This window comes from Diaminobutyricimonas sp. LJ205, from assembly GCF_009755725.1.
GTDB lineage: Bacteria > Actinomycetota > Actinomycetes > Actinomycetales > Microbacteriaceae > Ruicaihuangia.
Genome location: NZ_CP046619.1, coordinates 1370943 through 1428613 on the forward strand (window position 1 = coordinate 1370943; position 57671 = coordinate 1428613).

General features: G+C 67.8%; 56 protein-coding genes and 1 tRNA gene (2 of these 57 cut by a window edge). 51 read left to right on the forward strand and 6 right to left on the reverse strand.

The genetic code is table 11. The features are described from left to right. The 42 genes from alaS to pyk form a co-directional block, all read left to right on the forward strand. Window positions 1-1492: the 3' portion of an alanine--tRNA ligase gene (gene alaS, locus GO591_RS06520; protein ID WP_157156076.1), read on the forward strand. 1166 nt of this gene lie to the left of the window's left edge; 1492 of the gene's 2658 nt are visible here — the last part of the coding sequence; its start codon lies beyond the left edge, outside the window; the stop codon is at window positions 1490-1492. Window position 1493: 1 nt separating this feature from the next. Beyond that, the gene (gene ruvX, locus GO591_RS06525; protein WP_232466300.1) at window positions 1494-1946 is read left to right on the forward strand and encodes a Holliday junction resolvase RuvX; all 453 of its coding nucleotides are present in this window, start codon (window positions 1494-1496) and stop codon (window positions 1944-1946) included. An 8-nt stretch (window positions 1947-1954) separates the two neighbouring features. Then, the gene (mltG, locus tag GO591_RS06530; protein ID WP_232466301.1) at window positions 1955-3220 is read left to right on the forward strand and encodes an endolytic transglycosylase MltG; all 1266 of its coding nucleotides are present in this window, start codon (window positions 1955-1957) and stop codon (window positions 3218-3220) included. A gap of 4 nt (window positions 3221-3224) precedes the next feature. After that, window positions 3225-4085, forward strand: coding sequence for a shikimate dehydrogenase (locus tag GO591_RS06535; protein WP_157156077.1), 861 nt, complete (start codon window positions 3225-3227; stop codon window positions 4083-4085). A gap of 3 nt (window positions 4086-4088) precedes the next feature. Then, window positions 4089-5291, forward strand: a complete 1203-nt coding sequence (gene aroC, locus GO591_RS06540; protein ID WP_157156078.1) for a chorismate synthase — start codon at window positions 4089-4091, stop codon at window positions 5289-5291. Between the two features lie 3 nt (window positions 5292-5294). Further along, the gene (locus GO591_RS06545) at window positions 5295-5822 is read left to right on the forward strand and encodes a shikimate kinase (RefSeq protein ID WP_157156079.1); all 528 of its coding nucleotides are present in this window, start codon (window positions 5295-5297) and stop codon (window positions 5820-5822) included. Next, window positions 5819-6928: a 3-dehydroquinate synthase gene (aroB, locus tag GO591_RS06550; RefSeq protein ID WP_157156080.1), complete on the forward strand. Its 1110-nt coding sequence runs from the start codon at window positions 5819-5821 to the stop codon at window positions 6926-6928. The genes GO591_RS06545 and aroB overlap by 4 nt, the downstream gene beginning before the upstream one ends. Before the next feature lie 99 nt (window positions 6929-7027). Beyond that, complete coding sequence (gene efp / locus GO591_RS06555) at window positions 7028-7591, forward strand: elongation factor P (RefSeq protein ID WP_157156081.1); 564 nt, start codon at window positions 7028-7030, stop codon at window positions 7589-7591. After that, window positions 7591-8004, forward strand: coding sequence for a transcription antitermination factor NusB (gene nusB, locus GO591_RS06560; RefSeq protein WP_157156082.1), 414 nt, complete (start codon window positions 7591-7593; stop codon window positions 8002-8004). The genes efp and nusB overlap by 1 nt, the downstream gene beginning before the upstream one ends. A 92-nt stretch (window positions 8005-8096) precedes the next feature. Then, the gene (locus tag GO591_RS06565) at window positions 8097-8927 is read left to right on the forward strand and encodes an ABC transporter ATP-binding protein (RefSeq protein ID WP_232466302.1); all 831 of its coding nucleotides are present in this window, start codon (window positions 8097-8099) and stop codon (window positions 8925-8927) included. A 66-nt stretch (window positions 8928-8993) separates the two neighbouring features. Next, complete coding sequence (locus GO591_RS06570; protein ID WP_157156084.1) at window positions 8994-10031, forward strand: aliphatic sulfonate ABC transporter substrate-binding protein; 1038 nt, start codon at window positions 8994-8996, stop codon at window positions 10029-10031. Next, window positions 10028-10858, forward strand: a complete 831-nt coding sequence (locus GO591_RS06575; protein WP_370455340.1) for an ABC transporter permease — start codon at window positions 10028-10030, stop codon at window positions 10856-10858. The genes GO591_RS06570 and GO591_RS06575 overlap by 4 nt, the downstream gene beginning before the upstream one ends. 171 nt (window positions 10859-11029) lie before the next feature. Next, window positions 11030-11560, forward strand: a complete 531-nt coding sequence (gene pyrR / locus GO591_RS06580; RefSeq protein ID WP_157156086.1) for a bifunctional pyr operon transcriptional regulator/uracil phosphoribosyltransferase PyrR — start codon at window positions 11030-11032, stop codon at window positions 11558-11560. Beyond that, on the forward strand, window positions 11557-12510 hold the full coding sequence (locus GO591_RS06585; RefSeq protein ID WP_157156087.1) for an aspartate carbamoyltransferase catalytic subunit: 954 nt from the start codon (window positions 11557-11559) through the stop codon (window positions 12508-12510). Before pyrR ends, GO591_RS06585 begins: the two co-directional genes overlap by 4 nt. Continuing rightward, complete coding sequence (locus tag GO591_RS06590) at window positions 12507-13832, forward strand: dihydroorotase (protein WP_157156088.1); 1326 nt, start codon at window positions 12507-12509, stop codon at window positions 13830-13832. Before GO591_RS06585 ends, GO591_RS06590 begins: the two co-directional genes overlap by 4 nt. After that, window positions 13825-14361, forward strand: a complete 537-nt coding sequence (locus GO591_RS06595) for a PH-like domain-containing protein (RefSeq protein WP_157156089.1) — start codon at window positions 13825-13827, stop codon at window positions 14359-14361. Before GO591_RS06590 ends, GO591_RS06595 begins: the two co-directional genes overlap by 8 nt. After that, entirely contained in the window at window positions 14358-15515 is a 1158-nt protein-coding gene (gene carA / locus GO591_RS06600; RefSeq protein ID WP_198295577.1) for a glutamine-hydrolyzing carbamoyl-phosphate synthase small subunit, read from the forward strand. Before GO591_RS06595 ends, carA begins: the two co-directional genes overlap by 4 nt. Then, on the forward strand, window positions 15515-18811 hold the full coding sequence (gene carB / locus GO591_RS06605; protein ID WP_157156090.1) for a carbamoyl-phosphate synthase large subunit: 3297 nt from the start codon (window positions 15515-15517) through the stop codon (window positions 18809-18811). Before carA ends, carB begins: the two co-directional genes overlap by 1 nt. Then, entirely contained in the window at window positions 18804-19664 is an 861-nt protein-coding gene (gene pyrF, locus GO591_RS06610; RefSeq protein WP_198295578.1) for an orotidine-5'-phosphate decarboxylase, read from the forward strand. Before carB ends, pyrF begins: the two co-directional genes overlap by 8 nt. Further along, window positions 19652-20578 (forward strand): guanylate kinase, encoded by a 927-nt coding sequence (gene gmk, locus GO591_RS06615; RefSeq protein ID WP_157156091.1) that lies wholly within the window; start codon window positions 19652-19654, stop codon window positions 20576-20578. Before pyrF ends, gmk begins: the two co-directional genes overlap by 13 nt. An 8-nt stretch (window positions 20579-20586) precedes the next feature. Next, a complete protein-coding gene (gene rpoZ, locus GO591_RS06620) occupies window positions 20587-20844 on the forward strand; it encodes a DNA-directed RNA polymerase subunit omega (RefSeq protein ID WP_157156092.1) in 258 nt (85 codons plus the stop codon). A gap of 7 nt (window positions 20845-20851) precedes the next feature. Beyond that, window positions 20852-22054, forward strand: coding sequence for a bifunctional phosphopantothenoylcysteine decarboxylase/phosphopantothenate--cysteine ligase CoaBC (gene coaBC / locus GO591_RS06625; protein ID WP_157156093.1), 1203 nt, complete (start codon window positions 20852-20854; stop codon window positions 22052-22054). A 47-nt stretch (window positions 22055-22101) separates the two neighbouring features. After that, the gene (gene metK / locus GO591_RS06630; RefSeq protein WP_157156094.1) at window positions 22102-23298 is read left to right on the forward strand and encodes a methionine adenosyltransferase; all 1197 of its coding nucleotides are present in this window, start codon (window positions 22102-22104) and stop codon (window positions 23296-23298) included. Window positions 23299-23300: 2 nt separating this feature from the next. Beyond that, window positions 23301-25268 (forward strand): primosomal protein N' family DNA-binding protein, encoded by a 1968-nt coding sequence (locus GO591_RS06635; protein WP_157156095.1) that lies wholly within the window; start codon window positions 23301-23303, stop codon window positions 25266-25268. Between the two features lie 45 nt (window positions 25269-25313). Next, window positions 25314-26228, forward strand: a complete 915-nt coding sequence (gene fmt / locus GO591_RS06640) for a methionyl-tRNA formyltransferase (protein ID WP_157156096.1) — start codon at window positions 25314-25316, stop codon at window positions 26226-26228. Beyond that, the gene (locus GO591_RS06645; RefSeq protein ID WP_157156097.1) at window positions 26225-27709 is read left to right on the forward strand and encodes an RsmB/NOP family class I SAM-dependent RNA methyltransferase; all 1485 of its coding nucleotides are present in this window, start codon (window positions 26225-26227) and stop codon (window positions 27707-27709) included. The genes fmt and GO591_RS06645 overlap by 4 nt, the downstream gene beginning before the upstream one ends. Further along, window positions 27709-28374 (forward strand): ribulose-phosphate 3-epimerase, encoded by a 666-nt coding sequence (rpe, locus tag GO591_RS06650; protein WP_157156098.1) that lies wholly within the window; start codon window positions 27709-27711, stop codon window positions 28372-28374. Before GO591_RS06645 ends, rpe begins: the two co-directional genes overlap by 1 nt. 68 nt (window positions 28375-28442) lie before the next feature. Then, entirely contained in the window at window positions 28443-28811 is a 369-nt protein-coding gene (locus GO591_RS06655) for an FKBP-type peptidyl-prolyl cis-trans isomerase (protein WP_157156099.1), read from the forward strand. 17 nt (window positions 28812-28828) lie between these two features. Continuing rightward, window positions 28829-29092: a phosphoribosyl-ATP diphosphatase gene (locus GO591_RS06660; RefSeq protein WP_157156100.1), complete on the forward strand. Its 264-nt coding sequence runs from the start codon at window positions 28829-28831 to the stop codon at window positions 29090-29092. 56 nt (window positions 29093-29148) lie between these two features. Next, entirely contained in the window at window positions 29149-29988 is an 840-nt protein-coding gene (gene hisG / locus GO591_RS06665; RefSeq protein WP_157156101.1) for an ATP phosphoribosyltransferase, read from the forward strand. Window position 29989: 1 nt separating this feature from the next. Then, on the forward strand, window positions 29990-30751 hold the full coding sequence (hisF, locus tag GO591_RS06670; protein ID WP_157156102.1) for an imidazole glycerol phosphate synthase subunit HisF: 762 nt from the start codon (window positions 29990-29992) through the stop codon (window positions 30749-30751). After that, window positions 30748-31122, forward strand: coding sequence for a phosphoribosyl-AMP cyclohydrolase (gene hisI, locus GO591_RS06675; RefSeq protein ID WP_157156103.1), 375 nt, complete (start codon window positions 30748-30750; stop codon window positions 31120-31122). Before hisF ends, hisI begins: the two co-directional genes overlap by 4 nt. After that, entirely contained in the window at window positions 31119-32657 is a 1539-nt protein-coding gene (locus GO591_RS06680) for an anthranilate synthase component I (protein ID WP_157156104.1), read from the forward strand. Before hisI ends, GO591_RS06680 begins: the two co-directional genes overlap by 4 nt. After that, window positions 32654-33238, forward strand: coding sequence for a Trp biosynthesis-associated membrane protein (locus GO591_RS06685; RefSeq protein WP_157156105.1), 585 nt, complete (start codon window positions 32654-32656; stop codon window positions 33236-33238). Before GO591_RS06680 ends, GO591_RS06685 begins: the two co-directional genes overlap by 4 nt. Window positions 33239-33274: 36 nt before the next feature. Next, window positions 33275-33505, forward strand: coding sequence for a DUF6704 family protein (locus GO591_RS06690; protein ID WP_370455347.1), 231 nt, complete (start codon window positions 33275-33277; stop codon window positions 33503-33505). Window positions 33506-33510: 5 nt separating this feature from the next. Beyond that, window positions 33511-34284: an indole-3-glycerol phosphate synthase TrpC gene (trpC, locus tag GO591_RS06695; protein WP_157156107.1), complete on the forward strand. Its 774-nt coding sequence runs from the start codon at window positions 33511-33513 to the stop codon at window positions 34282-34284. After that, window positions 34284-35495 carry a tryptophan synthase subunit beta gene (gene trpB / locus GO591_RS06700; RefSeq protein WP_157156108.1) on the forward strand — a complete coding sequence of 404 codons (1212 nt, stop codon included), beginning with the start codon at window positions 34284-34286 and terminating at the stop codon, window positions 35493-35495. Before trpC ends, trpB begins: the two co-directional genes overlap by 1 nt. Continuing rightward, on the forward strand, window positions 35492-36280 hold the full coding sequence (trpA, locus tag GO591_RS06705) for a tryptophan synthase subunit alpha (protein ID WP_157156109.1): 789 nt from the start codon (window positions 35492-35494) through the stop codon (window positions 36278-36280). Before trpB ends, trpA begins: the two co-directional genes overlap by 4 nt. A gap of 37 nt (window positions 36281-36317) precedes the next feature. Continuing rightward, on the forward strand, window positions 36318-37337 hold the full coding sequence (gene lgt / locus GO591_RS06710; RefSeq protein WP_370455341.1) for a prolipoprotein diacylglyceryl transferase: 1020 nt from the start codon (window positions 36318-36320) through the stop codon (window positions 37335-37337). Window positions 37338-37424: 87 nt separating this feature from the next. Then, entirely contained in the window at window positions 37425-41999 is a 4575-nt protein-coding gene (gene gltB / locus GO591_RS06715; protein ID WP_157156110.1) for a glutamate synthase large subunit, read from the forward strand. After that, window positions 41992-43449: a glutamate synthase subunit beta gene (locus tag GO591_RS06720; RefSeq protein WP_157156111.1), complete on the forward strand. Its 1458-nt coding sequence runs from the start codon at window positions 41992-41994 to the stop codon at window positions 43447-43449. Before gltB ends, GO591_RS06720 begins: the two co-directional genes overlap by 8 nt. 41 nt (window positions 43450-43490) lie before the next feature. Further along, on the forward strand, window positions 43491-44957 hold the full coding sequence (gene pyk / locus GO591_RS06725) for a pyruvate kinase (RefSeq protein WP_157156112.1): 1467 nt from the start codon (window positions 43491-43493) through the stop codon (window positions 44955-44957). Window positions 44958-44959: 2 nt separating this feature from the next. Here pyk and GO591_RS06730 read toward each other — a convergent pair whose 3' ends face one another. Continuing rightward, entirely contained in the window at window positions 44960-45394 is a 435-nt protein-coding gene (locus GO591_RS06730) for a TIGR03667 family PPOX class F420-dependent oxidoreductase (protein ID WP_157156113.1), read from the reverse strand. A 126-nt stretch (window positions 45395-45520) separates the two neighbouring features. Between GO591_RS06730 and GO591_RS06735 the strand changes: the two genes are divergently transcribed. Beyond that, complete coding sequence (locus GO591_RS06735) at window positions 45521-45823, forward strand: rhodanese-like domain-containing protein (protein ID WP_157156114.1); 303 nt, start codon at window positions 45521-45523, stop codon at window positions 45821-45823. Between the two features lie 4 nt (window positions 45824-45827). On the opposite strand, the gene GO591_RS06740 is transcribed toward GO591_RS06735, so the two are convergent. Further along, window positions 45828-46310, reverse strand: a complete 483-nt coding sequence (locus tag GO591_RS06740; RefSeq protein ID WP_157156115.1) for a 2'-5' RNA ligase family protein — start codon at window positions 46308-46310, stop codon at window positions 45828-45830. A gap of 134 nt (window positions 46311-46444) precedes the next feature. Further along, a tRNA-Leu gene (locus GO591_RS06745) sits at window positions 46445-46525 on the reverse strand. Window positions 46526-46564: 39 nt separating this feature from the next. On the opposite strand from GO591_RS06745, the gene GO591_RS06750 reads away from it, so the two are divergent. Continuing rightward, the gene (locus GO591_RS06750; RefSeq protein ID WP_157156116.1) at window positions 46565-47173 is read left to right on the forward strand and encodes an ANTAR domain-containing response regulator; all 609 of its coding nucleotides are present in this window, start codon (window positions 46565-46567) and stop codon (window positions 47171-47173) included. Between the two features lie 505 nt (window positions 47174-47678). Here the strand turns inward: GO591_RS06750 and GO591_RS06755 are convergent. Then, window positions 47679-48125 carry a hotdog fold thioesterase gene (locus GO591_RS06755; protein WP_198295579.1) on the reverse strand — a complete coding sequence of 149 codons (447 nt, stop codon included), beginning with the start codon at window positions 48123-48125 and terminating at the stop codon, window positions 47679-47681. A gap of 54 nt (window positions 48126-48179) precedes the next feature. On the opposite strand from GO591_RS06755, the gene polA reads away from it, so the two are divergent. From polA to GO591_RS06770, 3 genes are all read left to right on the forward strand, one after another. Further along, window positions 48180-50858 carry a DNA polymerase I gene (gene polA, locus GO591_RS06760; protein ID WP_157156118.1) on the forward strand — a complete coding sequence of 893 codons (2679 nt, stop codon included), beginning with the start codon at window positions 48180-48182 and terminating at the stop codon, window positions 50856-50858. Between the two features lie 74 nt (window positions 50859-50932). Then, window positions 50933-51202, forward strand: coding sequence for an HPr family phosphocarrier protein (locus GO591_RS06765; protein ID WP_157156119.1), 270 nt, complete (start codon window positions 50933-50935; stop codon window positions 51200-51202). 23 nt (window positions 51203-51225) lie between these two features. Next, entirely contained in the window at window positions 51226-52917 is a 1692-nt protein-coding gene (locus GO591_RS06770; protein WP_157156120.1) for a DUF885 domain-containing protein, read from the forward strand. Between the two features lie 26 nt (window positions 52918-52943). On the opposite strand, the gene GO591_RS06775 is transcribed toward GO591_RS06770, so the two are convergent. Continuing rightward, a complete protein-coding gene (locus tag GO591_RS06775; RefSeq protein WP_157156121.1) occupies window positions 52944-53486 on the reverse strand; it encodes a TetR/AcrR family transcriptional regulator in 543 nt (180 codons plus the stop codon). 75 nt (window positions 53487-53561) lie between these two features. Here GO591_RS06775 and GO591_RS06780 point away from each other — a divergent pair, with 75 nt between their 5' ends. Continuing rightward, the gene (locus tag GO591_RS06780) at window positions 53562-54467 is read left to right on the forward strand and encodes an alpha/beta fold hydrolase (protein WP_198295580.1); all 906 of its coding nucleotides are present in this window, start codon (window positions 53562-53564) and stop codon (window positions 54465-54467) included. 156 nt (window positions 54468-54623) lie between these two features. Then, window positions 54624-56069, forward strand: coding sequence for a 30S ribosomal protein S1 (rpsA, locus tag GO591_RS06785; protein ID WP_157156122.1), 1446 nt, complete (start codon window positions 54624-54626; stop codon window positions 56067-56069). Between the two features lie 41 nt (window positions 56070-56110). Here rpsA and GO591_RS06790 read toward each other — a convergent pair whose 3' ends face one another. Further along, window positions 56111-56749, reverse strand: coding sequence for a DUF4126 domain-containing protein (locus GO591_RS06790; RefSeq protein ID WP_157156123.1), 639 nt, complete (start codon window positions 56747-56749; stop codon window positions 56111-56113). Window positions 56750-56830: 81 nt separating this feature from the next. On the opposite strand from GO591_RS06790, the gene coaE reads away from it, so the two are divergent. After that, entirely contained in the window at window positions 56831-57454 is a 624-nt protein-coding gene (coaE, locus tag GO591_RS06795; protein WP_157156124.1) for a dephospho-CoA kinase, read from the forward strand. A gap of 9 nt (window positions 57455-57463) precedes the next feature. Continuing rightward, on the forward strand, window positions 57464-57671 hold the start of the coding sequence (gene uvrB / locus GO591_RS06800; RefSeq protein ID WP_157156125.1) for an excinuclease ABC subunit UvrB. It continues 1859 nt past the right edge of the window; only the first 208 of its 2067 coding nucleotides appear in the window; it begins with the start codon at window positions 57464-57466; the stop codon falls past the right edge of the window.

The window sequence follows — 57671 nt, forward strand, 5'->3', positions numbered from 1 at the left end:
GCTGCCCGGCGACACCGCGTTCCTGCTGCACGACACCTTCGGCTTCCCGATCGACCTGACCATGGAAATGGCCGAGGAAGCCGGGCTGAAGGTCGACCGGGATGCGTTCGACAAGCTGATGGCCGACCAGCGCAACCGGGCGAAGGCTGACGCCAAGGCGAAGAAATCCGGGCTTGCCGACCTGTCGGTGTACAGCGCGTTCCGCGCCCAGGGCGAGACCGTGTTCACCGGCTACGAGTCGTTGCAGACCGAAACCTCGGTGCTCGGCGTGATCGTCGACGGCGTATCCGTCAGTCGGGCGACCACGGGTCAGATCGCCGAGGTCATCCTCGCCGAGACGTCGCTGTACGCGGAATCCGGCGGCCAGGAAGCGGATGCCGGCAGCATCGTCGGCGCCGCGTTCGATCTCGAAGTGCTCGACGTGCAGCGTCCGGTGAAGGGGCTGGTCAGCCACAAGGTCCAGGTCCGTTCAGGCGAAGTCGGCGTGGGCGAGGCGGCGACCAGTGTGGTCGATCCCGCATGGCGGCAGGCAGCCACCCAGGCGCACTCTGCGACCCACCTGATCCACGCCGCCCTGCGCCAGACGCTCGGCCCGGACGCGCACCAGGCCGGTTCCTACAACAAGGCGGGCTACATGCGGCTCGACTTCAACTGGAACAAGCCGCTGTCGAGCGACACCCGCACCGAGATCGAAGAGATCGCCAACAACGCGGTGCACGACGACCTCGAGGTCGTCACCCGGATCATGCCGCTCGACGAAGCCCGCCAGCTCGGTGCCATGGCACTGTTCGGCGAGAAGTACGGCCAGACGGTGCGTGTCGTCGACATCGGTGGTCCTTGGTCGCGTGAACTCTGCGCCGGCACGCACGTGTCCCGGTCCTCGCAGGTCGGCCTGATCAACCTCATCAGCGAATCCAGCATCGGCTCCACCAACCGACGGGTCGAGTCGCTTGTCGGCCTGGACGCGTTCCGTGACCTTGCCGCTGAGCGTGCCATCGTGTCACAGCTGACCTCCAGCCTGAAGACGCCGCGCGAGCAGCTGCCTGACCGCATCGCCGACCTGATGGCTAGCCTCAAGGCGGCCGAGAAGAAGATCTCGCAGTACGAGGCGCAGGCTCTCGCCGGTCGTGTCCCCGCGATCGCCGCGAACGCGCGGCGGGTCGGCCAGGTCTCCGCTGTGCTCGAGCACATCGGCCAGGTCGGTTCCGGCGACGATGTCCGCAGCCTCGTGATGGCCGTGCGTGAACGCCTCGGCAGCGACGCGGCCGTTGTGGCCCTCGCGGCGGATGTCGCGGGCAAGCCCGCGGTCATCGTCGCCACCAACGACGCCGCACGGTCGGCCGGGGTGAAGGCCGGTGCGCTCGCGAAGCTCGCCGCCGGCACCCTCGGCGGCGGCGGTGGCGGCAAGGACGACATGGCCCAGGGTGGCGGCTCGAAACTCGACGCCATCCCCGCGGCCCTCGAAGCCATCGCCACTGCGCTGGAGAACTGACGTGCGCCCCGGTCGACGCCTCGGCGTCGACGTCGGGCGAGCGCGGGTCGGGCTCGCCGCCAGCGACCCGCACGGGATGCTGGCCACCCCGGTGGCGACCCTGCAGCGCACCGAATCCACGGTGCGCGAGGTGCTCGCCGCCGCCGCCGAGTACGAGCCGGTCGAGATCGTCGTCGGGCTGCCGCTGTCGCTGTCCGGCGGCGACACGCTGTCGACCGAGGATGCCAGGCAGTTCGCGGCCGAGCTCGCGGCGGCGACATCCGTGCCCGTCCGCCTGGTCGATGAGCGCCTGTCGACGGTCACCGCGCAGTCTGCGCTGCGGGCATCCGGTCGCAAAACCAAGGGCTCGCGCTCGGTGATTGATCAGGTAGCTGCCGTGATAATTTTGCAACATGCCCTCGACGCGGAGCGCTCGGGAGGCATCCCTCCAGGCTCCATCGTTGCCCCCGGATAAGGACTCACGTGGCCCAAGAACCCAGCTGGGAGGACCTGTTCACGTCCGCCCATGACGAATCCCGGCCGACGGCCGCACCGCATCAGACGGCGGTGCAGCAGGCAGAGCCCGACGCCGCGCCGACCAGCCGTCGGCAGGCCCGCCAGCAGCACCGGCCGGGCGGCGGTTCGCGCGGTGGGTCCAGGGGTCCGCGCGGCAAACGCCGGCTCGGCTGGCTGTGGGCGCTCATCTCGGTCGTCGCCTTCCTGGGCGTCGCGGCAGGCGCCGCATGGATGGTGTGGTCGAGCTATGAAGAGCAGATCCGCAGCGTGATGGGGTGGGAACTGCCGAACGACTACGAAGGCACCGGCAACGGCGAGGAAGTGACCATCGTGATCACCGCCGGCGAGACCGGTTCGGATGTCGCGAACAGCCTGGTCAAGGCCGGCGTGACCATGACCTACGACGCGTTCTACGACCTGGCCGTGGCCGAGAACCCGACCTTCACCCCCGGCGCGTACGCGCTGCAGAAGGAGATGAGTGCCCGAGCAGCCCTTGATGCGTTGATGGATCCCGCCAACAAGGTCACTGCGAAGGCCACCATTCGTGAGGGCGTGACCCTGCAGACGGTGTTCACGGCGCTCAGCGAGAAAACGGGCGTGCCGATTGCCGATTACGAGGCGGCAGCCGCTGATCCGGCGGCATTCGGAGTACCGGCTGAAGCGCCAAGCCTTGAGGGGTACCTGTTCCCCGCCACCTACGAATTCGACCCCGGAGTCAGCGCCCACGATCAGATCGCGCGTTTGGTGGACACCATGATGCAGAAGCTGGACGCGCTCGGCGTGGCCCCGGCTGACCGGCACCGGGTGGTGACGACTGCGTCCCTGATCCAGCGCGAAGCACGGATCGACGACGACTTCTTCAAGGTCTCGCGGGTGATCCAGAACCGGCTCGCCACCGGAATGATGCTGCAGTTCGATTCCACCTCGCACTACGGCTACGCGGTCACGCACGGCCAGAGCTCGGCCGGAGGCAGCGTCTTCACAACGGATGCCGAGCGCGCCGATCCGAACCCGTTCAACACCTATGCGCACACCGGTCTGCCAGTGGGTCCGATCGCCGCACCCGGCGACGTTGCCCTGGACGCCGCTCTGCACCCGGCGGAGGGCACCTGGCTCTACTTCGTAACGGTCAACCTGGAGACAGGGGAGACGAAGTTCACGACGACGGGTGCCGAGCACAGTGCCGCCGTCACGGAACTGCGCGCGTGGTGCAAGACGTCGGAACTCTGCTGACCCGATGACCGCCGCTTCGACGACCACGCTTGCCGTGCTCGGTTCCCCGATCGAGCACTCGAAGTCACCCGCGTTGCACCTCGCCGCCTATCGCGCGCTCGGCCTTGACTGGCAGTACGGACAGGTCGAGATGACCGGCGACCGGCTGGCCGAGTTCATCCGGACTCGGGATGCGTCGTGGCGTGGTCTCTCGCTGACCATGCCGCTCAAGCAGGACGTGCTGCCGCTGCTGGACTCGATCGATGACCGCGCCCGCCTGACCGGCGCCGCGAACACCCTGCTCTTCGACGACGGAATCAAGCGCGGCTTCAACACCGACATCGCCGGCATCACCGGGCCGTTCCGCGCCGCCGGGGTCACGCACCTCGACCGGGTGCTGATCCTCGGCGGCGGTGCCACCGCGGCATCCGCCCTCGTCGCCGTCTCCGAACTCGGCGCTGAGACGGTCACCATCGCGGTGCGCACGCCGGCGAAGGCGGCGCCGCTGGTCGAACTGGGCACGGCATGTGGGGTCACCGTGCACGTCGTCCCGCTAGGTGAGGCGCCGACCGTGCCCGCCGGCGCGGTGATCAGCACGCTGCCGAACGGGGCGCTGTACGCGCTGGAGTTCCCGCAGGACCTGCGTGCCGACGCCGTGTTGTTCGACGTGGCTTACGACCCGTGGCCGACCGCGCTGGCTTCGGCGTGGTCGGATGCCGCCGGGCGGGTGATTCCCGGCATCGAGATGCTGATCGGGCAGGCGCTGATCCAGGTGCGGGTGTTCGTCACCGGCGACCCGGACACGGTGCTGCCGGACGAAGACGCGGTGCACCAGGCGATGCGCGAGGCGGTGGGCGTCCGCCCCTCGCCGCTATGGGAAGATTGACCAATGCTTCGTTGGTTGACCGCAGGTGAGTCGCACGGCCCCGAATTGATTGCCATCGTGGAGGGTCTGCCCGCCGGCGTTCCGGTCAGCCTCGACACGATCCGGGCGGATCTTGCCCGCCGCAAGCTCGGCTATGGCCGCGGCGCCCGCATGAAGTTCGAAGAGGATGAGCTGTCGCTGTCCGGCGGTGTCCGGCACGGTCTGAGCCAAGGCGGTCCGGTCGCGATCCGCGTGGGCAACACGGAGTGGCCGAAGTGGGTCGACGTGATGAGCGCGGAGCCGGTGGATCCTGCCGTGTTGAGCGGTGGCCGCGGTGCCCCGCTGACGCGGCCGCGTCCCGGCCACGCCGACCTGGTCGGCATGCAGAAGTACGGCTTCGATGAGGCCCGGCCGGTGCTTGAGCGCGCCAGCGCCCGCGAGACTGCGGCCCGGGTTGCGCTTGGTGCTGTCGCCCGCGGCTTCCTCGCCGAACTGGGCATCCGCTTGGTCAGCCACACCTTGTCGATCGGACCGGTGCGGGTACCTGAGGGCAGTCCACTGCCGTCTCCGGACGACGTCGGCACCCTGGACGCCGACCCGCTGCGCTGTTTCGATCCGGCCACGACCGAGGCGATGGTGGCCGAGGTCGACGCCGCCCACAAGGACGGTGACACGCTTGGCGGCATCGTCGAGGTGCTCGCCTACGGGCTGCCGCCCGGACTCGGCTCGTACGTGCACTGGGACCGTCGACTCGACGCCCAGCTCGCTGCCGCGCTGATGGGCATCCAGGCGATCAAGGGTGTCGAGGTCGGCGACGGCTTCCTGACTACCACCCGCCGCGGGTCGGCCGCGCACGACGAGCTCGTCCGCGACGGCGAACTGATCTCGCGGCTGAGCGACAAGGCCGGCGGCACCGAGGGTGGCATGTCCACCGGCACCGTGCTGCGGGTTCGCGCCGGGATGAAGCCGATCGCGACCGTTCCGCACGCGCTGCGCACCATCGACGTGACCACGGGGGAGGCGGCATCCGCCCACCACCAGCGCTCGGATGTCTGCGCGGTGCCGGCATCCGGTGTCGTCGCCGAGGCGATGGTCGCGCTCGTACTGGCGAACTCGATGCTGGAGAAGTTCGGCGGTGACTCCCTGGCCGAGACTCGGCGGAACCTGGAGTCCTACCTGGCCTCGATCCCCGAGGTCATCCGCACCAGCACGGCGACCGGCGAGTAGACCGTGACCGCACGTCCGACGGCGGTCTTCATTGGCGCGCCAGGTTCTGGGAAGTCGCGGATCGGCAAGAAGGTGGCGCGCATCCTTGAGGTGCCGTTCATCGACACCGATACGCGAATCGCCGCCGAACACGGGGCGATCACCGAAATCTTCGCCACCCAGGGTGAGCAGCAGTTCCGCTTGCTGGAGCGGCGGGCAGTGGCCCAGGCGCTCACCGAGGAGGGCATTGTCTCGCTCGGTGGGGGAGCGGTCATCGACCCGGACACCCAGCTTGATCTCGCGTCGCAGCGGGTCGTGCTGCTGACCACCACGGCCGAGGCGGTCGCCGCGCGGCTCGCGAACGGCAAGCGGCCGCTGCTGAAAGACGGCGGCGTCGAGGCATGGAGCGCCCTGGTCGAATCCCGGCGCGCGATCTATGAGCGGCTGGCGACCCGCAGCTGGGACACCTCCACTCGGCCGATCGACGCCATCGCCGACGACATTGCCGCATGGCTGAAGGGCACTGCATTGCTGAAGGGCGCAACAGAATGAGCGACAACACTGAGACCGGCACCAACACCGGTACCGATATCACCGTGATCCCTGTCACCGGCGCCGACCCGTACGACGTGCGGATCGGCCGCGGACTGGTCGGCGATCTCGCCGAGCAGCTCGGCCAGAAGGTGCAGAAGGTGCTCATCGTGCACGCGCCGACCCTGGGCGCTCGGGCCGAGGCCCTGCGCGAGCAGCTCACCGGCCGGTACGAGGTGTTCCTGGCCGAGATTCCGGATGCCGAAACCGCCAAACGGGTCGAGGTCGCCGCGTTCTGCTGGCAGATCATGGGGCAGACCGACTTCACCCGCTCCGACGCGGTGGTCACCCTCGGCGGCGGAGCGACCACCGACCTCGGCGGGTTCGTCGCGGCGACCTGGCTGCGCGGGGTCAAGCTGATCCACATCCCGACCACGGTGCTGGGCATGGTCGACGCCGCGATCGGCGGCAAGACCGGCATCAACACCAACGAGGGCAAGAACCTCGTCGGCGCGTTCTACGCCCCAGCCGGTGTGCTGGTCGACCTCGACCTGCTCGACACGCTCCCGAAGAACGAGATCCTCGCCGGCTTCGCCGAGATCGTCAAGGCCGGCTTCATCGCCGAGCCGGAGATCCTCGACATCATCGAGGCGGATGTCGACGCGGTCACCGATCCGGCCACACCGCAGTTCCGTCGTGTCGTCGAACTGGCGATCGGGGTGAAGGCACGCGTTGTCGGCGTCGACTTCAAGGAGTCCGGGGAGCGCGAGATCCTCAACTACGGTCACACCCTCGGACACGCCATCGAGCACGCCGAGCGCTACCAGTGGCGGCACGGTGCCGCGATCTCGATCGGCATGGTCTTCGCTGCCGAGCTGTCGCGGCTCACCGGGTCGCTGTCGGACGCCGCAGTGGACCGGCACCGGAGCATCCTCGAATCGCTGTCGCTGCCGACCACCTACCCGGTCGGACGCTGGCGCACCCTGCTGGCGACCATGCAGCGCGACAAGAAGGCCCGCGGCAGCATGCTCCGCTTCATCGTGCTCGACGACATCGCCAGGCCGTCGGTGCTGACCGGTCCCGAGGAGGCGCTGCTGTTCGCCGCCTACCAGGAGATCGGCCGCTGAACAGCGGCTCGTCAGCGAACCTCCCGCGATTGCGTCTAAACTGCTTCGCGGGCATTTACTGCCGACAGGCTTCTTCACAAACGGAAACGGATCACTCCAATGGCTTCTACCGCTGACATCAAGAACGGCGTCGTCCTCAAGATCGACGGCCAGCTGTGGACGGTGATCGACTTCCAGCACGTGAAGCCCGGTAAGGGTGGCGCGTTCGTGCGCACCAAGATGAAGAACGTCGTCACCGGCAAGACCGTCGACAAGACCTACAACGCCGGCACCAAGGTCGACATCGAGAACGTCGACCGCCGCGACTACACCTACCTGTACAACGACGGCGACAACTTCGTCTTCATGGACCAGAGCGACTACGACCAGATCAACGTGCCCTCGACAGTGGTCGGCGATGCAGCCAACTTCATGCTCGAGAACCAGTCGGTCACCATCGCGATGAACAACGGCAACCCGCTGTACATCGAACTGCCGGCATCCGTCGTGCTCGAAGTGACCTACACCGAGCCCGGCCTGCAGGGCGACCGCTCAAGCGCTGGCACCAAGGCCGCCACCGTCGAGACCGGCTACGAGATCCAGGTTCCGCTGTTCCTTGAGACCGGCACCAAGGTCAAGGTCGACACCCGCACCGGCGACTACCTTGGCCGTGTGAACGACTAGTGTCAGCTCGCACCAAAGCGCGCAAGCGCGCCATTGACGTGCTCTATGTCGCGGATGTCCGGGAGCTTCCGATCGCGGATGTCTTCGCGGACGAGTCCCTCCGTGCCGCAGAGCAGCCGCAGCGCTCCTCGTCGTGGGGCTACGCCGCCGACATCATCAGCGGAGTCAACGAGCACAAGGACGAGATAGACGAACTGATCGAGACCTACGCCCAGGGTTGGACCCTCGCCCGCATGCCGGTGCTCGACCGCGCCATCCTGCGGATCGGCATCTGGGAGATCCTATACAACCCCGAGGTGCCGAACCCGGTCGCGATCGCCGAAGCCGTCGAATCGGCAACCGTGCTCTCCACCGATGATTCGGCCGGTTTCATCAACGGTCTGCTCGGCCGGATCGCGCAACTGAGCGCGTAACATTTCGCCCTGGTGGGCGAATGTTGCGCCGTGTTTCGCCCTGTTACGCGGCTGTTTGTCGGGCATCCGAACTCGGGAATAACGTCGCCCATGTGACCCTCACCGCAACACCTAGACGCACCGCCAGCCGGGCACTGACCGTGACCCTGGACGGCGTCGGCCGCGTCTTCGGCAGCGAGGGCGGGCTGCGACCGGTGCTGCGGGATGTCTCCATCGACATCGCCGCCGGCGAGATCGTCGCCCTCCTCGGCCCGTCCGGCTGCGGCAAGTCGACCCTGCTGCGACAGATCAGCGGCCTCGACTTTCCCGACGTCGGTGTGGTCAGCATCGACGGCACCCGCGTCTCAGGCATCGACGAGCGCAGCGCGGTCGCCTTCCAGGAGCCGCGACTGCTGCCCTGGCGAACCATCGAACGCAACATCGAACTCGGCCTGCCGAGGGGCACCGCGAAGACCGCCGGCCGCGCCCGCGTCGCCGAACTGCTCCAACTGGTTGGACTCGACCATGCCAGCAAGCTGCGGCCGCGCGAGGTCTCCGGCGGCATGGCGCAGCGCGCCTCCCTGGCCCGCTCCCTGGCCCGCAACCCCGGCGTGCTCGTGCTCGACGAGCCGTTCGGCGCCCTGGACGCGCTCACCCGACTGCGCATGCAGGACCTGCTGCTCGACCTGCATGCTGCCGAACCGGCCACCATCGTGCTGGTCACCCATGACGTCGACGAGGCCCTCTACCTGGCCGATCGGGTGGTGCTGCTCGGCAGCGAGCCCGGTATCGACGGCGCGACCGTGCAGCGGATCGTCGCCGTCCCAGGCAGTCGCCCGCGGGACCGGGCCGATTCCCGGCTCGCCGAGCTGCGCGTCGAGCTCCTCGACGGCCTGGGCGTGCCCAGCCACCACGCGGCCGAGTACGCACCGGCACGGCACTGAACTTCCTGATCCGCAAACACCGCATCCACTCTGCACCGCAATCACTCAGCCACTGAAGGAACCCGAATGAAGAATCGCTCCATTGTCAGCTTCGCGGCCATCGCCGCGGCCGGCGCTCTCGTGCTCAGCGGCTGCGCCGCAGGCGAAGGATCGGCCGTCACCCCCGCCGACGAGAACACCTCGGCCGAGGGCTGGTCGACCGACACCCTCAACATCGACTTCGCCACCTACAACCCGCTCAGCCTGGTCATCAAGGAGCAGGGACTGCTCGAAGAGGCCCTTGGCGAGGACGTCACCGTCAACTGGCTGCAGTCAGCCGGATCGAACAAGGCCAACGAGGCGCTGCGCGCCGGAGCCATCGACGTGGGCTCGACCGCCGGGTCGGCTGCACTGCTGGCCCGTTCGAACGGCTCGCCGATCCAGGTCATCGACATCTACTCGCAGCCTGAATGGGCCGCGATCGTCGTGCCCGCGGCATCCGACATCGACTCCGTCGAAGACCTCAAGGGCAAGTCCATCGCTGCCACCAAGGGCACCGACCCGTACTTCTTCCTGCTGCAGACCCTCGAAGAGGCCGGCATCGGCCAGGACGAGGTCGAGATCCAGAACCTGCAGCACGCCGACGGCAAGGCAGCACTCGAATCCGGCGCCGTCGACGCCTGGTCGGGGCTTGACCCGCTGATGGCCACCAGTGAGATCACCGCAGGCTCGAAGCTCATCTACCGCAACATCGACTTCAACACCTACGGCTTCCTGAACGCCACCGAGCAGTTCATCACCGACCACGCCGACGTCGCCCAGGTCGTCGTCAACGCCTACGAGAAGGCACGCGAGTGGGCGCAGGAGAACCCGGACGAGACCGCCGCGATCCTCGCCGAGGTCGCCGGCATCGACCTCGCCATCGCCGAGAAGGTGCTGCTCGAGCGCACCGTGCTCGACCTGGATCCGGTTCCCGGCAAGACCCAGCGTGACGTGCTCGAGATCGTCGGCCCGATCTTCGTCGAGTCCGGTGATGTCGCCAACCAGCAGCTCATCGACGACGCACTCGACGCGCTGTTCAACGACACCTTCGCGAAGAAGGCTGACGCTTCGGCGATCGGATGACCATGAGCAACATCGAGCACGAGGTGGCGGGCGCTGAACAGCGTCCCGCCACCTCGGCGCGTTCCACGAAAACGTCCGCCCGCGGATGGCTGATCCTCGGCGGCGCGGTCGTGCCGGTGCTGCTGCTGTTCATCTGGTGGGCACTGTCGGCATCCGGCGCGGTGCCCGCGTACCGGCTGCCGTCCCCGGTCTCCGTCTGGCAGGCGGCGGTGGACATGACCGCTGATGGCACGCTTGGCACGCACGTGGCCATCTCCACGCAGCGTGTGCTGCTCGGCTTCCTCATCGGTTCGCTCGTCGGGCTGCTGCTCGGCGCGACCGTCGGCCTCTCGAAGTTCGCGAACATCCTGCTCGCGCCCACCATCGGCGGATTCCGCGCGGTACCGTCGCTGGCCTGGGTGCCGCTGCTCACGCTCTACGTGGGCATCAACGAGGACTCCAAGGTCATCCTGATTGCCATTGGTGCGCTGTTCCCGGTGTACACGACGGTGTCAGGAGCGCTTCGCCACGTCGACGCGCACCTGGTTGAACTTGGCCGCACCTACGGCCTCGGTCGCGTGCAGCTTCTGCAGCAAGTGCAGCTGCCCGCGATCATCCCGAGCATCGTCTCCGGACTGCGGCTCGCCCTGGCGCAGGCCTGGTTGTTCCTGGTCGCTGGCGAGCTGCTCGGCGCCGCCATGGGACTCGGCTTCCTGCTGACCGACTCGCAGAACAACGGCCGCATTGACCGGATGTTCCTGACGATCATCCTGCTGGCGGTGCTCGGCAAGACCACCGACGCCCTCATCGGCCTGCTCGAGAAGTACCTGCTCAAGCGCTGGGGTTAGACCGCCTCCGCTCCCGCTCACTCGCGGCGCTCGATTGCCGCGCCGGCCCACGACTTCACCTGGGCCGGTGCGCCAATCGGGTGCCGCGAGCGGGGTCGCCGCACCTGTATGCTTGATCGCGGTAACAGACATCCTTTAAAGCCGTCCAGAGAGGCGGGGAAGGAGGTCGGCATGACTGTGCGCACTGTGTTGCAGCAAGCTGACATCACTCGGGCGTTGACTCGGATCTCCCACGAGATCCTGGAGTCCAACCGGGGATCGGCAGGACTCGTCATCCTCGGCATCCCGACTCGCGGAGTGCACCTCGCCAAACGCATCGGCCACGTGCTCGACAGCATCGAACCGGGCAGCGGCGTCGTCGGCGCACTCGATGTGACCCTGTACCGCGACGATCTCGCCAAACAGCCGACCCGGGCGCCCGCGCCGACCGAGATTCCCGCCGGCGGCATCGACGGCAAGACCGTGGTGCTGGTCGACGACGTGCTGTACAGCGGCCGCACCATCCGCGCCGCGCTCGACGCCCTGAACGACCACGGCCGGCCGCGCGCGGTCAGGCTCGCCACCTTGGTCGACCGAGGCCACCGTGAACTGCCGATCCGCGCCGATTTCGTCGGCAAGAACCTGCCCACCTCGGCCAGCGAGCGCATCCGCGTGCACCTGGTCGAAACCGACGGGGTCGATGAGGTGACGATCGAATCATGAGGCACCTGCTCTCCACCAAGGATCTCGCCCGCGACGAGGCCGTTGCGCTGCTCGACGTTGCTGAGGACATGGCGGATGTCGCCACCCGCGAGGTCAAGAAACTTCCCACCCTGCGCGGCAAGACCGTCGTCAACCTGTTCTTCGAGGACTCCACCCGCACCCGCATCTCGTTCGAAGCGGCCGCCAAGCGACTGTCGGCCGACGTGATCAACTTCAGCGCCAAGGGCTCCAGCGTGTCCAAGGGGGAGAGCCTCAAGGACACCGCGCAGACCCTCGCCGCGATGGGCGCCGACGGTGTCGTCATCCGGCACTCGGCCTCCGGCGCCCCGCACACCCTGGCCGCGAGCGGCTGGATCGACGCGGGTATCGTCAACGCCGGCGACGGCACCCACGAACACCCCACGCAGGCGCTGCTTGACGCGTTCACCATGCGCCGCCGCCTGCACGGCGAGGCCGCGCGTGGCAAGGCGCTCGACGGGCTGAAGGTCGCCATCGTCGGCGACATCCTGCACTCCCGGGTCGCCCGCTCCAACCTCTGGTTGCTGACGACGCTCGGCGCCGAGGTCAGCTTCACCGCTCCAGCCAGCCTGGTCCCGGTCGGCACCGGCAGCTGGCCGGTGAGTGTCGGCTACAACCTGGACGACACCATCAACGCCGGCCCCGACGTGGTGATGATGCTCCGCATCCAGGCAGAGCGGATGAATGCCGCTTTCTTCCCTAACGCGCGCGAGTACGCCCGCGAGTGGGGTCTCGACGATGCGCGGCTGGCTCGGCTTCCGGCGTCTACCATAGTGATGCACCCCGGTCCGATGAACAGAGGCCTGGAGATATCCGCCGCTGCTGCCGATTCACCACGCTCGACCGTGCTGGAACAGGTCACCAATGGGGTTGCGGTAAGGATGGCTGTGCTCTACCTCGTGCTCTCGGGTGAACGGGAGGCCCTCGTATGACCCTGCTCATCACCGGCGCCACCCTGCCGAACGGATCGTCCACTGACTTACTCATCGACGGCGGACGGATCAGCGCCACCGGCTCCGGCCTGAGCGCCGCCGGGGCCACCAGGATCGACGCCGCGGGGCTGATCGCCCTGCCCGGCCTCGTCGACCTGCACACTCATCTGCGCGAACCCGGCTTCGAACAAAGCGAGACCGTGCTCACCGGCACGCGCGCCGCGGCCGCCGGCGGGTACACCGCCGTGTTCGCGATGGCGAACACCTCACCGGTCGCCGACACCGCCGGTGTCGTCGAACAGGTGAAGTCGCTCGGCGACGAGCACGGCTACGCCACCGTCCGCCCGATCGGCGCGGTGACGGCCGGACTCAAGGGTGAGCGGCTGGCCGAGATCGGCGCCATGGCGGCATCCCGCGCCCGGGTCACCGTGTTCTCCGATGACGGCAACTGCGTCAGCGACCCGCTGCTCATGCGCCGCGCCCTGGAGTACGTCAAGGGCTTCGGGGGAGTGATCGCCCAGCACGCGCAGGAACCCCGACTCACCGAGAACGCCACCATGAACGAGGGTGCGCTCTCCAGCGAGCTCGGGCTCACCGGCTGGCCTGCGGTCGCCGAAGAGGCGATCATCGCCCGCGACCTGCTGCTCGCCGAGCACGTCGGCGCCCGGTTGCACATCTGCCACCTCTCCACCGCCGGGTCGGTCGAACTGATCCGCTGGTTCAAGAGCCGCGGCGTCTCGGTCACCGCCGAGGTGACCCCGCACCACCTGCTGCTCACCGAAGACCTGATCAGCGGCTATGACCCGCGGTTCAAGGTCAACCCGCCGCTGCGGCGCAACGAAGACGTGCAGGCGCTGCGCGAGGGACTCGCCGACGGCACTATTGACATCGTCGCCACCGACCACGCCCCGCACCCGGCCGAAGCCAAGGAATGCGCCTGGGATGAGGCCGCCAACGGCATGGTCGGTCTGGAATCCGCGCTCTCGGTGGTGCAGACCGCGATGGTCGACAGCGGCTTGATGGGCTGGGCGGATGTCTCCAGGGTGATGTCCTCGGCACCGGCCCGGATCGGCAAGCTGGACGGCTACGATTCGCCGTTCACGGTCGGCAGCCCGGCGAACCTCACCCTGCACGACCCGCAGGCCAGCCGCGTCTTCGACGTGTCCGACCTGCGCGGGAAGAGCACCAACAGCCCGTACCTGGAACGCACCCTGCCCGGACGGGTGGTCAGCACCATCCACAACGGCTACCTGACCGTGCAGGACGGCGAACTGCGCGACGCCGCGGCCGTGGCCGAGGAGATCGGAGGCCAGCGTGGATAAGTTCCTCATCGCCGTGCTGACCATCGGCTTCGTTGTCGTCGTGGTCGGGCTCATGGTGGTCGGCTGGATGTCGCGTCGCCGACGCCAGTCCGGCCTCGGCCGCCCCGCCCAGGCGCCCGCCGATCTCGGCACCACCCTGCTCGAGACCCCGATGCTGTACGTCGGATCGACCTACGCCGCCGACCCGCTGAACCGGGTCACCACCGGTGCGCTCGGCTTCCGGGCGAAGGCGACACTCATCGTCGCCTCCAGCGGCGTCGTGCTCGGCATCCCCGGGCAGCAGGACACCTTCATCCCGCGGGACGCCCTGGTCGGCGTCGGACGCGGTACCTGGACCATCGACCGTGTCGTCGAACAGGACGGCCTGCTGGTGATCAGCTGGCTGCTCGGCGACAGCACCCTCGACAGCTACGCCCGGCTCACCGGGTCGACGCCGATCGACGAGGTAGTCAGCACCATCCAGGGCCTCGTCCCCGGAGCACAAGCAATCGAAGCATCCGAAGAAGCAACAGGAAGCGAGTCAGTGTGACAACGACTCTGAACAACACCCAAGCCGTTTTGGTCCTCGAGGACGGCACGCGGTTCACCGGCCGCTCCTACGGCGCCACCGGCCGCACCCTGGGCGAGGCGGTCTTCGCCACCGGCATGAGCGGCTACCAGGAGACCCTGACCGACCCCAGCTACGCCGGCCAGATCGTCGTGATGACCGCGCCGCACATCGGCAACACCGGCATGAACGACGAGGACCAGGAATCCGCCCGGATCTGGGTGAACGGTTACGTGGTGCGGGAACCTTCCCGCGTGGTGTCCAACTTTCGCGCGCAGCGGTCGCTGACCGATGACCTGATCGCGCAAGGCGTCGTCGGCATCAGCGGCATCGACACCCGAGCGATCACCCGCCGGCTCCGTGACGCCGGCTCGATGCGCGCCGGCATCTTCAGCGGTGATGACTTCGCCCTCAGCGCGGAGGACCAGCTGACCCTGGTCACCGGCGTCGAGCCGATGGCCGGCCAGAACCTGTCGTCGAGGGTCTCCACCAGCGAGACCTACGTGGTGCCTCCGCAGGGGGAGCGGATCGGCAACCTCGCCGTGCTCGACCTCGGCGTCAAGTTCAGCACCCTGCGGAACCTCGCCATCAGCGGGTTCGAGGTGCACGTGATGCCGCAGACCTCGACCATCGAGGACGTCCTCGCGATCGACCCGGTGGCCGTGTTCTATTCCAACGGGCCAGGGGATCCCGCGGCATCCGACCAGCATGTCGAACTGCTGCGCGGCGTGCTGCGCCAGAACCTGCCGTTCTTCGGAATCTGCTTCGGCAACCAGCTGCTCGGCCGGGCGCTCGGCTTTGGCACCTACAAGCTGCCGTTCGGCCACCGCGGCATCAACCAGCCGGTACTCGACAAGGCCACCGGCCGGGTCGAGATCACCAGCCAGAACCACGGTTTCGCCGTCGACGCACCGATCGACGGTGTGCTCGACTCTCCCGCCGGATTCGGACGGGTCGAGGTCAGCCACTTCAGCCTGAACGACCAGGTGGTCGAAGGCCTGCGGGCCCTCGACATCCCCGCGTTCAGCGTCCAGTACCACCCCGAAGCAGCCTCCGGGCCGCGGGACAGCAACTACCTGTTCGACCGGTTCAAAGACCTCGTGCTCGACCACCTCGCAACAAAGGACGCCAAGTAATGCCCAAGCGCGACGACATCCACAGCGTCCTCGTCATCGGATCCGGCCCGATCGTGATCGGCCAGGCCGCCGAGTTCGACTACTCCGGCACGCAGGCCTGCCGGGTGCTGCGCGAGGAGGGCGTGCGCGTCATCCTCGTCAACCCGAACCCGGCGACGATCATGACCGATCCCGACTTCGCCGACGCCACCTATGTCGAGCCGATCACTACCGACGTGCTCGAGACCATCATCGCCAAGGAGAAGCCGGATGCCGTGCTGCCCACCCTCGGTGGACAGACCGCGTTGAACGCCGCGATCGCGCTCGATGAGGCCGGCATCCTCGCCAAGTACGGCGTCGAACTGATCGGCGCCAAGGTGGAGGCGATCCAGAAGGGCGAAGACCGCCAGCTGTTCAAGGACCTCGTGCTGAAGGCAGGAGCGGATGTCGCGCGCAGCCACATCGCGCACACCGTCGACGAGGCCATCGACTTCGCCGAAGACCTCGGTTACCCGCTGGTGATCCGGCCCTCGTTCACGATGGGCGGACTCGGCTCAGGCTTTGCCTACACCCGCGATGACCTGGTGCGGATGGTCACCGACGGCCTGCAGCAGAGCCCGACCACCGAGGTGCTCCTCGAGGAGTCGATCACCGGTTGGAAGGAGTACGAGCTCGAGCTGATGCGCGACACCGCTGACAACACGGTCGTGATCTGCTCGATCGAGAACGTCGACCCGGTCGGCGTGCACACCGGCGACTCGATCACGGTGGCGCCCGCGCTAACCCTCACCGACCGCGAGTACCAGAACCTGCGCGACATCGGCATTGAGATCATCCGCCTGGTCGGCGTCGACACCGGCGGCTGCAACATCCAGTTCGCGGTGCACCCCGACACCGGTCGCGTCATCGTCATCGAGATGAACCCCCGTGTGTCCCGGTCGAGTGCCCTCGCCTCGAAGGCCACCGGCTTCCCGATCGCGAAGATCGCCGCGAAGCTTGCCATCGGCTACCGGCTCGACGAGATCCCGAACGACATCACCAAGGTCACCCCGGCATCGTTCGAGCCCACCCTCGACTACGTGGTCGTCAAGGTTCCCCGGTTCGCGTTCGAGAAGTTCCCGCTCGCCGACCCGACCCTGACCACCACCATGAAGTCGGTCGGCGAGGCGATGGCGATCGGCCGCAACTACACGACCGCGCTGCAGAAGGCGCTGCGCTCGCTCGAGAAACGCGGGTCCAGCTTCCACTGGCAGGGCCAGCCCGGCGACAAGGCGGCACTGCTCGAGAAGGCGAAGACCCCGACCGACGGCCGGATCGTCACCGTGCAGCAGGCCCTCCGCGCCGGCGCCACCATCGACGAGGTGTTCCAGGCCACCAAGATCGACCCTTGGTTCATCGACCAGATCGTGCTGATCAACGAGGTCGCCGACCGGGTGCGCACCGCGGCCGAACTGGACGAGGACCTGCTCGCCGAGGCGAAGGACCACGGCTTCAGCGACGCGCAGATCGGCGAACTCCGCGGCCTCGACGAGGGCGACGCCCGCGCCATCCGCCACAACTTCGGGCTGCGCCCGGTGTTCAAGACCGTCGACACCTGCGCGGGTGAGTTCCCGGCGCTGACCCCGTACCACTACTCCAGTTACGACTTCGAGACCGAGGTCGCCCCGAGTGAGCAGCGCAAGGTGGTCATCCTCGGTTCCGGACCGAACCGCATCGGCCAGGGTGTCGAGTTCGACTACAGCTGCGTGCACGCCTCATTCGCCCTGCACGACGCCGGGTTCGAGACGATCATGATCAACTGCAACCCCGAGACGGTGTCAACCGACTACGACACCAGCGACCGGTTGTACTTCGAACCGCTCACCCTGGAAGACGTGCTCGAGGTCATCCACGCCGAAAGCCGCACCGGTGAACTGGTCGGCGTGATCGTGCAGCTCGGTGGCCAGACCGCGCTCGGCCTGGCCAAGGGGCTGAAGGCGGCGGGCATCCCGATCCTCGGCACCTCGCCCGAGGCGATCGACCTGGCGGAGGAGCGCGGCCTGTTCGCCGGGATCCTCGCCGACGCCGGCCTGCTCGCCCCGCGGAACGGCACGGCAACGGATGTCAAGACGGCGGTAGCCGTCGCCGAGGAGATCGGCTACCCGGTGCTCGTACGCCCGAGCTTCGTGCTCGGCGGGCGTGGCATGGAGATCATCTACGACACCCCGTCGGTGATCGACTACTTCGACCGGGTCGGCGACCAGGCGATCATCGGCCCGTCGCAGCCGCTGCTGGTGGACCGGTTCCTCGACGACGCCATCGAAATCGACGTCGACGCCCTCTACGACGGCACCGAACTGTACGTCGGCGGCATCATGGAACACATCGAAGAAGCCGGCATCCACTCCGGCGACTCCGCCTGCACCCTGCCGCCGGTGACCCTCGGTGCGAGCGTCATCGACCGGGTGCGCGAGGCGACCCTCGGCATCGCCCGAGGGATCGGGGTTGAAGGCCTGCTCAACGTGCAGTTCGCGATCGGCCAGGGCGTGCTCTACGTGCTCGAGGCGAACCCGCGAGCCTCCCGCACGGTGCCGTTCGTGTCAAAGGCGCTCGGCATCCCGCTCGCCAAGGCTGCGTCGCTGATCATGACCGGCTCGAGTATCAGTGACCTGGTCAGCTCGGGCATGCTGCCCGAGATCGACGGTTCGGTGGTGCCCGCCGATTCCCCGGTGGCCGTGAAGGAAGCGGTGCTGCCGTTCAAGCGGTTCCGCACCCGAGAAGGCCGGATCGTCGACTCCGTGCTCGGCCCGGAGATGCGGTCGACCGGTGAGGTGATGGGCATCGACGCGAACTACCCGAAGGCGTTCGCGAAGAGCCAGGAGGCCGCCTACGGCGGGCTGCCCGCCTCGGGAACCGTGTTCGTCTCGGTCTCCGACAACGACAAGCGCGCGGTGACCCTGCCGGTGCTGCGCCTGCAGCAGCTCGGATACAAGATCCTCGCCACCGCGGGCACCGCCGAAGTGCTGCGCCGCAACGGCATCGAGGCGAAGGTCGTGCTCAAGGGGTACGAGGGCAAGGACACCGGCGCATCGACGATCGTCGACCTGATCAGCGCGGGCAAGGTCGACATCGTCATCAACACCCCGTCCGGTCGCAGCGCTCGCGCCGACGGCTACGACATCCGCACCGCAACGGTCGCCGCTGACAAGCCGATCTTCACCACCATCGCCCAGCTCGGCGCTGCCGTGGCGTCGCTCGAGGTCGTCGGTCAGCCGTTCGAGGTGACCAGCCTGCAGGAGTACGCCGAACAGCGTGCGGCAAGGCTGGCCCGTGTCTGAGCAGGCGGCGTCAGGGCACGGTGACCAGGGCTTCGGTGCCCGGTTGCGGTCTGCCTTGACCGCAACCGGTCACCTGTGCGTCGGCATCGACCCGCACCCGCACCTGTTGCGGGACTGGGGGCTCGATGACAGCGCGGCCGGGGTGCGCGAGTTCGGACTCCGCGTCGTCGACGCCACGGCCCAGGCTGCCGGGATCGTCAAGCCGCAGGTGGCGTTCTTCGAGCGCTTCGGTGCCGACGGCTTCCGCGCACTGGAAGAGGTCATCCGGGCCGCGCGGGAGGCCGGTCTGCTGGTGATCGCCGACGCGAAACGCGGCGACGTGGGCTCCACGGTGGAGGCCTACGGCCGCGCCTGGCTCGAGCCGGGTTCGCCGCTCGAGGCGGATGCCCTGACCGTGAGCGCGTTCCAGGGCACCGGATCGTTGTCAGCCGTCCGGGAGCTGGCAAGCGCGAACGGCAAGGGCCTGTTCGTCCTCGCCGCGACCTCGAACCCCGAGTCCTTCCCGCTGCAGCGCGCAAGCACTGCCGATGGCACGACGGTGTCCAGGATCATCGCCACCGAGGTCGCCGAGTGGAACGGCGGTGCGAGCTTCGGCTCGTTCGGCGTGGTGATCGGAGCGACCGTCGACCTGGATGTCTCCGGGCTGAGCCGCGACGCATTAGTCGGCATGCCCATCCTCGCGCCGGGCTTCGGCCATCAGGGGGCTGACATCCGCGACATCCGCGCCATCTACGGCGATGCGGCCGATTCGGTGCTGGTCAGCATGTCGCGCAGTATTCTCAAGGTCGGGCCGACGCGCCTGTCCGAGACGATCCGAAACCAATCCGCGGAAGTGGCCGAATGCCTCGAGTGAACCCACCCGATGTCGACCGGGCCGCAGCCGCCCGCGCTGCCGTCGCTGCCCGCCGGGCCCGCGCCGCCGTGAAGCGCGCGGTCGCCACGCGGGAACGCAGCGCCGTGGACGTGCTCGACACCGCCTGGTCTTCGACCGAACCGACCGCTGAGGCGAGCCTCCGCGTGCGAGACCTGCTCACCAGCATCCCGACGCTCGGCCCCACCCGCACCGCGCGCGTGATGGAGCAGCTGAAGATCGCCCAGTCCAAGCGCGTCGGCGGACTGGGTGCTCGGCAACGCACGCGCCTGCGCGAATGGGTGCAGCAGCGCGAGGGAGGAGCGCCCACACACGGCCGGCTGGTGGTGCTCGCCGGGCCGACCGCGGTCGGCAAGGGCACCGTGTCGAGCTACATCCGCGAGAACTACCCGGACGTGCTGCTCAGCGTCTCCGCGACGACCCGCGCGCCGCGTCCCGGCGAAATCGAGGGCCAGCACTACTACTTCGTCGACCACGCCCAGTTCGATTCGATGATCGAGGCGGGCGAGTTCCTCGAATGGGCGGTCGTGCACAACCAGAACCGGTACGGCACGCCACGCACCCCGATCGACGCGGCCCTCAGCGCCGGCACTAGCGTGCTGCTCGAGATCGACATCCAGGGCGCCCGGCAGGTGCGTGAGGCGATGCCCGAGGCGGTGTTGGTGTTCCTGCTGCCGCCCACCTGGGAAGAACTGGTGCGCAGGCTTATCGGCCGCGGCACCGAGGACGCCGCCGAACAGGCCAGGCGACTGGAGACCGCGAAGGTCGAACTGGCCGCGCAGGATGAGTTCGATTACAAGGTCGTAAACACCGAGGTCGGCCAGGCCGCGGCGGAGGTCGTAGAATTGCTGGCAGTGCCCGGTCCCCGTGACCGAGTCGCACGCCGATCTGACTAGGAGTTTCCGTGGCTGACAAGCTGTCCGGCATTATTGACCCGCCCATCGACGAGTTGCTGTCGAAGGTCGATTCCAAGTACGCACTGGTGATTTTCGCGTCCAAGCGCGCACGCCAGATCAACGACTACTACGCCGACCTGCACGAGGGGTCGCTGTTCGACAACGTCGGCCCGCTCGTGGACTCGACCATCGACGACAAGCCCCTCTCGGTTGCCATGCGCGAGATCAACGAGGACAAACTCGTCGTCAAGCCCATCGCCGAGTAACAGTGCTGTGACCGCAGAGCCGCAACGCCCGCTCAACGTCGTCGTCGGTATCACCGGCGGCATCGCCGCCTACAAGGCGGTCGGCGTAGTGCGGGCGTTCGTGCTTGCCGGACACAACGTGCAGGTGGTCGCCACCGACGCTGCTCTGCGCTTCGTCGGCCGTCCGACCCTGGAGGCGATCAGCCGCAACCCGGTGCACACGAGCGTGTACGACGGGGTCGCCGAAGTGCGCCACGTCGCGATCGGGCAGGCCGCCGACCTCATCGTCGTCGCCCCGGCGACCGCGAACTCACTCGCCAAACTCCGCCTCGGCCTCGCCGACGACCTGCTGGGCAACACCATCCTCGCGAGCACCGCACCTGTGGTGGTCGCCCCGGCGATGCACACCGAGATGTGGCAGAACCCGGCGACGGTCGACAACATCGAAACCTTGCGCTCCCGTGGCATCACCATCGTGGGCCCTGCCTCCGGCCAGTTGACCGGAGCGGATTCCGGACCCGGCCGGATGAGCGAGGTCGACGACATCGTCGCCGCAGCCCTGCGGCAGGTGCAGCCACAGGATTTGTCTGACCTGCGCATCCTGGTCACCGCAGGCGGCACTCGCGAACCGCTCGACCCGGTGCGATACATCGGCAACCGCTCCAGCGGCCGCCAGGGCATCGCGATCGCCGAAGCGGCCGCCGCGCGCGGCGCCACGGTGACCCTGATCGTCGCGAACCTTGAAGTCGACGTTCCCGAGGGCATCGACATCGTCGAGGCGAGTACCGCCGCTGACCTGGAAACGGCGGCGCTTGCGGCCGCGGCATCCGCCGACGTCGTGATCATGGCCGCCGCGGTTGCCGACTACCGGCCCGACACCGTGGCGTCCTCGAAGATCAAGAAGGAGCAGCAGGGCGACACCCTGCAACTCACCCTCGTCAAGAATCCCGACATCCTGCGCGAACTGGTCGACGCTCGCCGCGACGGTCAGCGGATCATCGGGTTCGCCGCCGAGACGGAGACCGACCGGGACGCGCTGCTCGCGCTCGGCCGCGCGAAGATCGAACGCAAGGGGGCGGACCTTCTTGTCGTCAACAGGGTCGGCTGGTCAGAGGGTTTCGGCACCGAGTCCAACGCCGTGGTCATCATTGATTCGGCCGGCGATATAGTGAGCGAGGCCTCTGGCAGCAAGGCGTCTGTGGCTGACCGTATCCTCGATCTGCTCGCCTGACCGCAGCCCGCGCCCCACCGCTACTTTCAACAACGACTGGATCCTGCATGAGTACTCCCTTGCGCCTCTTCACCTCTGAATCGGTTACCGAGGGTCACCCCGACAAGATCTGCGACCAGATTTCCGACAGCATCCTCGACGCGCTGCTCGCGGTCGACCCGAAGAGCCGCGTCGCGGTGGAGACCCTCGTCACCACCGGTCTCGTGCACGTCGCCGGCGAGGTCACCACCGAGGGCTACGTCGACATCCCCGGCATCGTCCGCAAGCGCATCACCGACATCGGCTACACCTCCTCCGATGTCTGGTTCGACGGCCGTTCGTGCGGCGTGTCGGTGTCCATCGGCGGCCAGTCGCCCGACATCGCTCTGGGCGTGGATTCCGCTTACGAAGCCCGCGAAGAGGCCTCCCTCGCCGAGGACGACCGTCAGGGCGCCGGCGACCAGGGCATCATGTTCGGCTACGCGACCACCGAGACCCCGCAGCTCATGCCGATCCCGATCTGGCTGGCGCACCGGATGTCGGAGCGCCTCGCCGAGGTCCGCAAGACCGGTGCGGTGGACTACCTCCGCCCGGACGGTAAGACGCAGGCCACCGTCGGCTACGACGGCGACCGGCCGCGCACGGTGGAGACCGTGGTGCTCAGCACCCAGCACTCCCCGCTGATCTCGACCCCGCAGTTGCGCGCCGAGATCGAGGAGCTCGTCATCCGCCCGGTGCTGGAGACCGTCGATCTGGACTCCGCCGCCGCGCGCATCCTCGTCAACCCGACCGGCCGTTTCGAGATCGGCGGTCCGCAGGGCGACGCCGGCCTCACCGGCCGCAAGATCATCGTCGACACCTACGGCGGCGCCAGCCGGCACGGTGGCGGCGCGTTCAGTGGCAAGGACCCGTCGAAGGTCGACCGTTCCGCCGCCTACGCCATGCGCTGGGTCGCGAAGAACGCGGTCGCCGCCGGCCTTGCTGACCGGCTCGAGGTGCAGGTTGCCTATGCCATCGGCAAGGCCGCCCCGGTCGGCCTGTACGTGGAAAGCTTCGGCACCAATCACGTGAGTGACGAGATCATCATTCAGGCGATCCGGGAGGTGTTCGACCTGCGCCCGGCCGCGATCATCCGTGACCTGGACCTGCTGCGGCCGATCTACGCGCAGACCGCCACCTACGGCCACTTCGGGCGGGAGCTGCCCGATTTCACCTGGGAGAAGCTCGACCGGGTCGACGACCTGCGCACCGCCGCGAAGCTGTAGCAATGCCTGCGGCATCCATCGCCCGGGTGCTGATCGACTCGCCGTTGCCCCAACTCGATCGGCTGTTCGACTACCGCGTCCCGGAGAAGTTCGCCGAGGACGCGAAGCCGGGCGTTCGGGTGAAGGTGCCGCTGCGCAGCGTCGGCCGCATCGCCGACGGATTCATCGTGGAGCTCACCGACTCGGTGGACTACACCGGTCCGCTCAGCGACCTCGACCAGGTCGTCTCCGCGGTGCCGATCCTCGCGCCCGAGGTGTGGGCGGTCGCCAGGAAGGTCGCCGACCGGGCAGCAGGCACCGCGAGCGATGTGGTGCGGGTGGCCGTGCCCACCCGTCAAGTACGGGTGGAGAAGTCGTGGCTTGCCCGCGCCGAGGCCCCCGGGCTTCCGCCGGTGGTGGCCCGCGAGATCACCGGATACGACGCCGGGCTTGCCGAGTTGATCGCGGCCGGCGGCCGGGCCGCGGTGGCGGCGGTGCCGCGGGTGATCCAGACGACCGCCGGTACCTGGGTCGGCCACTGGGCGCTCAGCATGGCCGAGGCCGCTGCGACCTCGATCGCCGCCGGCAAGTCCGCGATCCTCGCGGTGCCCGACTACCGCGATCAACGGCAGCTCGCGGCCGCGCTGGCCGAGGTGCTGCCCGCCGAGCGGATCGTGCACCTCGACGCCCGGCAGTCCAACCCCGACCGCTACCGGGCGCTGCTGCGGTGCCTCGGCGACGAGCCGCTCGCGATCATCGGCAACCGGTCGGTGGTGTACGCGCCAGCCGCCGAGCTTGGCCTGATCGCCCTGTGGGATGACGGCGACCCGCTGTTCGCGGAGCCGCTGGCGCCCTACGTGCATGCCCGCGACGCCGCCCTCGTCCGGCAGGAGCAGCAGGGCAGCGCACTGCTCTGCTTCGGCCACGCCCGCAGCACCGAGGTCGAACGACTGGTCGAGGTCGGCTGGCTGTCCGACATCCACCCGCAGCGGATTAAAAGTCCGCGGGTTGTGCCGACGGCCCAGCAGCGCGCCGACGACCGACTCGCCGCCCAGGCCAGGATCCCGTCGTCCGCCTGGCGGGCCGCTCGAGCGGGCCTCGATGACGGTCCGGTGCTGGTGCAGGTCGCCCGACCCGGGTACGCCCCCCGGGTCGCCTGCGAGTCGTGCAGGCAGACCGCCCGCTGCGGTCGATGCGAGGGGCCGCTGGCCATGCGTCAGGCGGGCACCGCGCCCGCCTGCAGTTGGTGCGGGGCGCTGGCCATCGACTGGAGCTGCACGCACTGCGGCGGTACCCGATTCCGGCTGGTCGGCTCAGGATCCGCGCGCACCGCAGAGGACCTCGGCCGCGCGTTCCCCGGAGTGCGGGTGATCATCGCCGACGGCGACCACCCGGTGCTCGAGGTGGATGAGCGGCCGGCGCTGGTGATCGCCACCCGCGGGGCGGAACCGATCGCCGCCGGAGGCTACCGCGCAATCTTGCTGCTGGATGGCGAACAGATGCTCGCCCGCGAGAGCCTGCGGGTCGGTGAAGACTGCCTGCGCTGGTGGGCCAATGCCGCATCCCTCGCCGCGCCAGGCGCTCCGGCGGTCCTCGTCGGCGTCGGCGGCGCGCTGGCCACCGCGATGGCCACCTGGCGTCTCGCCGATTACACCCGCTCCGAGCTTGCCGATCGGCGCCGGCTGCGGTTCCCGCCAGCCGTGCGCGTTGCGACGGTCACCGGCGCTCCCGACGCGGTCGCGACCGCGGTCGGCGCCCTGGAGGCGACCGGGATCGATGTGCTCGGCCCGGTTGAGCTTCCGGATGGCGTGGTGCGCGGCATCATCCGCTTCGACTACGCCGCCGGGGCGACGGTCGCGTCCACCCTGCGCAGCGAGGTGATCCGGGCCGCCACCAATCGGCGCCGGGCGGCCGCCGGGCGCGGCGGCCGGGGACCGTTGAAACCGCCGTTCCGTGTGCGTTTCGACGACGTCGAACCCTTCGCCGACTGATGGGGAGCGACCATTGGCGCACCGTTCATCAGGGAAACTGGAACAATGACTTCACTCAGGATCGTCTTCGCCGGAAGCCCCAACGCGGCGGTCCCCAGCCTGCAGCGACTGGCTCGCAGCGAGCACGAGATCGCCGCGGTGATCACCCGCGACGACTCTCCGCAGGGTCGCAAACGGGTGCTCACCCCGACCCCCGTCGCCGACGCCGCCGAGGCGCTCGCCTTGCCGGTGATCAAGGCCAACCGGCTGAACGCCGAGGTGACCGCGCAGATTGAGGCGATCGCACCAGACCTTGGCGTCATCGTCGCCTACGGGGGACTGGTCCGCGAACCGCTGCTCAGCCTGCCGCGCCTTGGCTGGGTGAACCTGCACTTCTCGCTGCTGCCGCGCTGGCGCGGCGCCGCCCCGGTGCAACGTGCCATCATCGCTGGCGACGAACTCACCGGCGCCGCCGTGTTCCAACTCGTCGAGGAACTCGACGCCGGCCCGGTGTACGGCACCATGACGCAACCGATCGGCCGGCACCAGACCGCCGGGCACCTGCTCGATTCGCTTGCCGACTCCGGCGCCGAACTGCTCGCCGGGGTGGTCGACGCCCTCGGCGACGGCACGGCGCGCGGTGACGAGCAGGTGGGGGATGTGACGGTGGCCCCGAAACTCGCGCTCGATGATGGACGGCTCGACTTCACCGAGACTGCGGCGGTCGTCTACAACCGGCTGCGGGGGGTCACCCCGGAACCCGGCGCATTCGCCGATGTGGAGGGCACCCGGCTGAAGATCATCGAGGCAGGCATCGCCCACGACGCGATGCCGATCGAACCAGGCTCCCTCGAACTCGTCGGGCGGCGGGTGCTGATCGGCACGGCCGACCGACCACTGGAACTGGTCCGGGTGCATCCAGCCGGCAAGAAACCCATGGACGCCGCCGCCTGGTGGCGAGGACGGCAGGCCACCCGATGAACAATGAACGCAGCTCTGCACGGCGCCGGTCCAATCAGAACCGTGCCGATCAGAACCGTGCCGATCAGGCCCGCACCGATCAGAACCGTACCGATCAGAACCGTGGCCAGAACGCCGGCCGGATCCAGCCGGCCAGGCAGGTTGCCTACGACGTCATCGCCGCGGTGCGATCCTCGGACGCGTACGCCAACCTGCTGCTGCCGGTGCGGATGCAGCGGGCCGCACTCGGTGCGGCCGACGCCGCCCTGGCCACCGAACTCACCTACGGCACTCTCCGCCGCATGGGCTACTACGACGCGGTGATCGAACTCGCCGCCGGGCGGGAAACCGCGAAGATCGACCCACCGATCCTCGACGTGCTCCGGCTCGGAGCGCACCAGCTGCTGTCGATGCGCGTCGCGCAGCACGCCGCGGTCGATGAGTCCGTCTCGCTGGCGCGGCAGGTGGGCTCCCGCTCGGCGACCGGTTTCGTGAACGGCGTGCTGCGCACAATCTCCCGCAGCACCCCGGATGAGTGGCTCGAGCGGGCGACCGCCGAAACCTCCTCCGAGGATGACCGGCTCGCCACCGTGCACTCGCACCCGACCTGGGTGGTGCGCGCGCTGCGGCAGGCGCTGCGCGCCGAGAACCACGGCGACGAGCTCGAGGAACTGCTCGACGCCGACAACACCCCGCCGCGGGTGAGCATCACCGCGCTGCCGGGCTTGAGCACAGTGGCCGACCTCGCCGGCACCACGCCGGCGCCGTACTCGCCGCTCGGCGCCGTGATCGGCTCCGGCGACCCCGCCGGGTTGCCCGCCGTCGCGGCCGGCCGCGCGCGCGTGCAGGACGAAGGATCGCAGTTGGCCGCCCTCGCCCTCAGCCGCGCCCGCCCGGTGGAGCCGGGGGAGCGCTGGCTCGATTTGTGTGCCGGCCCGGGCGGCAAGGCGGCACTGCTCGCCGCTGAGGCGAAGGCCTCCGGTGCCCAGCTCACCGCCAACGAGATCGTGCCGGCGCGGGCGCAGCTGGTGCGGAACGCCCTCGCCGTGTTCGACCCGCCGATCGAGGTCTGGGAACAGGACGGCACCTCGATCGGCGTAGACCAGCCGGACAGCTTCGACCGGATCCTGCTTGACGCGCCCTGCACCGGCCTCGGCGCGCTGCGCCGCCGTCCCGAGGCGCGGTGGCGCAAGCAGCCGAAGGATGTCGCCGACCTGGGTCGCCTGCAGTCGGCCCTGCTGGCATCCGCAGTGGCCGCCCTGAAACCCGGCGGCATCCTCGCCTACGTGACCTGTTCGCCGCACCTCGGCGAGACCAGGTTCATCGTCGACGACGCGATCAAGCGCTCCGGTGGCAGCCTCGAAAAGCTCGATACCGCCGCCGCGCTCGCACCGGTGACCCTGCACCCGCTTGAGACCCCGGACGGCTCGCATGTGCAACTCTGGCCGCACCGGCACGGCACCGATGCGATGTTCATACAGCTGCTTACTAAACTTGGCTAGTGCCTGTACGTATCAATCCCAGCATCCTCGCCGCCGATTTCGTCAACCTCGAGCGTGACCTGAACAGTATTCAGACCGCCGACCTGGTTCATGTCGACGTGATGGACAACCATTTCGTGCCGAATCTCACGTTCGGTCCGCAGATGGTCGGCAGGATCCAGGATGTCTCGCCGGTGCCACTCGACGTGCATCTGATGATCAGTGACGCCGACCGTTGGGCGCCCGGTTACGCCGAGCTCGGCGCCTACTCGGTGACCTTCCATGCCGAGGCCGCCGAGAACCCGGTCGCCCTCGCCCGTCGGCTGCGCGAGATCGGCGCCAGGGCAGGCATCGCGGTCAAGCCGGGAACCGCGATCGAGCCGTACCTGGAGCTGCTGCCTGAGTTCGACCAGGTGCTCGTGATGACCGTTGAACCCGGATTCGGCGGCCAGTCCTTCATGCCCGCGGTGATGCCCAAGCTCGGTCTGCTTCGCGACGCGGCGGCCAGGCAGGGTTTGGATGTCTGGCTGCAGGTCGATGGCGGCATCAGCGCCGACACCATCGGCATCGCCGCCGAAGCGGGCGCGAACACCTTCGTCGCCGGGTCCAGCGTGTACAACGGCAACGGCGACCCGACCGAGAACATCGCCGCCCTGCGTGCGGCCGCCGAACAGCACAGCCACTGAACATCCCGCTGGTCGAGCCTGCCGAGACCCGACAGGCTCGATCCGCGGCTTCTGATTGGATAGACACCATGACTGACAAGACCAAGCCTGAGATCGACTTCATCGAGGGCCCCGCGCCCGAACAGCTCGTCATCACCGACCTCGAGGTCGGCGACGGCGCCGAGGCAACCCCCGGCGCGACCGTTGACGTGCACTACGTCGGCGTCGATTTCGAAACCGGCGAGGAGTTCGACTCCAGCTGGAACCGCGGCCAGTCGATCAGCTTCCCGCTGCAGGGCCTGATCAAGGGCTGGCAGGACGGCATCCCGGGGATGAAGGTCGGCGGCCGCCGCCAGCTGGTCTGCCCTCCGGCGCTCGCTTACGGCCCGGCAGGCGGCGGACACCGCCTCTCCGGACGCACGCTCGTCTTCATCATCGACCTGCTGGGCGTGAAGTAACCATTAGCCTTGACAGCGTGAAGACGTTCGACTCCCTCTTCGAGGAGCTCACCGCCAAGGCCACCGCACGACCGGCCGGCTCCGGCACGGTGCAGCAGCTCGACGCGGGAGTGCACGCCATCGGCAAGAAGATCGTCGAAGAAGCCGCGGAAGTGTGGATGGCGGCCGAGTACCAGAGCGATGCCGAGACGGCTGAGGAGATCTCCCAGCTGCTCTACCACTTGCAGGTGCTCATGCTCGCGAAGGGCCTGACGCTCGAAGACGTCTACCGACATCTCTGAGCCCGCCGATCCCTTCCCACTCTTCGACCCCGCCTCACGGCGAGAAATGACATGACATGTTGCGCATAGCGGTGCCCAATAAGGGCTCCCTGTCCGACACCGCGGTTCAGATGCTGGCCGAGGCCGGCTACGCCACCCGCCGCGACACCCGCGAGCTGACCGTCTCCGACCCCCGCAACGGGGCGGAGTTCTTCTACCTGCGTCCCCGCGACATTGCCACGTACGTCGGTTCCGGCGCGTTGGATGTCGGCATCACCGGCCGGGACCTGCTGCTGGATTCGGGTTCGGATGCCGAGGAGCTCGCGCCCCTCAATTTCGGCGACTCCACCTTCCGGTTCGCAGGGCCCGCAGGCGAATTCACCGAACTGTCCGAACTGCAGGACAAGCGGGTCGCGACCAGCTACGTCGGCCTGGTCGGCGCCTTCCTTGAACGCCACGGCGTGACCGCGCACCTGATCAAGCTCGACGGCGCGGTGGAATCCGCGGTCCGACTCGGCGTCGCTGACGCCGTCGCGGACGTCGTGTCGACCGGCACCACGCTGCGCGCGCAGGGCCTGGAGATCTTCGGCCCGGTCATCCTCGAGTCCACCGCGGTGCTGATCACCGCGAAGCGCGAGCTGAACGGACTCGAGACGCTCAGCCGACGGCTGCATGGCGTGCTCGTCGCCCGGCAGTACGTGCTGATGGACTATGACCTGCCGGCGACCCTGATCGACGAGGCCGTCGCCATCACGCCCGGTCTGGAATCCCCGACCGTGTCGCCGCTGCGCGACACCGGCTGGGTCGCCGTCAGGGCCATGGTGCCCCGCACCGACACCAACCTGGTCATGGACGCCCTGTACACGCTGGGCGCCCGCGCCATCATCGTCAGCTCCATCCACGCCGCGAGGCTCTGACATGTCGGTCGCAGTCCGGGTCATCCCGTGCCTCGACGTCGCCGATGGCCGGGTCGTGAAGGGCGTCAACTTCCTGAACCTGCGTGACGCGGGCGACCCGATCGAACTGGCCCGCAAGTACTACGAGCAGGGTGCCGACGAGATCACCTTCCTCGATGTCACCGCCACCGTCGACAACCGGGCAACCACCTACGACGTGGTCCGCGCGACCGCCGAGCAGGTGTTCATCCCGCTCACCGTCGGCGGGGGAGTGCGCAGCACCGACGACGTCGCCCGGCTGCTGGCCAGCGGCGCCGACAAGGTGGGCGTGAACAGCGCCGCGATCGCGCGTCCCGATCTGCTCGGCGAGATCGCCGACCGGTTCGGCGCGCAGGTGCTGGTGCTGTCGCTGGATGTCAAGCGCTCCGAGCGCACCGCATCCGGCTTCGTGGTGACCACCCACGGCGGCCGACGGGAGACCGACCTCGACGCGCTCGACTGGGCCCGCGAGGCGATCGAACGCGGCGCTGGCGAACTGCTGGTCAACTCGATCGACGCGGACGGCACCAAACAGGGCTTCGACCTCGAACTGATCGGCGCCATGCGCGAGCTGAGCAGTGTGCCGGTGATCGCCTCGGGCGGCGCCGGGGCAGTCGAGCACTTCGCGCCGGCCATCACCGCCGGCGCCGACGCGGTGCTCGCGGCATCCGTGTTCCACAACGCCGAACTGACCGTCGGCGACGTCAAGGCGGCGTTGAACGCCGCGGGAGTAGCCACCAGATGACTGACGAACTGACCGCCGAGACCGCCCAGGCCGTCATTGACAGCGCCCGCTTCGCTGAGGACGGGCTGATGCCCGCGATCATCCAGCAGGAGGGCACCAAGGACGTGCTGATGCTCGGCTACATGGATGCCGAGGCGCTGAAGCGCACCCTGACCTCCGGTCGCGTCACCTTCTGGAGCCGCTCCCGGCAGGAATACTGGCGCAAGGGCGACACCTCCGGGCACGTCCAGTACGTGCGCGGGGCTGCGCTCGACTGCGACTCCGACACGCTGCTGGTCACCGTCGAGCAGATCGGTGCCGCCTGCCACACCGGCGCACACGCCTGCTTCGACGTGCACCCGCTGAACCCGGTGCTGGGACAGGCCGAATGACGGCCACCACGACCCGCGCCGACTTCAGCGCGCGCCTCGGCTCCGGACACCGGGTGGTGCCGGTGATCCGCGAGATCTTCGCGCCCGAAGAGACCCCGGTCGGCATCTACCGCAAGCTCGCGAACGGTCGGCCCGGCAGTTTCCTGCTCGAATCCGCCGAGCAGGGCGGCATCTGGTCGCGGTACAGCTTCGTCGGCACCTCCAGCTTCGGGGTGCTCACCCAGCAGGATGACGCGGCCACCTGGCTCGACTACGGGTTGTCTGCCGAGCTCGCGTTCGGGACGAACCCGCCGGCCGGCCCGCTCGAGGCGATCTCGCACCTCTACGAACGCTGGGCGACGCCGCACGTCGACGGTCACCCCCCGCTCACCGGCGGCCTCGTCGGCTTCATCGGCTGGGACGCGGTCCGCCAGTTGGAGAAGCTGCCGGACGCTCCGCCCAACGACTTCACGGTGCCCGGGCAGGGCCTCAGCTTCGTCAGCGAACTGGTGGTGCTCGACCACAAGACCGGTTCGGTGCTGCTGATCGCCACGGCCCTTGCGCCTGATCTTGTCGGGACAGGCGACGAGGACGCCGCCTGGACGGACGCGCAACACCGCCTCGACGGCCTGCAACGCGGCCTCGCCCAGCCGGCCGAGGCGTGGCTCGCCGACATCGACTTCGGGGTCGAGCCCGAGCCGACTCCGCGGGTCAGCGCTGAGGACTTCCAGGCATCCGTCGTGCGCTCCAAGGAATTCATCCGCGACGGCGACGTCTTCCAGGTCGTCATCTCCGAGCGGTTCGACCACGTCGCCACCGCGCCGCCGCTGGACGTGTACCGGGTATTGCGCGCCCTGAACCCGAGCCCGTACATGTATCTGCTCACCCTGGATGACGCCGCCGGGCACCCGTACGCCATCGTCGGCTCCTCGCCGGAGGCGCTGGTCAAGGTCCAGGAGGGTCGGGCGTTCTCGCACCCGATCGCCGGCTCCCGGCCGCGTGGCGCCACGCCGGAGCAGGATGCCGCCCTCGCCGACGAACTCGCCGAGGACGCCAAGGAGCAGGCCGAGCACCTGATGCTCGTCGACCTGGCCCGCAACGACCTGCTCAAGGTCTGCCAGGCCGGCACGGTCGAGGTGACCGAGTTCATGCAGGTCGAGCGATTCAGCCACATCATGCACCTGGTCTCCTCGGTCGCGGGCAACCTGCGGCCGGATGTCAACGCGATCGACGCGTTCCGGGCGACCTTCCCGGCCGGAACCCTGTCCGGAGCACCCAAGCCCCGCGCGCTGGAGATCATCGACGAGCTCGAGGTCGCCGGACGCGGCGTGTACGGGGGAGTGGTCGGCTACTTCGACTTCGCCGGGGACGCCGATCTGGCGATCGCAATCCGCACCACGCTGATCGCCGACGGGGTGGCCAGGGTGCAGGCCGGCGCCGGCCTGGTCGCCGATTCCGACCCGGCGACCGAGCACCAGGAAGCCAAGAACAAGGCGGCCGCACCGCTGCGCGCGGTCGCAGTGGCCAACGCCATGCACCGGCTGGAGCAAGCGTGAGCGCACCCTCCGGGCGTCGACTGAAGAGCCTCGCGATCCTCGCCGGACTCGTCATCAGCGCGGTGCTGCTGCTCACCTGGACCCAGGTCTGGGTGATGATCCAATTGACCGACGGCAGCCAGCTGGAAGCCGCCGGTGAGGTGGCCTCTCCGGCGATCGCCGCGCTGGGGCTGGCCGGTCTCGCCGCCGCCGCAGCGCTGTCGCTTGCCGGTCCGGTGTTCCGTCGCATCCTCGGCGTGCTGCAGATCGCCGTGTCAGGCACCGCGCTGATCGCAACGATTGCCACCGTCAGCGACCCGATCACCGCGTCCGCGGCCGTCGTCACCGACGCGACCGGCGTCAGCGGAGCCGAGTCGGTCGCCTCCCTGGTGTCCGCAGCGACGCTGACGGCGTGGCCGTTCGTCGCGCTGGTCGCCGCGGTCCTCGGCGCCCTGCTCGGCGTGTTCATCATCGTCACCGCATCGCGCTGGCCCGGATCCGGCCGCAAGTACCAGTCCGTGCGCCTGCAGAACGCCGACGAGAATTCCGCCGTTGACGATTGGGACGCGCTGAGCGACGGTCAGGACCCGACCGACCGCTAGACTTGATGGCGGCTTGTCATCCGAGCATCAAGGAGAATTGTGTCCCTCGACAACGACCCCGGTCACGGCAACTCACCCGCTGCCTGGACCGCCGTGACGATCATGCTCATCGCTTTCGTCATCGGCACCATCGCCTTCTTCATGGAGATCAGCTGGCTCGTCTGGGCTTCCGGCGCGCTGGTCATCGTCGGCCTCATCACCGGCTGGGCACTGTCCAAGGCCGGCTATGGCGTCAACGGCCCCAAGTACAGCGCGAAGGTGCACTGACCTACGTGCTTTCTGATCTAGTAGCAGGGTCCGTCGCCGACGCCAACGAGCGCCGCTCCACTCGTCCTCTCGCCGATGTCGAGGCGGCCGCGCTCGCGCGTCCCGCCGCGCTCGATGTGCTTGCTGCATTGGCCCCGGCCGAGCGGGTGAAGATCATCGCCGAGGTGAAGCGTGCCTCCCCGTCGCGCGGCCCGCTCGCCGACATCCCCGATCCCGCCGCCCTCGCCGTGTCCTACGAGACCGGCGGCGCCAGTGCGATCAGCGTGCTCACCGAAAGCCGCAAGTTCGGCGGCTCGCTCGCCGACCTGGAAGCCGTCCGTGAGGCCGTGTCGATCCCGGTGCTGCGCAAGGACTTCATCGCCGACCCGTACCAGGTGTTCGAGGCTCGCGCCGCGGGCGCCGACCTGGTGCTGCTGATCGTGGCGGCGCTGGACGATGCCACTCTCCGCTCGCTGTACGGGCTGATCAGCGAACTCGGCATGACCGCGCTGGTCGAGACCCACGACGCTGACGAGCTCGAGCGGGCGCTGGACCTGGGCGCCGCCGTCGTCGGCGTCAACGCCCGCAACCTGAGCACATTCGAGCTGGACCAGGACCTGTTCGGCCGGCTCGCCGACCGGATTCCGTCCGGCGTGATCCGCGTGGCCGAATCCGCCGTGATGTCCGCCGCGGATGTCGCGCACTACCGCGCCGCGGGTGCTGACGTCGTCCTGGTCGGAGAAGCGCTCGTCACCGGCGGCGACCCGGTCACCCGACTCGGCGAATTCCTGGCCGTCTGATGGCACTGCAAGACATCGACGGCCCGTTCTTCGGCGAGTACGGCGGACGGTTCATGCCCGAATCGCTGATCGCCGCCATCGACGAACTCGCCGAAGCGTACGAGATCGCCAAGCACGACCTCGAGTTCCAGGCGGAACTGGCCGAGCTGCACAAGAACTACACCGGCCGGCCGTCGATCATCACCGAGGTTCCCCGGTTCGCCGAACATGCCGGCGGAGCGCGGATCATCCTCAAGCGTGAGGATCTGAACCACACCGGTTCGCACAAGATCAACAACGTGCTGGGCCAGGCGCTGCTCACCAAGCGGATCGGCAAGACCCGGGTCATCGCCGAGACCGGGGCCGGCCAGCACGGCGTGGCCACCGCCACCGCCGCTGCGCTGTTCGGACTGGACTGCACCATCTACATGGGCGAGGTCGACACCCAGCGCCAGGCGTTGAACGTCGCCCGGATGCGCCTGCTCGGTGCCGAGGTCATCTCGGTCACCACCGGCTCCCGCACCCTCAAGGACGCCATCAACGAGGCGTACCGCGAGTGGGTCACCTCGGTGGAGACCACCAACTACATCTTCGGCACCGCCGCGGGGCCGCACCCGTTCCCCACTATGGTGCGCGACTTCCAGAAGATCATCGGCGAAGAGGCACGCGAGCAGGTGCTCGCCCTCACCGGCCGGCTGCCCGACGCGGTTGCCGCGTGCGTTGGCGGCGGATCCAACGCCATCGGCATCTTCCACGCCTTCCTCGACGACCCCGACGTCGCGCTGTACGGCTTCGAGGCCGCCGGTGACGGCGTCGACACCGAGAAGCACGCCGCGTCCATCGAGCGTGGCCGCCCCGGCATCCTGCACGGCGCCCGCAGCTACCTGCTTCAGGACGAGGACGGCCAGACCATCGAGTCGCACTCGATCTCGGCCGGACTGGACTACCCGGGCGTAGGCCCCGAGCATGCCTGGCTGGCCGACATCGGCCGTGCTCAGTACCTGCCCGCGACCGACACCGAGGCGATGGACGCGCTGCAGCTGCTGAGCCGCACCGAGGGCATCATCCCGGCGATCGAGTCCGCGCACGCCCTCGCCGGCGCCCTCAAGCTGGGACGTGAGCTCGGACCCGACGCCGTCATCCTGGTCAACCTCAGCGGGCGCGGCGATAAGGACGTCGCGACCGCCGGCCGCTGGTTCGGTCTCATGGACGAAGGAGCCCGGCAGGAATGAGCACCACCGTAACCTCCGTCGCAGACGTCATTGCGAAGCGGAACCGGGAAGGAAACGGCGCGTTCGTCGGGTACCTTCCGGTCGGATTCCCCGACCTTCAGACCAGCATCGACGCCGCAGTGGCCCTCGCCGAGAACGGCGCCGACGTGCTCGAGCTCGGGGTTCCGTACTCCGACCCGGTGATGGACGGCCTCGTCATCCAGCAGGCTACCCAGACCGCTCTCGAACGTGGCTTCCGGTTGCGTGATGTGTTCACCGCGGTTGAGGCGATCCGAAACCGGGTCGACGTGCCGGTGCTGGTGATGACCTACTGGAACCCGGTGCTGCAGTACGGGGTCGACAAGTTCGCCGACCAGCTGGCCTCGGCCGGCGGTTCCGGGTTGATCACCCCCGACATCACCCCCGACTCGGCGGCCGACTGGATTGCGACCAGCGAGCGCACCGGCCTTGACCGGGTGTTCCTGGCCGCTCCGACCTCGACCGACACCCGACTGCGGGAGACCGTCGCCGCCACCCGCGGGTTCGTCTACGCCGTCTCGACCATGGGCATCACCGGGCTGCGTACCGACCTCGACGCCGCTGCGCGCACCCTGGTCGGCCGGTTGAAGGATGCCGGATCCACCACGACCTGCGTCGGAATCGGCATCTCCAACGCCGACCAGGTCACCCAGGTGCTCGAGTATGCCGACGGTGCCATCGTGGGAACCGCCCTGGTCAAGGCACTCGCAACCGACGGTGTAGCCGGCCTGGCGAGCGTGACTCGCACCCTGACCGCCGGCAAGTAGTCTTACTCCCGTCTCTTCCCCGAAAGGTGTCACAGCCGTGATCGCTCCTGTCAGCATCCCGAGCCCCGATGAGTCGTGGCGTGTCTTCAACCTGGGCCAGTGGCTGCGGGACATCGGCCTGACCTGGTTCGGCTACGACGTGAACATCCACGCCTACGCGCTGTGCATCCTGCTCGGCATCGTGGTCGCGACTGTGATGACCCACCAGCGGCTCACCCGTCGCGGGGCCGAGCCGGGCGTCGTGCTCGACATCATCATCTGGGCGATCCCGTTCGGGATCGTCGGCGCGCGCATCTTCCACGTGATAACCCACCCGGATGACTACTTCGCCGGCCAGAACCTGCTCTCGGTGTTCTACATCTGGGAGGGTGGCATCGCCATCTTCGGCGCACTGGCCGGTGGCGCCGTGGGCGCCTGGATCGGCTGCCGGTTCAGCGGCATCCGGTTCTGGACCTTCGCCGACGCGGTGGCTCCCGGCCTCCTGCTGGCACAGGCGTTCGGCCGGTTCGGCAACTGGTTCAACCACGAACTGTACGGCCTGCCCACCGACCTGCCCTGGGGCCTGGAGATCGAATCCAGCAACCCGGCGTTCCCGGCCGGGCTGCCCGAGGGCACCCTGTTCCACCCCACCTTCCTGTACGAGATCATCTGGAATGTGGCCGGCGTGGCGGTCATCCTCTTCCTCGAGCGGCGCTACCGCCTGCAGTGGGGCAAGGTGCTCGGCGTCTACCTGATCTGGTACGGCCTCGGCCGCATCGTCTTCGAGTCGATCCGCATCGACCCGAGCGAGGTGTTCGCAGGGCTGCGCACCAACGTCTGGGCTGCGATCTTCGCCGTCATCGTCGGTGCGGTGATCATCATCGTGCAGCGCCGCCGGCACCCCGGTATTGAGCCGAGCCCGTACGTGGCTGGACGCGAATGGGTCCCCGGGACCGGTGTTGTAAACTCTGACGCGATCTACTCCGATCGCGACGATGACGGCGATGACGCTGTCAGTCCGTCTGACGACGGCAACGCCGAAACGCCCGCCACAAGTGGGGCCACTCGCCAGGACTAATCGGTTCTCACCACGGAACCTCTCCCTTCCCCCACCTACGGGCCAGCGACGTCCCTGAAGAGCTTCGACTCGTGAGGACGGATCCACATGGCACTCACGCCACCCTTTGAACGATTCAGTGCTGCGCCGCCAGCAGCAGGCCTGTACAACCCGAAGTTCGAGAAGGACGCCTGTGGCCTCGCCATGGTCGCCACGCTCCGGGGCAGTGCAGGCCACGACATCATCGAGACCGCGCTCGGCGCACTCCGCAACCTGGAGCACCGCGGCGCGGTCGGCTCAGACGCCGGCACCGGCGACGGTGCAGGCATCCTCAGCCAGATGCCGGATGCGTTCCTCCGCGCGGTGACCGCCTTCGAGCTGCCCGCACTGGGCCGTTATGCCGCCGGCCTGGCATTCCTGCCCACCGACGACGCCGAGCGGGACCGGGCGAAGCAGGAGATCGCCCGGATCGCCGCCGAGGAGAACCTGGCCGTGCTCGGCTGGCGCGAAGTGCCGGTGAACGCCGACGTGCTCGGCAACCTGGCCCGTGAGGCCATGCCCGCCTTCGAGCAGCTGTTCGTGACGAGCGCGCTCGGCGAGACCGCGGCCTCGATCCCGGCGGGCATCGAACTCGACCGGATCGTGTACCGGCTCCGCAAGCGCGCCGAGCACGAACAGAACGTCTACTTTGCCTCGCTCAGCGCGCGCACCATCACCTACAAGGGCATGGTCACCACGCTGCAGCTCGAGCCGTTCTACCCAGACCTCAGCGACGACCGGTTCGCGTCCCGGCTCGCGCTGGTGCACTCGCGGTACTCCACCAACACGTTTCCATCCTGGCCGCTGGCGCAGCCGCTGCGGATGATGGCCCACAACGGTGAGATCAACACCGTGCAGGGCAACCGGAACTGGATGCGCGCCCGCCAGTCGCAGCTCGAGTCCGAGGTGCTCGGCGACCTGCGTCCGCTCCTGCCGATCATCACCGACGGCGGCTCCGACTCCGCTTCGTTCGACGAAGTGCTCGAACTGCTCACCCTGTCCGGCCGCTCGCTGCCGCACGCGATGATGATGATGGTTCCCGCGGCGTGGGAGAACCAGCAGGACGCGGACCCTGCCCGCCGCGCCTTCTACGAGTTCCACTCGATGCTGATGGAGCCGTGGGATGGACCAGCAGCGCTGACCTTCACCGACGGATCGCTGGTCGGCGCCACCCTGGACCGGAACGGTCTCCGCCCCGGTCGGTTCCTGGTCACCGACGACGGACTGGTGGTGCTTGCCAGCGAAATCGGTGTGATCGACGTTGACCCGAGCAAGGTCGTCCGAAAGGGACGCCTGCGCCCCGGCCGGATGTTCCTGGTCGACACCGAGGCCGGCCGACTGATCGAGGACGACGAGATCAAGGCGGAACTGGCCGCGGCCGAACCGTGGGGCGACTGGCTGGACGCCGGCCGGATCAACCTCAAGGACCTTCCCGAGCGTGAGCACATCGTGCACACGCCCGCGTCGGTCACCCGCCGTCAGCGCACCTTCGGGTACACCGAAGAGGAAGTACGGATCCTGCTCGCGCCGATGGCGCGCACGGGAGCCGAGCCACTCGGCGCGATGGGCTCCGACACCCCGATCGCGGTGCTGTCCGAGCGTCCCCGGCTGCTCTTCGACTACTTCGTGCAACAGTTCGCGCAGGTCACCAACCCGCCGCTGGACTCCATCCGCGAAGCGGTCGTCACCTCGATGAGCCTCGGCCTCGGACCGGAACGCAACCTGCTGTCCGCAGGGCCCAAGCACACCCGCCAGGTCATCCTTGACTTCCCGGTCATCGACAACGACGAACTGGCCAAGATCCAGCACATCGACCCACGACCGGGCAACCGGGTGACCCGCACCATCAAGGGCCTGTACCGGTTCGACGCGGGCCTTGACGCCATGGAGAAGCGCATTGACGCGATGTGCGCCGAGGTGGATGAAGCCATCGAGGACGGCGCCGAGTTCATCGTGCTGTCCGATCGTGACTCCACCAAGGACCTTGCGCCGATCCCGTCGCTGCTGATGCTCGCGGCCGTGCACCATCACCTGATCCGCGCCGAGAAGCGCCTGCGGGTCGGGCTCATCGTCGAAGCCGGCGACGTGCGCGAGGTGCATCATGTCGCGCTGCTGATCGGCTACGGGGCATCCGCCATCAACCCGTACCTGGCGATGGAGACCTGCGAAGACCTCGTCCGCCGTGGCGTGATCACCGGGCTCACCCCGGAGAAAGCCGTCCGCAACGTGATCAAGGCGCTCGGCAAGGGCGTGCTGAAGATCATGTCGAAGATGGGCATCTCGGTGGTCAGCTCGTACGCGGGCGCCCAGGCGTTCGAGGCGATTGGGCTCAGCCGCGAGTTCATCGACAGGTACTTCACCGGAACCACCACACAGCTCGGCGGCGTGGGCATCGACGTCATCTCCCAGGAGAACCTCGACCGGCACACTTCGGCCTATCCGGAGGTCCCGTCCGCGCTCGCGCACGAACGTCTCGAGACCGGAGGCGAGTACCAGTGGCGCCGTGACGGAGCCCCGCACCTGTTCAACCCGGAAACCGTGTTCCGGTTGCAGCATTCCACCCGCACCCGCCGGTACGACATCTTCCGCGAGTACACCAGGCTCGTCGACGACCAGGCCGAGAGCCTGATGACGCTGCGCGGCCTATTCAAGTTCGCGTCGGACCGCAAGCCGGTTCCGATCGACGAGGTTGAGTCGGTGTCCTCGATCGTGAAACGGTTCTCCACCGGCGCGATGAGTTACGGCTCGATCTCCGAAGAGGCACACACCACCCTCGCGATCGCGATGAACCGACTCGGTGCGAAGTCGAACACCGGGGAGGGCGGTGAGGATGTCGCGCGCCTGACCGACCCGGAACGCCGCAGTGCGATCAAGCAGGTCGCCTCGGGCCGGTTCGGTGTGACGAGCATGTACCTCACCCACGCCGACGACATCCAGATCAAGCTCGCCCAGGGGGCCAAGCCCGGCGAAGGCGGCCAGCTGCCGCCGACCAAGGTGTACCCGTGGATTGCTCGCACCCGGCACGCGACCGCGGGCGTCGGCCTGATCTCGCCGCCGCCGCACCACGACATCTACTCCATCGAAGACCTCAAGCAGCTGATCTTCGACCTGAAGCGCGCCAACCCGTCCGCCCGGATCCACACCAAACTGGTCAGCCAATCGGGGATCGGGGCGGTCGCGGCCGGCGTGGCGAAGGCGTTGTCCGACGTCATCCTGGTCTCCGGCCACGACGGCGGAACCGGCGCCAGCCCGGTGAACTCGCTCAAGCACGCGGGCACCCCATGGGAGCTCGGACTGGCCGAGACCCAGCAGACGCTGATGCTGAACGGCATGCGCGACCGGGTCGTGGTGCAGGTCGACGGCCAGCTGAAGACCGGACGCGACGTCATCATCGGCGCCCTGCTCGGCGCCGAGGAGTTCGGCTTCGCCACCGCGCCGCTGATCGTCTCCGGCTGCATCATGATGCGCGTCTGCCACCTGGACACCTGCCCGGTCGGCGTCGCCACGCAGAACCCGGTGCTGCGGGACCGGTTCACCGGCAAGCCCGAGTTCGTGATCAACTTCTTCGAGTTCATCGCCCAGGAGGTGCGCGAGTACCTCGCCGAACTGGGCTTCCGCTCGATCGAGGAAGCCGTCGGTCACACCGAGGTGCTGGATGTCGACGGTGCCATCGAGCACTGGAAGGCCTCCGGCATGGACCTCGCGCCGATGCTCGTCGGGCCGGCATTCGCCGACGACGAGCCCCGCGCGAACCAGCGACCCCAGCACCACGAGTTGGACGAGCACTTCGACAACCAGCTCATCGCGCAGGCTCACAGCGTGATCGAGCACGGCGGCACTGTCTCGATTGAGTTGCCGATCCGCAACACCGAGCGCGCGGTCGGCACCATGCTCGGCCACGAGGTCACCAAGCGGCACGGCGAACACGGCCTGCCGGCCGGCTCGATCGACGTGACACTGCACGGCTCGGCCGGTCAGTCCTTCGGCGCCTTCCTGCCGAGCGGGATCACCCTGCGGTTGGAGGGCGACTCGAACGACTATGTCGGCAAGGGCCTGTCCGGTGGTCAGGTCGTCGTGCGTCCCGACCGGGCGAGCGTGTTCGCCGCGGAACGCAACGTGATCGCCGGCAACGTGATCGGCTACGGCGCCACTCAGGGCAGCATGTTCATCCGCGGTGTCGTCGGCGAACGGTTCCTGGTGCGCAACTCCGGTGCCACCGCCGTCGTCGAGGGGGTCGGCGATCACGCTCTGGAGTACATGACCGGTGGCCTGGCCGTCATCCTCGGCACCACCGGCCGGAACCTGGGCGCCGGCATGTCCGGCGGCACCGCCTATGTGCACGACCTGAAGCGCGAACTGGTGAACACGGAGGCGTTGGACACCGGGGAGCTGGAGCTGCTTCCGCTCGGGGCCGGGGATGTCGAGATCCTCACCGATCTGCTTATCCGCCACAGCGCCGAGACCGACTCGGCGCTGGCCGCGCACATGCTCGCCAACCTGGACGAGACCATGGCCCGGTTCGTGAAAGTCCTGCCGCGTGATTACGCGGCCGTGATGACCATCCGTCAGGATGCGGTCGATGTCGGGGACGACCCTGACTCGAGTGCCGTCTGGACCCGAATTCTGGAGGTGACCGGTGGCTGATCCGAAGGGCTTCCTCAAGACGACCGAACGCGAACTCCCTGCCCGCCGACCCGTCTCCGTACGGTTGATGGACTGGAAGGAAGTGTACGAACAGGGCGACCCCAGCCAGCTGCGCCGCCAGGCCGGCCGGTGCATGGACTGCGGTGTCCCGTTCTGCCACCAGGGCTGCCCGCTCGGCAACCTGATTCCGGAGTGGAACGACCTGATGTACCGCGGCGAAGGCCGCGAGGCGATCGAGCGGCTGCACGCCACGAACAACTTCCCGGAGTTCACCGGACGGTTGTGCCCGGCGCCGTGTGAGGCGAGCTGCGTGCTCGGTATCAACCAGCCGCCGGTGACCATCAAGCAGGTCGAGGTGTCGATCATCGACCAGGCCTTCCAGAACGGTTGGGTCACCCCGCATCCGCCGGAGCGACTGACCGGCAAGACCGTCGCCGTGGTCGGCTCCGGCCCCGCCGGCCTGGCCGCCGCGCAACAGCTCACCCGCGCCGGTCACACCGTCGCGGTGTTCGAGCGGGACGACCGGATCGGTGGGCTGCTGCGGTACGGCATCCCGGACTTCAAGATGGAGAAGAAGCAGATCGAGGCGCGCCTGACGCAGATGCAGGCCGAGGGCACCCGCTTCCGCGCGGGGGTCGAGATCGGCGTCGACATCAGCTGGGCCGACCTCAAGCAGCGCTACGACGCCGTGGTGGTCGCCACCGGTTCCACCGTGCCGCGGGATCTGCCGATCCCCGGGCGTGACCTGCTCGGCGTGCACTTCGCCATGGACTACCTGGTCGCGCAGAACAAGGTCATCGCGGGCGATGACGTGGTCGACCAGATCAGCGCGGAGGGCAAGCACGTGGTGGTCCTCGGCGGCGGCGACACCGGAGCGGACTGCATCGGCACCGCCCACCGGCAGCACGCGCTGAGCGTCACCAACCTGGCGATCGGCAAGCAGCCGCCCGCAGAGCGCGATGCCAGCCAGCCGTGGCCGACCTTCCCGAACCTGTTCGAGGTGCAGAGCGCCCACGAAGAGGGCGGCGAACGGGTCTACCTGGCCTCCACGGTGGAGTTCTTGAGCAACGAAGCCGGCGAGGTGCGGGCCATCCGCGTCGCCGAGACCGAATACCTCGACGGCCGCCGGGTGCCGAAGTCGGGCACCGAACGCGAGATCCCCGCCGACCTGGTGCTGCTCGCCCTCGGGTTCACCGGCCCGGAGCGCGAACACCTCGACGAGGACCTCGGCCTCCCGTTCGACCAGCGCGGCAATCTTCAGCGAGACGGCCAGTACCAGACCAACGAGCCCGGCGTCTTTGTCGCCGGTGACGCGGGCCGCGGCCAATCGCTCATCGTCTGGGCTATCGCTGAGGGACGGGCGGCGGCGGCCGCAGTTGATCGGTACCTTGAAGGGGAGACGCAATTGCCTTCCCCGGTGAGACCAACCGATCAGGCAATCGCCGTCTGAGCAACACCATCTACCACCATCACCACCACTGTTAGGAACTCATGAGACGAGCGAAAATCGTCGCGACGCTGGGGCCTGCAACCTCCAGTTATGAAGACATCCGGGCCATTCTTGAAGCCGGTGTCGACGTCGCGCGAATGAACCTCAGCCACGGCACATACGCCGTGCACGAAGAGGTCTACGCCAACGTGCGTAAGGCCGCCGAAGACCTGGAGCGGCCGACCGCCGTCCTGGTCGACCTGCAGGGCCCGAAGATCCGGCTGGGCAAGTTCGAGGACGGCCCGCACGAGCTCGCCGTCGGCGACATCTTCAAGATCACGATCGAGGATGTCCCGGGAACCAAGGAAATCGTCTCGACGACGTTCAAGGGTCTGCCTCAGGATGTGAAGCCCGGCGACTTCCTGCTGATCGATGACGGCAAGGTCAAGGTGCGAGTCATCGAGACCGACGGCGTAGTCGTCACCACGAGCGTCGTGGTGGCCGGTGCCGTGTCGAACAACAAGGGCATCAACCTGCCCGGCGTCGCGGTCAACGTGCCCGCGCTGTCGGGCAAGGACGAGGACGACCTGCGCTGGGGCCTGAAGCTCGGCGCCGACTACATCGCCCTCTCGTTCGTGCGGAGCGCCGAGGATGTCACCCGGGTGCACGAGATCATGCGCGAGGAGAATCGCAAGATCCCCGTCATCGCGAAGATCGAGAAGCCGCAGGCGGTCGACAACCTCGAAGAGATCATCGACGCGTTCGACGGCATCATGGTCGCCCGCGGCGACCTGGGCGTCGAACTGCCCCTCGAAGCGGTGCCGATCGTTCAGAAGCGGGCAGTCGAACTGTGCCGCCGGATGGCGAAGCCGGTGATCGTGGCCACCCAGATGCTCGAGTCGATGATCGCCAACCCGATCCCGACCCGCGCGGAAACCTCCGACGTCGCGAACGCCGTGCTGGACGGCGCGGATGCCGTGATGCTGAGTGGTGAGACGAGTGTCGGCGCGTACCCGGTGATCACGGTGCAGACCATGGCCCGCATCGTCGCCTCGACCGAGGAGCACGGCCTCGAGCGCATCCTGCCGCTTGGCACCAAGCCGCGCACCCAGGGTGGCGCGATCACGCTCGCCGCCGCCGAGGTTGCCGACTTCGTCGGCGCCAAGTACCTGTGCGTATTCACCGAGTCGGGCGACTCGGCCCGGCGGATGTCGAGGCTGCGGTCCTCGATCCCGATGAAGGCGTTCACGCCCGACGCCGGAATCCGGCGGCGGATGTCGCTGACCTGGGGCATCGAGGCCTTCCTCGTTGACCGGGTCAAGCACACCGACTACATGTTCAAGCAGGTCGACGAGATCCTGCTCGGCAAGGGCCTCGCCGAGGAAGGTGACAGTGTGGTGGTGATCTCCGGATCGCCTCCAGGCATCAGCGGCTCGACGAACGACGTGCGGGTGCACCGCGTCGGCGATGCCGTGAACGCGGCCGCGCCGGTCTGGGCCGAAACCGAAGCAGCCAAGCACGAGGTTTAGGGCTAGAAACCGCGCAGCTTTTCAACGCGCACGCGAATGACCTCCGAGTAGTCCGAATGGAACTGCTCGGAGGTCATTCCCAATTCACGGATGTCGCCGGCGTACTTCGCGTCGTAACGGCCGAGTTCCTCGGCGGTGAAGCCTGACTCGTCATGCGTCGCCGCCCCCGTCAGCACGACGACGTCGCCACCGGACCGTGTCGCGTTCAGATTGAGCGCCACCCGCGGCCGGGAGGCAACGTTCCGCAGCTTCGCCGTCGACGGCTGGCTGGCGATCAGCACCTCGGTTCCGCTCGCGGCCTCGACAGCGAGGAACCACACCGGCGTCGGTTGCGGGGTGCCGTGCCTGTCAACGGTGGTCAACCAGAGAACTGGCTCTTCGGCGAGCCGGGACTGCACCCGGGTTCCGAATTCGGTGCTGGGGTCGATCGCGAGCATGGCGGCCTTTCGTCGTTGAACCGGTCACGGCCGGCTATTGCGCAGCTGAGCTTGTTGTCGGCAACCGGGTATCGGCATCCGCTATTCCGCGCTCCTCACAGACAGCGGCGATTAGGCTCTTTGTCGATGAATGAAATCACCGTGACAGACCTGGCGGCACTCGGCTCCGCCGCGACGATCGTTGACGTGCGTGAGCAGTCCGAGTTCGACGAGGTGCACGTGGATGCCGTCACCTTCATCCCGATGAGCCAAATCGAGAGCCGCATCGAGGAACTCCCGCACGACGAGACCCTGTATGTGCTGTGCCGGTCGGGTGCGCGCAGCGCCCGGGTCGCCGCTTACCTCGAACACAACGGCTACGACGCGGTCAACGTCGCCGGTGGAATCATGGAGTGGGAAGCATCCGGGCTCCCCGTAGTCCGCAGCTGAAATCTCAAATGCGAGGCAGGTCGTGCACCGCGAGCACGGACCGGCCACGCGGATCCGACCGCGGCGACATGTCGACCACGGCGAGCTGCTCCAGCAGCATCCGATCGCCGGCGAGCACTCGTCCGTGAGCCTTGACGGTCACATGCGGGCGGAACCCGGTGCCGCGGAACGCTGGCTCATCCGGCGACGCCGCATACGGACGCACCGCGTCAACAAGGGTGCGGTGCAGCGTGTCGAGTGCGCCGTTGGGCACCAGGACGGTCACCGGCACGTCATGCCTGCGGCCGAACAGCTCGTCGTGGCCGGCAACCGCGCGGATGGCCTGCTGACCGTCCGTTGTCCTGCTGATCACCGTGGCCACCTCGTCGGGGGAGGCGTGCGTCGTGAACGGCGCCAGCACCGTCACGTGCAGCGGCCAGTGGTGCACAGCGAACCGCTGGCCGATGCGTAACGGCTCCAGCGGGAGCACGACGACCAGTCGAGCCATGCGTCCGAGTCTAAAAGCAGCGCGCCCCGATGATCCCGCAGGGGAAGCCGGGCGCTAGCGTTTCGGCCCCGCGCTACTGGAACTTCACTGGCGCGAGGCCGGACCGCTAGCGCCAGGGGGAAACTGAGGAAAAGTACCGGTGGTGGGACTCGAACCCACACGTCTTTCGACAAAGCATTTTGAGTGCTCCGCGTCTGCCATTCCGCCACACCGGCTAGTAACAACGAGGGAAACAATACCGTAGGCTCTTATCCGTGAACGACCAGGAAACACCTTCTACCACCGCACCCCGCCGCGTCGTCGTGGCCGAAGACGAATCGCTGATCCGCCTCGACATTGTCGAGACGCTTCGTGACAACGGATTCGAGGTGGTTGGTGAAGCCGGAGACGGCGAGACCGCGGTCGCCCTGGCGACCGAGCTCCGCCCCGACCTGGTCATCATGGACGTCAAGATGCCGCAGCTCGACGGCATCTCCGCGGCCGAGCGACTGTCGAAGAACCACATCGCCCCGGTCGTGCTGCTCACGGCGTTCAGCCAGAAGGAACTCGTCGAGCGCGCCAGCGAGGCCGGCGCTCTCGCCTACGTGGTGAAGCCGTTCACCCCGAACGACCTGCTGCCGGCGATCGAGATCGCGCTCAGCCGCTACCAGCAGATCATCACCCTCGAGGCCGAAGTCGCCGACATGGTCGAGCGCTTCGAGACCCGCAAGCTCGTCGACCGGGCCAAGGGCCTGCTGAACGAGAAGATGGGCCTCACCGAGCCCGAGTCGTTCCGCTGGATCCAGAAGGCGTCGATGGACCGTCGCCTCACCATGCACGATGTCGCCCAGGCGATCATCGAGCAGCTCAGCGCCAAGAAGTAGGTCGCGAGCCGTACGAAGCGGCTTGTTTCCGCACGAGACGGAACTCAGTTCCTCCGAATGCTTGCGTCTGCATTCATCGGAATGACGGATGTTTCACCCGATCAGCGCGGGATGAGTCAGTTTCCCGCACCGGAGCGGCAGTTCCTCCGGCATTCCGGCGCGTCAGCGGTCTTCATTCGGTGAAGTTCGATCACGCCGTGTAACTCACAGCCGCGCGCGCGGCGGGACGTTGCATGCGGCATCGGCTGGCCGGGTCGGCGCGCCCCAAAGTTACGACAGCGGCTGAACGTTCACCCGCTCGAGCAACTTTCAGCGGCGCGACTGCGCGACGCTCACCCGTGATGCAACTTTGGACCGCGCGCGCGTCGGTGGTTCGCATCCGCCCCGCCGCTACCGAAGCGGGTTTCGATGCGCGGCGCTGATTCCTCGTACCGGAGGGGTCGCTTCGCAACCGCTCTCATGCACGACCGCTTCGCGCTCGTGCTACTCATCCAGCGGGTTCGGGCTAACCGCCGACCGGCTCTGCGCGCTGGTCGCGGAGCACGTTGGTCATCCGCACCGTGGACAGTCGGTTGCCGTCCTCATCTCGCACCACGATCTCGTGCGTGGCGAGGGTGCGACCCAGGTTGAGCGCGGTGCACGTGCCGACCACCCAGCCGCTCGTCACTGCCCGGCTATGCGACGCGTTGATCTCGATCCCCATCGCCACCCGACCCGGACCGGCATGGATGGCCGACGAGATCGACCCCAGCGCCTCACCGAGTACGAGATGCGCACCACCGTGCAGCAGGCCGACGACCTGGGTGTTGCCCTCAACGGGCATGCGCGCCACGGAATGCGACGCCGACAGCTCCAGAAATTCGATGCCCATCTTGCGGGTGAGTGCCCCGCCGCCGGAGGCGACCAGACGGTCGACGAGCTCCGGATCGAGGTGGTCGGGGTAGATCGTCATCGGTCTCCTTGCGCCTGGCAGGCCGTGTCGCAGGCCGCCGTTAGGCTTGCTGTCGTGTCGGATTCCGAAAAGCCTACCCTCCTGCTCATTGACGGCCATTCGCTCGCATTCCGCGCGTTCTATGCCCTCCCGGTCGACAGTTTTGTGAACCGCGACGGTCAGCACACCAACGCCATCCACGGCTTCATCTCGATGCTGATCCTGCTGCTGCAGAACGAGAAGCCCACCCACCTGGGCGTCGCCTTCGACATCTCGCGGTACTCATTCCGCAACCGCGAATACCCCGAATACAAGGGCACCCGTGGTGAGACGCCCCCCGAGTTCCGCGGTCAGGTGCCGCTGCTCGAAGAGGCCCTCGCCGCGATGAACATCACCACGATCACCAAAGAGGACTACGAGGCTGACGACATCCTCGCCACCCTCGCCACCCGCGGCGCCGCCGACGGCTACAACGTGCTCGTGGTCAGCGGCGACCGCGACACGATCCAGCTGGTGAACGAGAACATCACCCTGCTCTATCCGAACGCGCGTGGCGTCTCCGAGCTCAAACGCTACGACCGCGACGCGGTGATGGAACGCTACGGAATCGAACCGCACCAGTATCCGGATGTCGCCGCCCTCGTCGGCGAGACCAGCGACAACCTGATCGGCGTCGACAAGGTCGGCGAGAAGACCGCCGTGAAGTGGATCAAGCAGTACGGCGGCCTGGACGGCATCCTCGAACACGCCGAAGAGATCAAGGGCGTCGTCGGACAGAACCTGCGCGATCAGAAAGAGAACGCGATCCGCAACCGCCGCCTGAACCGGCTGGTGACCGACGTCGACCTGCCGATCGAGCTGCCCAAGCTCGAGCGGCAAGGGATCAACCCCACGGCGGTCAAGGAGATCTTCGATCGCCTGCAGTTCCGCACGCTGCTGGACCGAGTCATGAAGATCGCCGCCGAGGAAGGCACCAGCGACGAGGTCGCCGAGATCGCCGCCGTGCTGGAGACCCCGGTCGAGCAGACCGCCCCGGTGATCCGCACCCTGGTCGACGAGGAACTCGCCGGCTGGCTGGAGCAGGCCTCCAAGCGCGGCACCGAACCGCTCGCCCTGCACCTCGACACCGGGCCCGGCCATCTGATCGGCTTCGGAATCGCCTCACTCACGGACTCCGCGTACGTGCCGTGGGCCCCCAACCGGCCCGACTACGCCGCGCTCGAGGAATGGCTCGCGAGCGACTCCCCGAAGCACCTGCACAACTCCAAGCAGCAGTTCAAGCTGCTGCAGCGGCTAGGCATCCATCTGGGCGGCATCGCCTTCGACACCGGACTGGCCGGCTGGTTGCTGAAGCCCAGCGGAAAGACCGAATCGCTGGAGACCCAGGTCTATGAGCACCTCGGCGAGACGCTGCCGCAGTCCGACCCCAACCAGCTGCTTCCGGATGTCGAGGCCGTGAGCGCCGCCACCGAGGCCTGGTACGTGCACCGCATCACCAACAAACTCGCCGCCCAGCTCGACGAGGGCTCAAGGCGGGTGCTCGATGAGATTGAGCTGCCGCTGGTGCCGGTGATCGCGGGCATGGAGCTCACCGGCGTGAGTGTCAACGCCGAGGCGCTGGCCGCGCTGAAGGCCGAGCTGGCGACATCCGCCGCAGACCTGGCGAACCGCGCCTACGCCGAGATCGGCCACGAGGTGAACCTCGGCTCGCCCAAGCAGCTTCAGCAGGTGCTGTTCGAGGAGCTCGGGATGCCGAAAACCCGCGCCAACAAGACCGGGTACTCAACGGATGCCGCCTCGCTCGCTGATCTGCAGGAGAAGGCACCGCACCCGTTCCTCGACCTGCTGCTGCAGCACCGCGACGCGTCCAAGCTCGGCCAGATCGTCGAGTCCCTCGAGAAGGGTGTGGCGGACGACGGGCGCATCCACACCACCTACGACCAGACCGGTACCAGCACCGGCCGGATCTCGTCGAACGACCCGAACTTGCAGAACATCCCGATCAAGACCGAGGTGGGCCGCAAGATTCGCTCGTCGATCCGGCACGGCGCCGAGTTCGAGACGCTGCTCACCGCGGACTACTCGCAGATCGAGATGCGGATCATGGCGCACCTGTCGGGCGATGAGGGACTGATCACCGCGTTCAACGCGGGGGAGGACCTGCACCGGTTCGTCGGCGCCCAGGTGTTCGGGGTCGCTCCCGAAGATGTCACCGCGCTCATGCGCACCAAAGTGAAGGCGATGTCGTATGGCCTCGCCTACGGGCTCAGTGCCTTCGGCCTGTCAAAGCAGCTGCGCATTCCGACGGCCGAGGCGAAGCAGCTGATGGCCGGCTACTTCGAACGGTTCGGCGCGGTGCGCGACTACCTGCGCAACGTGGTCGAGCAGGCGCGCCTGGACGGCTACACCGAAACCATCTTCGGCCGCAGGCGACCATTCGGCGACCTGCGCTCACCGAACCGGGTGCTGCGCGAGAACGCCGAGCGGGCCGCGCTGAACGCCCCGATCCAGGGCTCCGCCGCCGACATCATGAAGCGCGCGATGCTCGACATCGCCGCCGACATCGACGGGCAGGACCTCGAATCGCGGATGCTGCTGCAGGTGCACGACGAACTGATCTTCGAGGTCGCACTGGGAGAGCTGGACACCATGACCGGAATCGTCCGCACGCGCATGGGTGGGGCTGCTGAACTCCTGGTCCCGCTGGATGTGCAGGTCGGCACCGGCGAGAACTGGGACGCCGCCGCGCACTGATCCGCCAGCCTCGCGGCGACGGATTCCAGTGCGCTGGCGCTAGCCTTGTGATCGATCCCGATGAGGAGGGTTTCATGCCAGAGCGCACCGTGACCGTCGCTTCCAGCGTCGGTCTGCACGCCCGTCCGGCGTCACTGTTCAGCCAGGCTGCTGCCAGTGCGGGCGTACCCATCACGCTGACCTCACAGTCGGGGCGCAGCGTGAACGCGGCGAGCATTCTCGGTGTGCTCTCGCTCGGGGTCGGTTACGGCGACGAGGTGACGCTCAGCGCGGAAGGCGATGGCGCGGACGCCGCGCTGGACAGCCTGGTCGAACTGCTCAGCAAGGACCTCGACAAGGAGTGACCATGCCTCAGTAGGCTGACGGGATGACCACTCCTGAAACCAGCAATGAGGCAAGGAAGCCCACACCGATCGACGCGATCGCCGAGGACTGGGTGACAACGCTCGCCGACCTCGACCCTGACATCGCGATCTGGATCGGCATCCCGGGCCGGCACGGCGAGTACGCCGACCATTCACCCGCGGGCCACGAGGCGCAGATCGTTGCCGCAAAGCACGTGATCGGCAGGCTCGAGGAAACGCCGACGATCGACTCGGTCGACGAAGTCACCAAGACCGACCTGCTCGCCGACCTGCGGCTGACCGTCGAGGAATCCGACGCCGGGCTCTTCAAGCGTGACGTGAACGTCATCGCCTCACCCGCGCAGGGGCTGCGCGACGTGTTCGACCTGATGCCGCGCGCCACCTCGGACGACTGGGGCACCATCAGCGAGAAGCTGTCGAACCTGCCGGGCGCAATCGATGGTTACATCGAGACACTGCAGCTCGGCATCAAGGACGGTACGACCCCGGCCAAGCGCCAGGTCCGCGAGGTGCTCGAGCAGGCGCGCAAGCATTCCTCCACCGACGGCTTCTTCTACGACTTCACCCGCGGGGCGAGCCTCGAGTCGGGCGAGTCGTTGCCGGCCACGCTCACCGCCGACCTGGAGAAGGGTGCCAAGGCCGCAGCCGAGGCATACGGCAAGCTCGCCGAGTTCTTCGCAAGCGAGTTGGAGCCGGCGGCATCCGACCACGACCCGGTCGGCCGGGAGCTGTACGCGTTGCAGTCCCGCCGGTTCCTCGGCGCCGTGATCGACCTCGATGAGACCTATGAGTGGGGCATCGAAGAACTGCGTCGCATGGTCGAGGAACAGACGGCGATCGCGAACGAGATCAAGCCCGGGGCATCCGTCGAGGAAGCCATCGCGGTGCTCGAAGCCGACCCGGCCCGCAAGCTGCACGGCACCGACGCGTTGCAGAAGTGGATGCAGCAGCTCAGCGACCGCGCGGTCGACGAGTTGTCTCGCTCGCACTTCGACATTCCCGACCCGGTGAAGAAGCTCGAGTGCATGATCGCGCCGACCCAGGAGGGCGGCATCTACTACACCAGCCCGAGCGACGACTTCTCGCGCGCCGGCCGCATGTGGTGGTCAGTGCCCGAGGGCGTCACCGAGTTCGACACCTGGCGTGAGACGACCACGGTCTACCACGAGGGCGTGCCGGGACACCACCTGCAGCTCGGCCAGGCCGTGTACAACCGCGCCATGCTGAACACCTGGCGTCGCCAGCTGGCCGGCACCAGCGGCCACGCCGAAGGCTGGGCGCTCTACGCCGAGCGGCTCATGCAGGACCTCGGCTACCTGGATGACCCGGGCGACCGGCTCGGCATGCTCGACGGACAGCGGATGCGCGCGGCCCGCGTGGTGCTGGACATCGGCGTGCACCTGGGCAAACCGCGTCTCGACGGCCAGGGCGTCTGGGACTACGACTACGCGTTCGAGTTCCTGAAGTCGAACGTGAACATGAACGAGCCGTTCGTGCGCTTCGAAGTGAACCGCTACTTCGGCTGGCCGGGCCAGGCGCCCGCGTACAAGGTCGGTCAGCGCATCTGGGAGCAGATCCGAGACGAGTACAAGCGTCGCGAGGGCGACAGCTTCTCGATCAAGGACTTCCACAAGAAGGCACTCGACCTCGGCGGCGTCGGACTCGACACGCTGAAGTCCGCGCTGCTCAACTAAGGCGCGCGCTTCTTCAGAAGCGCATGTCAGGCGAGCGCGCCACGCACGACGACGTCGATGACCGGCCGGGCGTCGGCGTCGTCGTGGCGCGCCATCCGGTGCAGGATGATCCCTTCTGCGCACGCCATCAGGGCGCGCGCGGCGGTCAACGGATCGCGTGCCCCGAGGCGGGCGAGCGCACCGGTCAGTGCAAGTTCCAGGCCGGCGCGGCCCCGGGAGACGGCAGCGCTGATCTCGGCGTTGTGCACCGCCTCGCCGAATACGGTCAACCGGGCCGCGGTCAAGGTGCGATTCGGCCCGGTGGTGTAGTCGATCATCGCGACCATCTCGTCGACGAACTGGTCGGTGTTCTTCGGCTCAGCCATCGCTCCGACTGCGGGCAGCTCCTTCTGCACGATCCACTCCACGACTCCGGACAGCAGCGCTGCACGGGTGCGGAAGTGATTGGAGGTTGAGCCTCGCGGGAGGGCGGCGCGGTCATCCACTCGAGCGTGGGTCAGCGCGCGGAGGCCTTCCGTGCCCAGCAGCTCGATCGCGGCATCCAGGGCACGCGCTTTGATCGCCGTCATCCAGACACTATATCCACAGTGAAAACACACTATAAACTTAGTGCTTGGGGACTATGAAAGTAGTACCGTGCTGCCATGAACGGCAACAAGCACTCAGCAAGCACCTCTCTCGCGGGCATCCCTGAAGTGGCCGGTGTCACGCACTCGTTCGTGGATCTGCCCGGACTCCGGATGCACGTCGCCGAAGCAGGGGAGGGAGACCCGGTTCTGCTGCTGCACGGCGCCCCGCAGAACTGGTGGGAATGGCACGAGATCATGCCAGAACTCGCGAAGACGCACCGGGTCATCGCCCCCGACCTGCGCGGAGCCGGCTGGACGGATGTCCCACCCCGCGGGTACACGCGCGAACAGCTGCTCGCCGACCTGGTGAATCTGCTGGATGCGCTCCGGCTCGACCGGGTCCAGCTAATCGCGCACGACTGGAGCGCGTTCGTCGGCTTCCAGTTGTGCCTGCGGCATCCGGAGCGGGTTCGAAGTTTCCTGTGCCTGTCGGTGCCCCACATCTACGCCCATGTCCGGCCGACGATGATCGGTGCTGATGGCCTCGGCCTGGAGGCGGCGATGCTCTCAGGGTTCGGCGGTCGAAGCATGAAGAAGAAGGAGCAACGGATTATCCGGCACATGTTCCACCACTTCTCGGCGGACCCGTCGATCTGGACCGAGGACCGCATGGAGCCGTTCCGAATCCCCAACCGGGATCCGAGACACGCCCGTGCGCTCACCTCGCTCTACCGCCATTTCATCGGAATCGAAGCGCTCCGCATCATGTTCGGCAAGTACCGCTCGACGTTCCTGACCACCCCGACGCGACTTCTGATCGGCGCGCAGGATAGGCAGGTTCCGGCCGAGATGCTCGTCGGATACGAGGGTCACGCCGCCGATCTGAGGATTGAACGCCCGGATGGCGCGGCGCACTGGCTCCCTGATGAGCGCCCGGATGCCGTCATCGAGGCCGCCCGCAAACTATTTGCGGTCACCTGACCCCGGTGCGGCCGGTCAGCTTGCCCCCGTTCGGGCCGCGACGATAAGCTAGAGAGTCGCATTTATGCGTTCATCCAATCCGCCTGCCTCTGGCGAATAACAAATGCACCATCTCATCAGGGGCCCGAGCTATGTCCATAACGGAGCACTAACTACATGACAATCGTAACGACCAAGGCACCCAAGCAGGTCGCCATCAACGACATCGGATCTGCTGAAGACTTCCTTGCCGCGGTCGAGAAGACTCTGAAGTTCTTCAACGACGGCGACCTCATCGAGGGAACCGTTGTCAAGATCGACCGTGACGAGGTTCTCCTCGACGTCGGCTACAAGACCGAGGGTGTGATTCCCTCCCGCGAACTTTCCATCAAGCACGATGTTGACCCGAGCGAAGTTGTTCAGGTCGGCGACAGTGTTGAGGCCCTGGTTCTCCAGAAGGAGGACAAGGAAGGCCGTCTCATCCTGTCCAAGAAGCGCGCACAGTACGAGCGCGCCTGGGGCGATGTTGAGAAGATCAAGGAATCGGATGGCGTTGTCACCGGTACCGTGATCGAGGTCGTCAAGGGTGGCCTCATCGTCGACATCGGACTGCGTGGCTTCCTGCCCGCGTCGCTCATCGAGCTGCGCCGTGTCCGCGACCTCACCCCGTACCTGGGTCAGGAGATCGAGGCGAAGATCCTCGAGCTCGACAAGAACCGCAACAACGTCGTGCTGTCGCGCCGCGCCCTGCTTGAGCAGACGCAGTCCGAGAGCCGCACCACATTCCTGAACAACCTGCACAAGGGTCAGGTTCGCAAGGGTGTCGTGTCGTCGATCGTCAACTTCGGTGCGTTCGTCGACCTGGGTGGCGTTGACGGCCTCGTGCACGTCTCCGAGCTCAGCTGGAAGCACATCGAGCACGCCAGCGAGGTTGTCGAGGTCGGCCAGGAGGTCACCGTCGAGATCCTCGAGGTGGACCTGGACCGCGAGCGCGTCTCCCTGTCGCTGAAGGCGACGCAGGAGGACCCGTGGCAGGTCTTCGCCCGCACCCACGCGATCGGTCAGGTCGCACCGGGCAAGGTCACCAAGCTGGTTCCGTTCGGCGCGTTCGTTCGCGTCGCAGACGGCATCGAGGGCCTCGTGCACATCTCGGAGCTCTCGAGCAAGCACGTCGAGCTCGCCGAGCAGGTTGTCTCGGTCGGCGACGAGGTGTTCGTAAAGATCATCGACATCGACTTGGAGCGTCGCCGCATCTCGCTGTCGCTGAAGCAGGCGAACGAGGGCGTCGACCCCGAGGGCACCGAGTTCGACCCGGCGCTGTACGGCATGCTCACCGAGTACGACGAGCAGGGCAACTACAAGTACCCGGAGGGCTTCGACCCCGAGACGAACGAGTGGAAGGAAGGCTTCGACGCCCAGCGCGAGAAGTGGGAGCAGGACTACGCTGCTGCCCAGGCTCGCTGGGAGGCTCACAAGAAGCAGGTCGCCGCATCGCTCGTCGAAGAGGCGAACTTCGTGGCTCCCGCCGCTGGCTCGTTCTCGAGCGAGACCGCCGGTGGCGGCACGCTGGCTGACGACGAGTCGCTGGCTGCTCTGCGCGAGAAGCTCTCGAGCAACAAGTAAGGTCACGCCTCAGGCGAAACCATGTGAAGGCGGTCGGTCCCTCAGGGGCCGGCCGCTTTCGCGTTCGCGGAACCGCCGTCGCGGGCGGTGCTCTGCGGTGCGTTCTTGCGGCGGCGCAGCCTGCGCATGATCAGCGTGAGGAACACAACGCCCGCCGCGACCGTGACGATGACCAGCACCGGTAGCAGGATCGCGAACACGGACATGGCGATGCTCGCGACATCCTCGACCGTGCTCGCGAGCGGAGCGGCAGTGCCAACGCTGGCGGCGTTGATAGCCGGTCGCGTAATCATCTTGCCTGCGTGCACGACCAGGGCCATGGCCGCGCCGAGGGCGATCGGCAGCCATTCGCCGGAGGCGAAGAATCCCTCGGGGTCGGAGACGCGCACCGTCTCCGAGGCGGCCCCACTGCCGAACACAATGCCGCCGGCAGCCGGGCGGATCACCGTTTGAATCCAGTCATTGAAGCTGTCGACGATGGGAATCTTGTCCGCCACAACTTCCACGACCAGCAGGGCGCCGAGGATGACGAGCACCCAGTCATTCGCGAGCCATTCCCAGGCGGTCGGCAGTTGCACGATCCCGAGGAAGCGATCGCCGATCCCGAGCATCAGCAGGGGGATGTACGCGTTGAGACCGGCCGCGACGGCAAGCCCGGTGCCGGTGAGGAACTCAAGCATGGACTGCCTCCGTTCGAGGCGGGTTCGTCGACTGTGTCCGTAATTCTCCACCGCTCGGATTACGGCGGATAGGGTGTGGGGATGCAGCTGATCGGATTGACCGGCGGGATCGCCTCCGGCAAGTCCCTGGTGTCATCCCGGCTCGCCGAGCATGGTGCCATCGTCGTGGATGCGGACCTGCTGGCCCGCGAGGTCGTCGAGCCGGGCACGCCCGCTCTCGAGCGGATCGCGGCCGAATTCGGGGCCGACGTGATCGCCGCCGACGGCAGCCTCGACCGCGCCGCGCTCGGCAACCTGATCTTCGCCGACGCCGAGAAGCGCGCGCTGCTGAACTCGATCACGCACCCGGCCGTGGCCGAGCTGTCGCGCCAGCGCTTCGCCGAGGCCGCCGAGGCGAATCCTGCGGCGATCGTGGTTTACGACGTGCCGCTGCTGGTTGAGGCCGGCCGGAACAGCGACACCCCGTTCGACTTGATCGTCGTGGTGCACGCGGGCACCGAGACCCGCCTGCGCCGACTGATGGAGAAGCGCGGGCTCAACCGCGACGAGGCGATGCACCGGCTGAACTCCCAGGCGAGCGACGCCGAGCGGCTCGCCGTGGCCGATGTGGTCATCGACAACGACGGGGGAGTCGCCGAGACCCTTCAGCAGGTTGACGCGCTGTGGCAGCAGCTCGCTGAGCGGAGTGTCAGCGGTCGAACCTAAGCTGGAGGGATGCAGCCAACGCGTGCCGTTCGACCGTTCGAGGTCATCAGCGAGTACCAGCCGAGCGGCGACCAGCCGACAGCGATCGCCGAGCTCGCGGGCCGGATCAACGCCGGCGAGACGGATGTCGTGCTCCTCGGCGCCACCGGAACCGGAAAGTCGGCGACCACCGCCTGGCTGATCGAACAGGTGCAGCGACCGACACTGGTGCTGGCCC

Excerpts from the sequence above, each read along its gene's own strand:
- GO591_RS06680 (WP_157156104.1), top strand. The coding sequence starts at position 31,119 with ATGACGGCCACCACGACCCGCGCCGACTTCAGCGCGCGCCTCGGCTCC.
- trpA (WP_157156109.1), top strand. The coding sequence starts at position 35,492 with ATGAGCACCACCGTAACCTCCGTCGCAGACGTCATTGCGAAGCGGAAC.
- coaE (WP_157156124.1), top strand. The coding sequence starts at position 56,831 with ATGCAGCTGATCGGATTGACCGGCGGGATCGCCTCCGGCAAGTCCCTG.
- GO591_RS06535 (WP_157156077.1), top strand. The coding sequence starts at position 3,225 with ATGACCGCCGCTTCGACGACCACGCTTGCCGTGCTCGGTTCCCCGATC.
- GO591_RS06645 (WP_157156097.1), top strand. The coding sequence starts at position 26,225 with ATGAACAATGAACGCAGCTCTGCACGGCGCCGGTCCAATCAGAACCGT.
- GO591_RS06570 (WP_157156084.1), top strand. The coding sequence starts at position 8,994 with ATGAAGAATCGCTCCATTGTCAGCTTCGCGGCCATCGCCGCGGCCGGC.
- GO591_RS06770 (WP_157156120.1), top strand. The coding sequence starts at position 51,226 with ATGACCACTCCTGAAACCAGCAATGAGGCAAGGAAGCCCACACCGATC.
- carB (WP_157156090.1), top strand. The coding sequence starts at position 15,515 with ATGCCCAAGCGCGACGACATCCACAGCGTCCTCGTCATCGGATCCGGC.
- efp (WP_157156081.1), top strand. The coding sequence starts at position 7,028 with ATGGCTTCTACCGCTGACATCAAGAACGGCGTCGTCCTCAAGATCGAC.
- rpsA (WP_157156122.1), top strand. The coding sequence starts at position 54,624 with ATGACAATCGTAACGACCAAGGCACCCAAGCAGGTCGCCATCAACGAC.
- GO591_RS06775 (WP_157156121.1), bottom strand. The coding sequence starts at position 53,486 with ATGACGGCGATCAAAGCGCGTGCCCTGGATGCCGCGATCGAGCTGCTG.
- trpB (WP_157156108.1), top strand. The coding sequence starts at position 34,284 with ATGGCACTGCAAGACATCGACGGCCCGTTCTTCGGCGAGTACGGCGGA.
- gmk (WP_157156091.1), top strand. The coding sequence starts at position 19,652 with ATGCCTCGAGTGAACCCACCCGATGTCGACCGGGCCGCAGCCGCCCGC.
- GO591_RS06590 (WP_157156088.1), top strand. The coding sequence starts at position 12,507 with ATGACCCTGCTCATCACCGGCGCCACCCTGCCGAACGGATCGTCCACT.
- pyrR (WP_157156086.1), top strand. The coding sequence starts at position 11,030 with ATGACTGTGCGCACTGTGTTGCAGCAAGCTGACATCACTCGGGCGTTG.
- metK (WP_157156094.1), top strand. The coding sequence starts at position 22,102 with ATGAGTACTCCCTTGCGCCTCTTCACCTCTGAATCGGTTACCGAGGGT.
- hisF (WP_157156102.1), top strand. The coding sequence starts at position 29,990 with ATGTCGGTCGCAGTCCGGGTCATCCCGTGCCTCGACGTCGCCGATGGC.
- aroB (WP_157156080.1), top strand. The coding sequence starts at position 5,819 with ATGAGCGACAACACTGAGACCGGCACCAACACCGGTACCGATATCACC.
- GO591_RS06740 (WP_157156115.1), bottom strand. The coding sequence starts at position 46,310 with ATGGCTCGACTGGTCGTCGTGCTCCCGCTGGAGCCGTTACGCATCGGC.
- gltB (WP_157156110.1), top strand. The coding sequence starts at position 37,425 with ATGGCACTCACGCCACCCTTTGAACGATTCAGTGCTGCGCCGCCAGCA.
- GO591_RS06790 (WP_157156123.1), bottom strand. The coding sequence starts at position 56,749 with ATGCTTGAGTTCCTCACCGGCACCGGGCTTGCCGTCGCGGCCGGTCTC.
- GO591_RS06735 (WP_157156114.1), top strand. The coding sequence starts at position 45,521 with ATGAATGAAATCACCGTGACAGACCTGGCGGCACTCGGCTCCGCCGCG.
- GO591_RS06755 (WP_198295579.1), bottom strand. The coding sequence starts at position 48,125 with ATGACGATCTACCCCGACCACCTCGATCCGGAGCTCGTCGACCGTCTG.
- GO591_RS06655 (WP_157156099.1), top strand. The coding sequence starts at position 28,443 with ATGACTGACAAGACCAAGCCTGAGATCGACTTCATCGAGGGCCCCGCG.
- GO591_RS06730 (WP_157156113.1), bottom strand. The coding sequence starts at position 45,394 with ATGCTCGCGATCGACCCCAGCACCGAATTCGGAACCCGGGTGCAGTCC.
- GO591_RS06780 (WP_198295580.1), top strand. The coding sequence starts at position 53,562 with ATGAACGGCAACAAGCACTCAGCAAGCACCTCTCTCGCGGGCATCCCT.
- GO591_RS06765 (WP_157156119.1), top strand. The coding sequence starts at position 50,933 with ATGCCAGAGCGCACCGTGACCGTCGCTTCCAGCGTCGGTCTGCACGCC.
- pyk (WP_157156112.1), top strand. The coding sequence starts at position 43,491 with ATGAGACGAGCGAAAATCGTCGCGACGCTGGGGCCTGCAACCTCCAGT.
- GO591_RS06635 (WP_157156095.1), top strand. The coding sequence starts at position 23,301 with ATGCCTGCGGCATCCATCGCCCGGGTGCTGATCGACTCGCCGTTGCCC.
- fmt (WP_157156096.1), top strand. The coding sequence starts at position 25,314 with ATGACTTCACTCAGGATCGTCTTCGCCGGAAGCCCCAACGCGGCGGTC.
- GO591_RS06575 (WP_370455340.1), top strand. The coding sequence starts at position 10,028 with ATGACCATGAGCAACATCGAGCACGAGGTGGCGGGCGCTGAACAGCGT.
- hisI (WP_157156103.1), top strand. The coding sequence starts at position 30,748 with ATGACTGACGAACTGACCGCCGAGACCGCCCAGGCCGTCATTGACAGC.
- hisG (WP_157156101.1), top strand. The coding sequence starts at position 29,149 with ATGTTGCGCATAGCGGTGCCCAATAAGGGCTCCCTGTCCGACACCGCG.
- aroC (WP_157156078.1), top strand. The coding sequence starts at position 4,089 with ATGCTTCGTTGGTTGACCGCAGGTGAGTCGCACGGCCCCGAATTGATT.
- GO591_RS06585 (WP_157156087.1), top strand. The coding sequence starts at position 11,557 with ATGAGGCACCTGCTCTCCACCAAGGATCTCGCCCGCGACGAGGCCGTT.